The sequence below is a fragment of the Streptomyces virginiae genome, assembly GCF_000720455.1.
GTDB lineage: Bacteria > Actinomycetota > Actinomycetes > Streptomycetales > Streptomycetaceae > Streptomyces > Streptomyces virginiae.
Genome location: NZ_JOAK01000018.1, coordinates 1 through 56,915, shown reverse-complemented (window position 1 = coordinate 56,915; position 56,915 = coordinate 1). Strand labels below are relative to the sequence as shown.

At 71.8% G+C, this 56,915-nt stretch carries 53 protein-coding genes, 1 tRNA gene and 1 riboswitch (1 of these 55 running past the window's edge); of the genes, 43 read left to right on the top strand and 11 right to left on the bottom strand.

The annotated features are described in order from the left end of the window. Together IG86_RS0124980 and IG86_RS0124975 are read right to left on the bottom strand one after the other, a co-directional pair. A protein-coding gene (locus tag IG86_RS0124980; protein ID WP_030825737.1) for a maltokinase N-terminal cap-like domain-containing protein crosses the window boundary here: on the bottom strand, window positions 1-443 show its 5' portion. It extends 229 nt beyond the left edge of the window; 443 of the gene's 672 nt are visible here — the first part of the coding sequence; it begins with the start codon at window positions 441-443; its stop codon lies beyond the left edge, outside the window. Between the two features lie 29 nt (window positions 444-472). Next, window positions 473-1,201: a MerR family transcriptional regulator gene (locus IG86_RS0124975; protein ID WP_030825740.1), complete on the bottom strand. Its 729-nt coding sequence runs from the start codon at window positions 1,199-1,201 to the stop codon at window positions 473-475. Between the two features lie 85 nt (window positions 1,202-1,286). Between IG86_RS0124975 and IG86_RS0124970 the strand changes: the two genes are divergently transcribed. Further along, complete coding sequence (locus IG86_RS0124970; protein WP_030899806.1) at window positions 1,287-3,128, top strand: AMP-dependent synthetase/ligase; 1,842 nt, start codon at window positions 1,287-1,289, stop codon at window positions 3,126-3,128. Between the two features lie 57 nt (window positions 3,129-3,185). On the opposite strand, the gene sph is transcribed toward IG86_RS0124970, so the two are convergent. Beyond that, complete coding sequence (gene sph, locus IG86_RS0124965; RefSeq protein ID WP_030899804.1) at window positions 3,186-4,175, bottom strand: sphingomyelin phosphodiesterase; 990 nt, start codon at window positions 4,173-4,175, stop codon at window positions 3,186-3,188. Window positions 4,176-4,305: 130 nt separating this feature from the next. On the opposite strand from sph, the gene IG86_RS0124960 reads away from it, so the two are divergent. Then, window positions 4,306-5,202: an oxygenase MpaB family protein gene (locus tag IG86_RS0124960; RefSeq protein ID WP_030825749.1), complete on the top strand. Its 897-nt coding sequence runs from the start codon at window positions 4,306-4,308 to the stop codon at window positions 5,200-5,202. A gap of 67 nt (window positions 5,203-5,269) precedes the next feature. On the opposite strand, the gene IG86_RS0124955 is transcribed toward IG86_RS0124960, so the two are convergent. Further along, a complete protein-coding gene (locus IG86_RS0124955) occupies window positions 5,270-6,817 on the bottom strand; it encodes a M1 family metallopeptidase (RefSeq protein WP_030899801.1) in 1,548 nt (515 codons plus the stop codon). Window positions 6,818-7,164: 347 nt separating this feature from the next. Between IG86_RS0124955 and IG86_RS0124950 the strand changes: the two genes are divergently transcribed. The 5 genes from IG86_RS0124950 (at window position 7,165) to IG86_RS0124930 (ending at window position 13,312) form a co-directional block, all read left to right on the top strand. Next, window positions 7,165-8,028 (top strand): SCO6745 family protein, encoded by an 864-nt coding sequence (locus IG86_RS0124950; RefSeq protein WP_030899798.1) that lies wholly within the window; start codon window positions 7,165-7,167, stop codon window positions 8,026-8,028. An 84-nt stretch (window positions 8,029-8,112) separates the two neighbouring features. Beyond that, on the top strand, window positions 8,113-10,554 hold the full coding sequence (locus IG86_RS0124945; RefSeq protein WP_030899794.1) for a Tex family protein: 2,442 nt from the start codon (window positions 8,113-8,115) through the stop codon (window positions 10,552-10,554). A gap of 304 nt (window positions 10,555-10,858) precedes the next feature. Continuing rightward, entirely contained in the window at window positions 10,859-11,359 is a 501-nt protein-coding gene (locus tag IG86_RS0124940; protein WP_030825761.1) for an ImmA/IrrE family metallo-endopeptidase, read from the top strand. Continuing rightward, window positions 11,349-12,536, top strand: coding sequence for an MAB_1171c family putative transporter (locus IG86_RS0124935; RefSeq protein ID WP_030899791.1), 1,188 nt, complete (start codon window positions 11,349-11,351; stop codon window positions 12,534-12,536). Before IG86_RS0124940 ends, IG86_RS0124935 begins: the two co-directional genes overlap by 11 nt. Next, complete coding sequence (locus tag IG86_RS0124930; protein ID WP_030899788.1) at window positions 12,533-13,312, top strand: SDR family NAD(P)-dependent oxidoreductase; 780 nt, start codon at window positions 12,533-12,535, stop codon at window positions 13,310-13,312. Before IG86_RS0124935 ends, IG86_RS0124930 begins: the two co-directional genes overlap by 4 nt. A gap of 15 nt (window positions 13,313-13,327) precedes the next feature. On the opposite strand, the gene abc-f is transcribed toward IG86_RS0124930, so the two are convergent. After that, complete coding sequence (abc-f, locus tag IG86_RS0124925) at window positions 13,328-14,965, bottom strand: ribosomal protection-like ABC-F family protein (protein ID WP_030825770.1); 1,638 nt, start codon at window positions 14,963-14,965, stop codon at window positions 13,328-13,330. Between the two features lie 154 nt (window positions 14,966-15,119). Here abc-f and IG86_RS0124920 point away from each other — a divergent pair, with 154 nt between their 5' ends. Then, complete coding sequence (locus IG86_RS0124920; RefSeq protein WP_030899784.1) at window positions 15,120-15,746, top strand: DJ-1/PfpI family protein; 627 nt, start codon at window positions 15,120-15,122, stop codon at window positions 15,744-15,746. A 19-nt stretch (window positions 15,747-15,765) separates the two neighbouring features. Here IG86_RS0124920 and IG86_RS0124915 read toward each other — a convergent pair whose 3' ends face one another. Further along, the gene (locus IG86_RS0124915) at window positions 15,766-16,518 is read right to left on the bottom strand and encodes an enoyl-CoA hydratase/isomerase family protein (protein WP_030899781.1); all 753 of its coding nucleotides are present in this window, start codon (window positions 16,516-16,518) and stop codon (window positions 15,766-15,768) included. Between the two features lie 171 nt (window positions 16,519-16,689). Between IG86_RS0124915 and IG86_RS0124910 the strand changes: the two genes are divergently transcribed. Continuing rightward, window positions 16,690-17,301: an HdeD family acid-resistance protein gene (locus IG86_RS0124910; RefSeq protein WP_037848704.1), complete on the top strand. Its 612-nt coding sequence runs from the start codon at window positions 16,690-16,692 to the stop codon at window positions 17,299-17,301. 94 nt (window positions 17,302-17,395) lie between these two features. Then, window positions 17,396-17,926: an ATP-binding protein gene (locus IG86_RS0124905; protein WP_030825778.1), complete on the top strand. Its 531-nt coding sequence runs from the start codon at window positions 17,396-17,398 to the stop codon at window positions 17,924-17,926. 52 nt (window positions 17,927-17,978) lie between these two features. On the opposite strand, the gene idi is transcribed toward IG86_RS0124905, so the two are convergent. Then, the gene (gene idi, locus IG86_RS0124900; protein ID WP_030899773.1) at window positions 17,979-18,578 is read right to left on the bottom strand and encodes an isopentenyl-diphosphate Delta-isomerase; all 600 of its coding nucleotides are present in this window, start codon (window positions 18,576-18,578) and stop codon (window positions 17,979-17,981) included. 148 nt (window positions 18,579-18,726) lie between these two features. Then, window positions 18,727-20,037: a bifunctional class I SAM-dependent methyltransferase/N-acetyltransferase gene (locus tag IG86_RS0124895; RefSeq protein ID WP_030899770.1), complete on the bottom strand. Its 1,311-nt coding sequence runs from the start codon at window positions 20,035-20,037 to the stop codon at window positions 18,727-18,729. Between the two features lie 391 nt (window positions 20,038-20,428). On the opposite strand from IG86_RS0124895, the gene IG86_RS0124890 reads away from it, so the two are divergent. From IG86_RS0124890 to IG86_RS0124820, 15 genes are all read left to right on the top strand, one after another. Next, a complete protein-coding gene (locus IG86_RS0124890) occupies window positions 20,429-22,216 on the top strand; it encodes a DUF5941 domain-containing protein (protein ID WP_030899768.1) in 1,788 nt (595 codons plus the stop codon). Next, on the top strand, window positions 22,213-22,962 hold the full coding sequence (locus IG86_RS0124885) for a phosphocholine cytidylyltransferase family protein (RefSeq protein ID WP_030825784.1): 750 nt from the start codon (window positions 22,213-22,215) through the stop codon (window positions 22,960-22,962). The genes IG86_RS0124890 and IG86_RS0124885 overlap by 4 nt, the downstream gene beginning before the upstream one ends. Beyond that, the gene (locus IG86_RS0124880) at window positions 22,950-24,011 is read left to right on the top strand and encodes an iron-containing alcohol dehydrogenase family protein (RefSeq protein ID WP_030825786.1); all 1,062 of its coding nucleotides are present in this window, start codon (window positions 22,950-22,952) and stop codon (window positions 24,009-24,011) included. Before IG86_RS0124885 ends, IG86_RS0124880 begins: the two co-directional genes overlap by 13 nt. Beyond that, window positions 23,989-24,768: a CDP-alcohol phosphatidyltransferase family protein gene (locus IG86_RS0124875; RefSeq protein ID WP_078658597.1), complete on the top strand. Its 780-nt coding sequence runs from the start codon at window positions 23,989-23,991 to the stop codon at window positions 24,766-24,768. The genes IG86_RS0124880 and IG86_RS0124875 overlap by 23 nt, the downstream gene beginning before the upstream one ends. 8 nt (window positions 24,769-24,776) lie before the next feature. After that, window positions 24,777-25,658, top strand: a complete 882-nt coding sequence (locus tag IG86_RS0124870; RefSeq protein WP_385873384.1) for a glycosyltransferase family 2 protein — start codon at window positions 24,777-24,779, stop codon at window positions 25,656-25,658. Window positions 25,659-25,752: 94 nt separating this feature from the next. Beyond that, window positions 25,753-26,682: an ABC transporter permease gene (locus IG86_RS0124865; RefSeq protein ID WP_030825792.1), complete on the top strand. Its 930-nt coding sequence runs from the start codon at window positions 25,753-25,755 to the stop codon at window positions 26,680-26,682. Beyond that, window positions 26,675-27,457, top strand: a complete 783-nt coding sequence (locus tag IG86_RS0124860; protein WP_030649375.1) for an ABC transporter ATP-binding protein — start codon at window positions 26,675-26,677, stop codon at window positions 27,455-27,457. Before IG86_RS0124865 ends, IG86_RS0124860 begins: the two co-directional genes overlap by 8 nt. 548 nt (window positions 27,458-28,005) lie before the next feature. Further along, window positions 28,006-28,935, top strand: coding sequence for a squalene synthase HpnC (gene hpnC, locus IG86_RS0124855; protein ID WP_051785393.1), 930 nt, complete (start codon window positions 28,006-28,008; stop codon window positions 28,933-28,935). Further along, window positions 28,932-29,912: a presqualene diphosphate synthase HpnD gene (gene hpnD, locus IG86_RS0124850; RefSeq protein WP_030899759.1), complete on the top strand. Its 981-nt coding sequence runs from the start codon at window positions 28,932-28,934 to the stop codon at window positions 29,910-29,912. The genes hpnC and hpnD overlap by 4 nt, the downstream gene beginning before the upstream one ends. Window positions 29,913-30,087: 175 nt before the next feature. Further along, complete coding sequence (gene hpnE, locus IG86_RS0124845) at window positions 30,088-31,482, top strand: hydroxysqualene dehydroxylase HpnE (protein WP_030899756.1); 1,395 nt, start codon at window positions 30,088-30,090, stop codon at window positions 31,480-31,482. A gap of 65 nt (window positions 31,483-31,547) precedes the next feature. Then, on the top strand, window positions 31,548-32,648 hold the full coding sequence (locus IG86_RS0124840) for a polyprenyl synthetase family protein (RefSeq protein ID WP_385873373.1): 1,101 nt from the start codon (window positions 31,548-31,550) through the stop codon (window positions 32,646-32,648). Window positions 32,649-32,966: 318 nt separating this feature from the next. Further along, window positions 32,967-34,994, top strand: a complete 2,028-nt coding sequence (shc, locus tag IG86_RS0124835; RefSeq protein WP_030825808.1) for a squalene--hopene cyclase — start codon at window positions 32,967-32,969, stop codon at window positions 34,992-34,994. Next, window positions 34,994-35,671, top strand: coding sequence for a phosphorylase family protein (locus tag IG86_RS0124830; RefSeq protein ID WP_030825811.1), 678 nt, complete (start codon window positions 34,994-34,996; stop codon window positions 35,669-35,671). The genes shc and IG86_RS0124830 overlap by 1 nt, the downstream gene beginning before the upstream one ends. 5 nt (window positions 35,672-35,676) lie before the next feature. Continuing rightward, window positions 35,677-36,708: an adenosyl-hopene transferase HpnH gene (gene hpnH / locus IG86_RS0124825; protein ID WP_030899752.1), complete on the top strand. Its 1,032-nt coding sequence runs from the start codon at window positions 35,677-35,679 to the stop codon at window positions 36,706-36,708. Continuing rightward, on the top strand, window positions 36,705-38,111 hold the full coding sequence (locus IG86_RS0124820; protein ID WP_030899748.1) for an aspartate aminotransferase family protein: 1,407 nt from the start codon (window positions 36,705-36,707) through the stop codon (window positions 38,109-38,111). The genes hpnH and IG86_RS0124820 overlap by 4 nt, the downstream gene beginning before the upstream one ends. 74 nt (window positions 38,112-38,185) lie before the next feature. Here IG86_RS0124820 and IG86_RS0124815 read toward each other — a convergent pair whose 3' ends face one another. After that, complete coding sequence (locus tag IG86_RS0124815; RefSeq protein WP_030825820.1) at window positions 38,186-38,977, bottom strand: tyrosine-protein phosphatase; 792 nt, start codon at window positions 38,975-38,977, stop codon at window positions 38,186-38,188. Window positions 38,978-39,288: 311 nt separating this feature from the next. After that, a riboswitch (cyclic di-AMP (ydaO/yuaA leader) is annotated at window positions 39,289-39,466 on the top strand. A gap of 4 nt (window positions 39,467-39,470) precedes the next feature. On the opposite strand from IG86_RS0124815, the gene IG86_RS0124810 reads away from it, so the two are divergent. From IG86_RS0124810 to IG86_RS0124765, 10 genes are all read left to right on the top strand, one after another. Further along, complete coding sequence (locus tag IG86_RS0124810; protein WP_030899745.1) at window positions 39,471-40,442, top strand: LysM peptidoglycan-binding domain-containing M23 family metallopeptidase; 972 nt, start codon at window positions 39,471-39,473, stop codon at window positions 40,440-40,442. Window positions 40,443-40,605: 163 nt separating this feature from the next. Beyond that, complete coding sequence (locus IG86_RS0124805; RefSeq protein WP_030825826.1) at window positions 40,606-41,391, top strand: SGNH/GDSL hydrolase family protein; 786 nt, start codon at window positions 40,606-40,608, stop codon at window positions 41,389-41,391. Window positions 41,392-41,523: 132 nt separating this feature from the next. Then, the gene (locus tag IG86_RS0124800; protein WP_078906020.1) at window positions 41,524-42,765 is read left to right on the top strand and encodes an MBL fold metallo-hydrolase; all 1,242 of its coding nucleotides are present in this window, start codon (window positions 41,524-41,526) and stop codon (window positions 42,763-42,765) included. A 331-nt stretch (window positions 42,766-43,096) separates the two neighbouring features. After that, complete coding sequence (locus IG86_RS40130; protein WP_045936711.1) at window positions 43,097-45,235, top strand: sensor histidine kinase; 2,139 nt, start codon at window positions 43,097-43,099, stop codon at window positions 45,233-45,235. Continuing rightward, window positions 45,232-45,687: a roadblock/LC7 domain-containing protein gene (locus tag IG86_RS0124790; RefSeq protein WP_385873096.1), complete on the top strand. Its 456-nt coding sequence runs from the start codon at window positions 45,232-45,234 to the stop codon at window positions 45,685-45,687. Before IG86_RS40130 ends, IG86_RS0124790 begins: the two co-directional genes overlap by 4 nt. Before the next feature lie 107 nt (window positions 45,688-45,794). Then, entirely contained in the window at window positions 45,795-46,133 is a 339-nt protein-coding gene (locus IG86_RS0124785) for a DUF742 domain-containing protein (RefSeq protein WP_030825848.1), read from the top strand. Beyond that, window positions 46,111-46,713 carry a GTP-binding protein gene (locus tag IG86_RS0124780; protein ID WP_030899737.1) on the top strand — a complete coding sequence of 201 codons (603 nt, stop codon included), beginning with the start codon at window positions 46,111-46,113 and terminating at the stop codon, window positions 46,711-46,713. Before IG86_RS0124785 ends, IG86_RS0124780 begins: the two co-directional genes overlap by 23 nt. Beyond that, complete coding sequence (locus tag IG86_RS0124775) at window positions 46,713-47,258, top strand: GAF domain-containing protein (RefSeq protein WP_173429220.1); 546 nt, start codon at window positions 46,713-46,715, stop codon at window positions 47,256-47,258. Before IG86_RS0124780 ends, IG86_RS0124775 begins: the two co-directional genes overlap by 1 nt. Window positions 47,259-47,336: 78 nt before the next feature. After that, window positions 47,337-47,699, top strand: a complete 363-nt coding sequence (locus IG86_RS0124770) for an MmcQ/YjbR family DNA-binding protein (RefSeq protein WP_030825857.1) — start codon at window positions 47,337-47,339, stop codon at window positions 47,697-47,699. Window positions 47,700-47,804: 105 nt separating this feature from the next. Then, window positions 47,805-47,878 (top strand) — tRNA-Pro (locus IG86_RS0124765). 395 nt (window positions 47,879-48,273) lie between these two features. Here the strand turns inward: IG86_RS0124765 and IG86_RS44565 are convergent. After that, complete coding sequence (locus IG86_RS44565; RefSeq protein ID WP_078906029.1) at window positions 48,274-48,459, bottom strand: hypothetical protein; 186 nt, start codon at window positions 48,457-48,459, stop codon at window positions 48,274-48,276. Between the two features lie 194 nt (window positions 48,460-48,653). On the opposite strand from IG86_RS44565, the gene IG86_RS44560 reads away from it, so the two are divergent. From IG86_RS44560 to IG86_RS0124755, 4 genes are all read left to right on the top strand, one after another. Next, entirely contained in the window at window positions 48,654-49,103 is a 450-nt protein-coding gene (locus IG86_RS44560) for a hypothetical protein (protein ID WP_157854881.1), read from the top strand. After that, on the top strand, window positions 49,100-49,321 hold the full coding sequence (locus tag IG86_RS44555) for a glycine-rich domain-containing protein (RefSeq protein ID WP_107056276.1): 222 nt from the start codon (window positions 49,100-49,102) through the stop codon (window positions 49,319-49,321). Before IG86_RS44560 ends, IG86_RS44555 begins: the two co-directional genes overlap by 4 nt. Window positions 49,322-50,505: 1,184 nt before the next feature. After that, entirely contained in the window at window positions 50,506-50,838 is a 333-nt protein-coding gene (locus IG86_RS43095) for a hypothetical protein (protein WP_157854880.1), read from the top strand. A 1,444-nt stretch (window positions 50,839-52,282) separates the two neighbouring features. Next, window positions 52,283-53,062 (top strand): DUF5677 domain-containing protein, encoded by a 780-nt coding sequence (locus tag IG86_RS0124755; protein ID WP_030899734.1) that lies wholly within the window; start codon window positions 52,283-52,285, stop codon window positions 53,060-53,062. A 231-nt stretch (window positions 53,063-53,293) separates the two neighbouring features. Here the strand turns inward: IG86_RS0124755 and IG86_RS0124750 are convergent, their stop codons facing one another. Further along, window positions 53,294-54,244 (bottom strand): LuxR C-terminal-related transcriptional regulator, encoded by a 951-nt coding sequence (locus IG86_RS0124750; protein WP_338116757.1) that lies wholly within the window; start codon window positions 54,242-54,244, stop codon window positions 53,294-53,296. Window positions 54,245-54,586: 342 nt separating this feature from the next. On the opposite strand from IG86_RS0124750, the gene IG86_RS43090 reads away from it, so the two are divergent. From IG86_RS43090 to IG86_RS40120, 4 genes are all read left to right on the top strand, one after another. Next, entirely contained in the window at window positions 54,587-54,745 is a 159-nt protein-coding gene (locus tag IG86_RS43090; RefSeq protein WP_157854879.1) for a hypothetical protein, read from the top strand. Window positions 54,746-54,752: 7 nt separating this feature from the next. Further along, entirely contained in the window at window positions 54,753-55,088 is a 336-nt protein-coding gene (locus IG86_RS0124740; protein WP_030825862.1) for a hypothetical protein, read from the top strand. A gap of 146 nt (window positions 55,089-55,234) precedes the next feature. Then, window positions 55,235-56,161 carry a hypothetical protein gene (locus IG86_RS43085; protein ID WP_051785392.1) on the top strand — a complete coding sequence of 309 codons (927 nt, stop codon included), beginning with the start codon at window positions 55,235-55,237 and terminating at the stop codon, window positions 56,159-56,161. A gap of 33 nt (window positions 56,162-56,194) precedes the next feature. Next, window positions 56,195-56,915: NlpC/P60 family protein (locus IG86_RS40120; protein WP_478212448.1), on the top strand; the 721-nt coding region annotated here is incomplete at its 3' end.

The following is a 56,915-nucleotide window of genomic DNA, read 5'->3' as shown; positions in this document are numbered from 1 at the left end:
CCCTGCGGCACCCCGGGCCCCTCGGTACGGACCTCGACCGTCGGGTCGGGGACGTCGCTCGCGTTCTGGTCCTGGGCGGCCGTACGCCCCGCCAGCAGGGCGAGCAACTGCTCCACCAGGACCACGTCGTGAGCCCCGTCGTAGATCCAGCGCCGGCCCAGCACACCGTGCTCGGACGTGCCGATCAGGCCGTTCTCGGCGTGCTCCAGCGGCGTCCCGCGGTAGGTCAGCGGGACCTGATAGGTGACGGGGGAGTCCCCCGAGGTGTCGGTGACCACCATGAACTCGATGCCGACCTCGCCCTCGGGGTCGTCGAGCCGGAAACCGCCGGCCTTGGCGAGCAGCGGCGCGCCCCCGCCCCGGTACCAGGGCTTCGACGGCATCCAGGCGGCGAGGAGTTCGAGCTTGCCGGGTGACATGGTCGTACGGTGAATGACTGCCATGCGCCGTGAAGTTACCCGATCTCGCAGGGTCACTCGTCGCCGGACGTGAACGCCGCCCGCAGCTCCTCCCGCAGCGACCGCTGGAAGGCCGTCACCAGCGCCTGCACCACCATCGGCTGCATGTGCGCGGACAGCGCCTTCATCGACTCCACCCGCTCCGGATCGCTCTCGCCCTCCGTGAACGGCCCCCACACCTCGTCCCGGAACAGCGCCGTCAGCTCGTGCGCCGCCGACCGGGTGTGCTCCACCAGCACCTTGCGCGCCGCCAGGATCGTCTCGTGCGCGATCGGCACGTCGAGCAGCGCGACCCCGAGCCGCAGCAGCCCCACGTCCACCCGGAACCCGTCCCCCGAGGCGGCCAGTACGTTCATCGCCGTCAGCCGCCGCACGTCGGTGTCCGACAGGCTGCGCCCCGCCCGCTTCTCCAGCTCCTCCCGCGAGGCCTCCCGGGCCGCGTCCGGGGCCCAACTGGCCACCATCGCCCGGTGGATGGCGAGGTCGTGCGCGCTCAGGTCGTCGGGCAGCGCGTCCAGGTAGCGCTCGATGGCGGACAGGGTCATCCCCTGGTGCTGGAGCTCCTCGATCAGGGCCAGCCGGGACAGGTGTTCCGGCCCGTAGTGCCCCACCCGACGCGGACCGATCACGGGAGGGGGCAAAAGCCCGCGGGTGCTGTAGAACCGTACCGTGCGCACGGTGACGCCCGCCCTGGCCGCCAGCTCGTCGACGGTGAGCATCGGCTCGGGTGCCTGGTCGGCCATCGTCTGCGCCTCGCTCTCTGCTCCACAGCTTGGGTTCAACAGTATTGCTGTCGCACCAACGATGTGAAACGGCCAGGAGCTGCCCATGACCACGAACCTGCGACTGCCCGGACGACCCGAAGAGATCACCTTCTCCGCCCTGCTGGCCCGCAACGCCGCCGAGCACGGGGACCTCCCCGCCCTCTCCTGGCGGGCCGGCCCCGACGCGGCCGGGTGGACGACGCTCACCTGGAGCGAGGTCCGCCACAAGGTCGCCGTCCTCGCGGCCGGCTACGCCGCCCTCGGCGTCGGGCGAGGCGAGCACGTCCTGCTGATGATGGGCAACCGCCCCGAGCACTGGCTCAGCGACCTCGCCCTCTTCCACCTCGGCGCCGTGCCCGTCACCGTCTACGGGACCTCCGCGCCCGAGCAGATCGCGCACATCGCCCGCCACAGCCGGGCCCGGGTCGCCGTCGTCGAGGGGGCCCGCGAACTGGCCCGGTGGGAACCGCTGCTGGCCGCCGCCGACGTCCCCCTGGAGCGCCTCGTCGTCGCCGAGGCCGCCGAGGCCGGCCGGCACGGCACCTACGCCTCGCTGTACGCGAGCGGCGCCCGGATCCACCGCGCCGACGCCTTCGAGAAGGCCTGGCAGGAGACCCGCCCCGAGGATCCGCTCACGGTCGTCTACACCTCGGGCACCACCGGCGACCCCAAGGGCGTACGCCTGACCCACCGCAACCTGATCCTCCAGGGGGTCCGTCTCGACCGGCGCGTGGACCTGCCCGAGCACGCCGAGCACATCTGCTACCTGCCCTTCGCGCACATCGCCGAGCGGGTCCTCGGCATCTACCTGCCCCTGCTGAGGGCCTCGCACGTCATGCTGTGCGCCGATCCCACCGCCGTGTCGGCCGCCGTCCGCGAACTGCGCCCGGTGCAGTTCTTCGGGGTGCCCAGGGTGTGGGAGAAGCTCGCCGCCTCCGTCCGCGCGGTCCTCGCGCAGCTCCCCGAGGAACAGCGCAGCGCCATCGAGGCCGCCAACGACCTCGCCCGCGCCCGGGCCGGCCACCACGAGCGGGGGGAGGAGGTGCCCGCCGCGCTCGAAGCCTCGTACGCCTCGGCGAAGGAACGGACGCTGGACCCGCTGCTGCGGTTCGCGGGCATGGACCGGCTCGCCTGGACGGCCAGCGCCACCGCGCCGATGCCCATCGACGTGGTCCGCTTCTGGGCCGGCTGGGGCATCACGATCATGGACGCCTGGGGGCTCACCGAGACGGCCGGGGTGTGCACGCTCAACAGCGCCGCCGGCTTCCGGCTGGGCTCGGTGGGCCGGCCGATCGAGGGGGTGGAGCTGAGGATCGCCGAGGACGGGGAGGTCCTCACCCGCGGAGCGACCGTCTTCGGCGGCTACCTGCGGCCGGACGGCTCGGTGGAGAGCGCCTCCGACACCGAGGGATGGTTCCCCACGGGGGACGTCGGCCGGATCGACGAGGACGGCTTCCTCTGGATCACCGACCGCAAGAAGGAACTGATCATCACGTCCAACGGGAAGAACGTCTCGCCCGCGCTGGTGGAGAACACGGTCAAGGAGCACCCCCTGATCGGCCAGGCGCTGGTGCACGGCGACGGCCGCTCCTACCTGGTAGCCCTGCTGGTCCTGGACGCGGAGCTGGCCCCGGTCTGGGCGGCCGCCCGGGGCATCGAGGCCGCCTCCCCGAGCGCGCTCGCCGAGCACCCCGCCGTCCGGGAGGAGATCGCCCGCGCGGTCGAGGCGGCCAACGCGCGGCTCAACCGGACCGAGCAGATCAAGCGCTACCGGCTGCTGACCGAGGAGTGGGGCCCCGAGACCGGTGAACTGACGCCCTCCCTCAAGCTGCGCCGCCGGGTCGTCCGCGACAAGTACGGCGCGCTGATCGACGGCCTGTACGAGGAGCCGTACGAGGCGGTGTGAGTCCGGACGCCGCCGGCCCGCGGGCGCTTTCGCGCTCTCCGGCCGGCGGCGCGGGAGTCAGCGACCGATCAGCGGGTAGTGGTCGGAGAGGTTGGTGTAGGTGTAGGAGGTGCCCCAGCTGGAGACCGTCCAGGGCGCCGACTCCTCCTTGACCACGTTGTTCTCCCAGCCCGCCGGGCGGGCGTTGCCCTTGCGGTAGAGGACGTAGTCCAGGTCCTCGCGCGGGTCCGTCGGGTAGCGGTAGTTCGCTATGGAGTTCAGCGCGGTGTCGAAGGAGTACGGGTGGCCCGTGCGCGCGTCGGAGTCGGCCAGGTCGGCGTCGGCGAGCAGACTCGCGTACTCGGGGGTGCGCGAATCGACGTTGAGGTCGCCCGCCAGGATGACCTGCTCGTTCGCCGGGATGTCCTTGCCGTCCAGGAAGGCGTCGACGGACCGGAACTGACGGGCCCGCATCTGCGCGGCCTCACCCGCGCCGCAGCCCGGGTCGGTGGACTGCGCGTGCGTGCCGACCACGTGCACCTTCGTGCCGTTCACGTTCAGCACGACGTAGGCGAAGCCCTTGTTGGACCACCAGTCGGCGCCGCAGGCGTCCTTGTAGACGAACTGCTCCTTGCGGACGATCGGCCACTTGCTGAGGATCGTCACGCCGCCGTCCTCCGGGGTGGTGGAGGAGTAGGCGCCGCCCGTGGCGTCCCAGCCGCTCTTGCTGCGGCCGACGACCGGGGTCTGGTACGGGTACTGCGCGGCGGAGTTCGCCTTCAGCGCGTCCGAGGAGCTGTTGTCGAAGGCCTCCTGGAGAACGACCACGTCGTGGCCCTTGTAGAAGGACGTCTTGGGGATCTCCGCGGCCCGGTGGTCCTGGCCCCAGTTCGGGTAGAGGTTCTTGCTCATCAGGAACACGTTGTACGACAGGACGCTGAGCCGCGGGGCGGCGGCGTTCTCCGCGGCCGTGGCGGCGGGCGCGGTGCTGGCGGCCAGTGCGCCTGCGGCGACCGCGGCGACGGCCGTGGCGGCGGCGCGGCGCGAGCGGGTCGTGGAAAGCAGCATGAAGGTCTCCGTCATTCCTGCGGGGGAAGATCGACGCCGTCATACAAGCAGCAGCAGTTACCTCTGGGTAACACCCGTGCAGCGACTTTCTGTCCGTGAGACGGCCGTCCGGTGCTCGCATACTTGTCATATGACGAAGACGGACTCGGCACACCCCGCCGGACCTGCGGCCACGCCCCGCACCGACCCCGCGCCGCCCCCGCCGGGCGGTGTGCTGTGGACCATCGCCGGCGACGTCCGCGCGCTGCTGATGCTGCCCGCCGCCTTCACCATGCAGGTCGCGCACCCGGCCATCGCGGCCGGCGTCGACGAGTACTCCGTCTTCCGCACCGACCCCTGGGGCCGCGGCGAGCGCTCCCTGCGCTCGGTCCAGCTGTGGGTGTACGGCGGCGAGGAGGCCGCCGAGGAGGGCCGCCGGGTACGCCGCCTGCACAAGGACATCCAGGGCACCGACACCCGCGGCCGCCGCTACCACTCCCTCGACCCCGCCTGCTACGCGTGGGTGCACGCCACCGGCTTCCCGGTCTACCTCTACGCCGGGCGCTACCTGCTGCGCCGCTTCACCCCCGCCCAGGAGCAGCAGCTCTACCGGGAGTGGCTCCAGGTCGGCCGGATCCTCGGGCTGCGCGACCGGGACATGCCGCAGACCATCGAGGAGTACTGGACCTACTGGGGGCGGATGCTGGCCGAGGAGATCGAGCCGACCGCGGTCGCCCGCGAGCTGGTCGCCACCGACGTGCCGCTGCCCCGGCCCGAGGGCGGCCCGTTCCCGGTACGGCTGCTGCTCCGGCTGACCTGGCCCGCCGTGCGGGCGGCCTTCCTGCGCCTGCGGGCCTTCGTCACCGCGGGGTACATGCCGCCGGAGGCCCGCGCCGCGATCGGGCTGGAGTGGAGCCCGGCGCAGGAACGCCGGCTGCGGCGCTTCAGCACGGCCGTCCGCCTGATCGTCCCCCTGCTCCCGGAGCGGCTGCGCTACCTGCCGATCGCCTACCGGGCCCGCGCCGCATGGCACGCGGGACGCCGCTGACCGACGCCGGGACGCGCGGCCCCCGCCGGATGCGGGGGCCGCGCGCGGTGCGCGGGGCGGCGCGGGCTCAGTGCCGGTGGCCGGGCCCGGAGCCGTGCTCGGTGTCGTGGACGGTGTTGGTCTCCGCGATCTTCTTCCAGGACTTCGGCTCCGCGGCGGGCTTCGCCGGGGCGGACTGCTGCGCCGAGCGGGCCTTGGCCGTGGGCGCGGCCGGGTTCAGCGCCGACGCGTCGGGCTTGCCCGGGGTGTAGAGCCAGGTCTCGAACAGCTGGGCCAGCGGCTTGCGGGAGACCTTCTCCGCGTACCGGACGAAGTCCCCGACCTTGGCGTTGCCGTAGGCCCGCTCGGTCGGCCAGCCCTTGAGGATCTGGAAGAACGCCTCGTCGCCGATCTCGTTGCGCAGCGCCTGCAGTGCGATCGCGCCGCGGTCGTAGACGGCCCCGTGGAACTGGTTCTCCGGACCGGGGTCGCCCGGCTTGACCTGCCAGAAGGCGTCCTCCGCCGGGCGCAGGGAGTAAGCCCAGTCGGCGAGCTCCTGAGCGGTGCCCTCACCCTCCTTCTCCGACCACAGCCACTGGCTGTAGCGGGCGAAGCCCTCGTTGATCCAGATGTCCTTCCAGCCCTCCACGGACACGCTGTCGCCGTACCACTGGTGGGCCAGCTCGTGCACGACCACCGAGACGTTCGCGCCGTTCTGGAACTGCCGCGGACCGTAGAACGGCCGCGTCTGGGTCTCCAGGGCGTAGCCGGCGTTCACGTTCGGCACGTAGCCGCCCAGCGCGTTGAAGGGGTACGGCCCGAAGACCCCCTCCAGCCACTCGGTGACCTCGCCGGTCCGCTCCACGCTCGCGCGCGCGGCCCCCGCGTTGTCACCGAGGTCCTTGCTGTACGCGTTGACGATCGGGAGCCCGCTCGCCGTCCTGTCGGTGGTGATGTCGAACTTGCCGACGGCGAGCGTGGCCAGGTAGGTGGCCTGCGGCTTGTTGGAGCGCCAGTTGTACCGGGTCCAGCCCAGCCGCGAGGTCTGCGACTGGAGCACGCCGTTGCTGATGGCCTGGGTGCCGTCGGGCACGCTGACCGAGACGTCGAAGGTGGCCTTGTCCAGCGGGTGGTCGTTGCTCGGGAACCACCAGACCGCCGAGTCGGGCTCCTGCGCCGCGACACCGCCGTCGGGGGTGCGCTGCCAGGCCGTCCAGCCGTCGACCTTCAGCTCGGACGGCTTGCCGGCGTACGTGACGACCACGGTCAGCGGGGTGTTGCGGGCCAGCGGCTTCGCCGGCGTCACCTCCAGCTCGTGGTCGCCGGACGTGGCGAACTTCGCCTTGGCGCCGTTGACCCGGATCTCGCTGACCTTCAGGCCGAAGTCGAGGTTGAAGCGCGACAGGTCCTGCTTCGCCGTGGCGATCAGGGTCGCGGTGCCCTCCAGCAGGTCCGTCGTCGGCTGGTACTTCAGACGCAGGTCGTAGTGCGACACGTCGTATCCGCCGTTGCCGCTGGCCGGGTAGTAGGGATCGCCGATACCCGGGGCGCCCGGACCGGAACTCGCCGCCGACGCCGGGATCACCAGCAGCAGGGAAGCGGCGAGCACGCTCGGGACGATGACTTTGCGGTGCACGAATGACTCCAAGTGGTAGGGGAGACAGCTCGGTTCAAGGTCGTCGCTCGACCGTATTCACCCCTGGACCCTCAGGTCATGTCCATGGCCCCCGCTGTCACACGATCGCCATTCGGCCGTCACGCGTCCGCGGTTGCCGCCGCCGCGGCAGGCGCCCCACCCGGGGCTCCGCACCCCGGTCCGCCCGCCGTGACCTGCGGGGCCGCCCGCCCGTCCGGCCGCGGGCACACCCCCCGGCCGGTGCGGCCCCACCCCCACGGATCGTCCGGATCGAACCTGCCCCGCCCGCGGGCCGGGGCCGCGTCCCGGTCTACCTGGCGTACCGAGCAGTCGGTATCGTGCCGCGCATGACCCTTCACCCGCTCGCCGCGCGGCGCTGTTGGCATGCTGCCATCAACCCGCTGCACGCCACCGTCTACTTCTCCCCGGAGATAGCCGAGGAGTTCGCCGCCCTCGGGGTGACCGACCCCGTGGCGGTCAACCTGGCGCACCGCTCCGCCGCGCTGGGCGCCGTCGGGGCCGGCGCGGTCACCGCCACCTTCTACAACTACCGCCACGACCTCGTCGCCCGGCACCTGCCCGCCGTCTGGAACACCGTCACCCCGGGCCAGGCCCTCGCCGCCCGGCTGCGCGCCGCGGACGCAGCCCTCACCCGTCTCCTCGGCGCCGACACGGTCAAGTCCCCCGAGGTGGCCGAGGCCGCCGACCTGGCGATGCGCGCCACCGAGGGCTGCACCCGGCACGCCCGCACCCTGTACGCGGCCCACGCCGACCTCCCCGTACCCGAGGAACCGCACCTGCGGCTGTGGCACGCCACCACCCTGCTGCGCGAGCACCGCGGCGACGGCCACCTCGCCGCCCTCCTCCTCGCGGGCCTGGACCCGGTCGAGGCCCTGGTCAGCCACACCGCCACGGGCAAGGGCATGACCCCGAAGTGGCTCAAGGGCATGCGCGGCTGGACGCAGGACGACCTCGACGCCGCGGCCGGCCGCCTGCGCGAGCGCGGCGTGCTCGAAGCCGCAGGCGAGCTGACCGAGGACGGCGCGGCCCTGCGCGAGCGGCTGGAGAGCGACACCGACCGCCTCGACGCAGCCCCCTACGAGCACCTCGGCGCGGACGGACTGGCCCGCCTCACCGAGCTCGGCGGGGCCCTCGTCGTCAAGGCCGTGACCGCGGGAGCCTTCCCGAGGGACCTCATGGGCAGGGCCTGACGGGCAGGGCTCCCGCGGTCCGTCACGACCACCTGCCACAATTGGCAGCCTTCCAGTGCAAACGAAGGCAGGCGGGACCCGATCGTGACGATGTCCATCGAAGGCAGGATCGCCGAGGAGCTCGGCGTACGGGAGCGGCAGGTCAAGGCGGCCGTCGAGCTGCTCGACGGCGGCTCCACCGTGCCGTTCATCGCGCGCTACCGCAAGGAAGCGACCGAGATGCTCGACGACGCCCAGCTGCGCACCCTGGAGGAGCGGCTGAGGTATCTGCGCGAGCTGGAGGACCGGCGCGCGGCGATCCTGGACTCCGTGCGGGAGCAGGGCAAGCTCGACGCCGAGCTGGAGGCCCGGATCAACGCGGCCGACACCAAGGCGCGCCTGGAGGACATCTACCTCCCCTTCAAGCCCAAGCGCCGCACCAAGGCGCAGATCGCCCGCGAGGCCGGTCTGGAACCCCTCGCGGACGGCCTGCTCGCCGACCCGTCGGTGGAACCGGCCGCCGCGGCGGCCGCGTTCGTCGACGCCGCCAAGGGCGTCGCCGACCCGGCCGCCGCCCTGGAGGGCGCCCGCGCCATCCTCACCGAGCGGTTCGCCGAGGACGCCGACCTGATCGGCGAGCTCCGCGAGCGCATGTGGGGCCGCGGCCGGCTCGCCGCGAAGGTCCGCGAGGGCAAGGAGGAGGCCGGCGCCAAGTTCGCCGACTACTTCGACTTCGCCGAGCCGTTCACCGCGCTGCCCTCGCACCGCGTACTCGCCATGCTGCGCGGCGAGAAGGAGGACGTCCTCGACCTCAACCTGGAGCCCGAGGCCCCCGAGGACGCGGACACCCCCGGCCCCTCCGCGTACGAGGTCATGATCGCGCGCCGTTTCGGCATCGCCGCCCCCTCGCAACACAGCCGGCCCGGCGACAAGTGGCTCGCGGACACGGTCCGCTGGTGCTGGCGCACCAAGGTCCAGGTGCACCTCGGCATCGACCTGCGGATGCGGCTGCGCCAGGCCGCCGAGGACGAGGCCGTACGGGTCTTCGCGTCGAACCTGCGCGACCTGCTGCTCGCGGCGCCCGCCGGCACCCGGGCCACCCTCGGTCTCGACCCGGGCTTCCGCACCGGTGTGAAGGTCGCCGTCGTGGACGCCACCGGCAAGGTCGTGGCCACCGACGTGATCTACCCGCACGTGCCCGCCAACAAGTGGGACGAGTCCCTGGCGAAGCTGGCCCGCCTCGCGAAGGAGCACGCGGTCGAGCTGGTCGCCATCGGCAACGGCACCGCGTCCCGGGAGACCGACAAGCTGGCCGGGGACCTGATCTCCCGCCACCCCGACCTCGGGCTCACCAAGGTGATGGTCTCGGAGGCGGGCGCCTCCGTGTACTCGGCCTCCGCCTTCGCCTCGCAGGAACTGCCCGGCATGGACGTGTCGCTCCGCGGCGCCGTCTCCATCGCCCGCCGCCTCCAGGACCCGCTGGCCGAACTGGTCAAGATCGACCCGAAGTCCATCGGCGTCGGCCAGTACCAGCACGACCTGTCCGAGGTGAAGCTGTCCCGCTCCCTCGACGCCGTGGTCGAGGACTGTGTGAACGGCGTCGGCGTCGACGTCAACACCGCCTCCGCGCCCCTGCTCTCGCGGGTCTCCGGCATCAGCGGGACCCTCGCCGAGAACATCGTCGCCCACCGCGACGCCAACGGCCCCTTCCGCAACCGCAAGGGCCTCAAGGACGTGGCCCGCCTCGGCCCCAAGGCGTACGAGCAGTGCGCCGGCTTCCTGCGCATCCGCGGCGGGGACGACCCGCTGGACGCCTCCGCCGTGCACCCCGAGGCCTACCCGGTGGTCCGGGCGATGGGCAAGACGGCGGGCGGCGAGGTGGCGGCGCTCATCGGCAACACCGGCGTCCTGCGCTCCCTGCGGCCCGAGCAGTTCGTCACCGAGGCCTTCGGTCTGCCCACGGTGACCGACATCCTGCGTGAGCTGGAGAAGCCGGGCCGCGACCCGCGCCCCGCCTTCAAGACGGCGAGCTTCAAGGAGGGCGTCGAGAAGATCGGCGACCTGGCCCCCGGGATGATCCTGGAGGGCGTCGTCACCAACGTGGCCGCCTTCGGCGCCTTCATCGACATCGGCGTCCACCAGGACGGTCTGGCGCACGTCTCCGCGCTGTCGAAGACCTTCGTCAAGGACCCCCGGGACGTGGTCAAGCCGGGCGACATCGTCCGCGTCAAGGTCATGGACGTGGACATCCCGCGCAAGCGGATCTCGCTGACCCTGCGGCTGGAGGACGAGGCCGGGGCGGAACGCGGCGCCGGCGCGCCGCGGCAGCGCGACGAGCGGCGCGGCGGCGGCCGTCCCCCGCAGCAGCGCGGCGGTGCGGGCGGCCAGGGCGGCGGCGGCCGCAACCAGGGCGAACGCGGCCAGGGCCAGGGCGGCGGCCAGGGCCGGCGGCAGGGGGGCGGCGCACCCGCCCCCGCGAACAGCGCCATGGCCGACGCCCTGCGCCGGGCCGGTCTCACCGCCCCCGAGGAGCGCCGCAAGCGGTGACCGGGGCGTCGTGGGCGTGCGGGAGGGGTCCCGTACGCCCGGGGGCGGCCTCCGGCCACCCGGCGCGTGAGGATCTTCGTACGTGATGGCCGAATAGGTTCCCCACCTGGGGACTTTCCTTGCCAACTCGCGTACAAGATCTGTAGGCATGGTGGAACGCCCGTTCGTCACCCGGCGGACGGGCGTCCGTGTTTCCTCCCTCAGGACCGCATTCCCCGTGGCCGCCTTGAAGGCACAGGACGTCATGCCCATGCCCACACACGCCTACCGACGCTGCCCCGGAAAGGGTCCGAAGAGGGATCACATGCCCCACCGGCAACTCAGCATTCGCAAAAGGTGCGAGAACATTCTCGGCCATCTGGATCTGACCCACCCGTTCTCCCTCGACGTCCTGTGCGCACGGATGGCCGAGCAGCGCGGCCGCCCCATCCGGCTCCATCCGCTCCCCAAGGAGGCGGCGGAATCCGGGGTCTGCGGCCTGTGGGTGGGCACGGCCAGCGTCGACTACGTCTTCTACGAGGCCCAGACCACCCCGCTGCACCGCGAGCACATCGTCCTCCACGAGCTCGGCCACATCCTCTTCGGGCACAACTCGCTGGAGGGCGAGGACACCGACGGCAGCGCCCCCGTCGTGCTCGGACGCACCAACTACACCACCCGCCAGGAGCAGGAGGCGGAGATGCTCGCCAGCATGATCCGCATCCGCACCGCGAACGCCGGCCCGCGCACCCCCGCCCGGGACCGGGGCACCCTGGCCCGGCTGGAGTCCGCCATGGGCTACGAGCGGGGCACCGATGGCGGCTGACCTGACCGACTTCGGCAACTGGCTCGCCGTCCCGAGCGTGGTGTGCCTGTGGGCCGCCGTCCTGCTGCGCGCCCCGGGCGCCCTGCGCTCGCCCCAGCAGCGCGGGCTGTGGCTGGCCGTCGCGACCGCCGCCGCCGCGATGACCCTGAACCTGCCGGACGTCGTCGCCCGGGCGATGGACCGGGGCGCGGCCCACGCCCACACCATCGGCCTCGTCCGCAACCTCATCGGGGTGCTGTCGGCGGGCGCCGTGCTCTACTTCGTCGCCGCCGCCACCCGCGGCCGCCGCCTCCAAATCGCCTCCTGCGCCGCCACCGTGGCCTGGCTGACCGCCCTCGTGGCCCTGGACGCCGCCGCGCCCGGCCACGGCACGCACACCATGCCCCCGGTCGGCGACCCGGTGCCGTCCCTCGCGTACTGGCTCGTGCTGATCTCGGCCCACGTCATCGCCAACACCGTCTGCGTGGGCCTGTGCTGGCGCTACAGCCGGCGCACCGAGAGCCGTGGTCTGGCGGCCGGCCTGAGCCTCTTCGGCCTCGGCACCGCGCTCGCCGGACTGTTCTGGCTGGCCTACCTGGCCAAGGCACTGTTCGCCAGCACCTGGGCGATGCCCGCCCTCCCGCTGCTGATGAACCTGCACGGCCTGCTGCGCGCCGCCGCGATCCTCGTGCCCACCCTGTTCACGCTCCGCCGCACCTTCGCCGACATCGCCACCGCCTGGCGGCTGTGGCCGCTGTGGCGCGACCTGGTCGAGGCGGTCCCGCACGTCGCCCTCAACAAGCCGAGGAGCTCCCGGGTTGCGGAACTGCTGTGGCCGCCGGTCCAGCGCGACCTGCTGGTCTACCGCAAGGTCATCGAGACGCGCGACGCCATCCTGATCCTGGGGGAGTACGCCCGCCCCGGAGCCCTGGAGCAGGCCCGCGGCCACGTCGCCGGCCACGGGATCCCCGAGCAGCGGCGCACCGCGGCCGCGCTGGCCCGCGTACTGAAGGACGCCCGGCGGGCCAAGCTCGCCGGACTGCCCGGGCAGGCGGGCGAGGCGGCCGCGCTGGAACTGCCCGCGGCCATCCAGAGTTCGAACGAAGGCGGGGACCTGGCGGACGAGGCCCGGTTCCTCGTCGACGTCGCCGAGGCCTACACCTCGCCGGCCACCACCGAGGAAGTGAACGCGTCGTGACCACCGTACTGATCACCGGAGCAAGCGCCGGACTGGGCGCGGCCTTCGCCCGAGGATTCGCCGCCAAGGGCTGCGACCTGGTCCTCGTCGCCCGCGACAAGGACCGGCTCGACGCCGTCGCCGGCGCACTGGCCCGCGAGTACGGCACCGCCTCCGAGGTGCTGCCCGCCGACCTGCTGGACCCGGCGGACCTCGACGCGGTCGCCGAACGGCTCGCCGACCGCGCCCGGCCCGTGGACATCCTGGTCAACAACGCGGGCTTCGGGCTCCCGGCGCCCTTCCCCTACAGCCCGGTCGAGGACGAGGAGCGGATGCTCGACCTCCTCGTCAAGGTCCCGCTGCGGCTCACCCACGCCGCGCTGCCCGGCCTGCGCGCACGCCGCCACGGGGCCGTCGTCAACGTCTCCTCGGTGGCCGGACTGCTGCCCACGGGCACCTACGGGGCCGCCAAGGCCTGGATCACCGCCTTCAGCGAGTCCCTCCGGGTGGACATGGAGCCCCACAACGTCCGGGTCCTGGCCGTCGTCCCCGGCTTCACCCGCACCGAGTTCCAGGAACGCGCCGGGATGGACGTCAGCGCGCTGCGCGACGCGGTCTGGCTCGAGCCGGCGGCCGTGGTCGAGCAGGCGCTCAAGGACCTGGCCCTGCGCCGCCCGGTCAGCATCACCGGCCGGCGCTACCAGGCCTACGCCCTCGCCGTCCGCCACCTCCCGCGCACCTTCGTCGCCCGGAAACTGGCCCGCAGGCGCCGCCCCCCGGCCGACCTGGACGCATGACCGCCCAGGCCGCCGCTACAGCTCGGTGACCCTGCCCGCCGAGACCTGCAGGCGGCGGGTCACGTGGACCGCGTCGAGCATCCTGCGGTCGTGCGTGACCAGCAGGAGGGTGCCCTCGTAGGACTCCAGGGCGGACTCCAGCTGCTCGATCGCCGGCAGGTCGAGGTGGTTGGTCGGCTCGTCCAGGACCAGCAGGTTCACCCCGCGGCCCTGCAGCAGGGCGAGGGCGGCGCGGGTGCGCTCGCCGGGGGAGAGGGTCGCCGCCGGGCGCAGGACGTGGGCCGCCTTCAGGCCGAACTTGGCCAGCAGCGTGCGCACTTCGGCGGGCTCGGTGTCGGGCACCGCCGCGCAGAACGCCTCCAGCAGGGGCTCGTCGCCGAGGAACAGGCCGCGCGCCTGGTCGACCTCGCCGACCAGGACGCCGGAGCCGAGGGTGGCGGAGCCGGAGTCCGGGGCCAGCCGGCCCAGGAGCACGGCGAGGAGGGTGGACTTGCCGGCGCCGTTGGCACCGGTGATCGCCACCCGGTCCGCCCAGTCGATCTGCAGGCTGGCCGGACCGAAGGCGAAGTCCCCGCGCTTGACGACCGCCTCGCGCAGGGTGGCCACCACGGAGCCCGAGCGCGGGGCGGCCGCGATCTCCATGCGCAGTTCCCACTCCTTGCGGGGCTCCTCGACGACCTCCAGCCGCTCGATCGCACGCTGCGTCTGGCGGGCCTTGGCGGCCTGCTTCTCGCTGGACTCGCCGCGCAGCGCTTTGCCGATCTTGTCGTTGTCGGTGGTCTTGCGGCGGGCGTTGCGCACGCCCTTGTCCATCCAGTTGCGCTGCATCTGGGCCCGGCCCTCAAGGGCGGACTTCTTGTCCGCGTACTCCTCGTACTCCTCGCGGGCGTGGCCGCGGGCCCGCTCGCGCTCCTCCAGGTAGGAGTCGTAGCCGCCGCCGTAGAGGTTGATCTGCTGCTGCGCCAGGTCGAGTTCGAGCACCTTGGTGACGGTCCGCGTCAGGAACTCGCGGTCGTGGCTGATCACGACGGTGCCGGCGCGCAGCCCCTTGACGAACCGCTCCAGCCGTTCCAGACCGTCCAGGTCCAGGTCGTTGGTCGGCTCGTCGAGCAGGAAGACGTCGTAGCGCGAGAGCAGGAGCGAGGCCAGGCCCGCACGGGCCGCCTGGCCGCCGGAGAGCGCCGTCATCGGAAGGTCCAGGCCGACCGCGAGACCCAGCTCGTCGGCCACCTCCTGGGCGCGTTCGTCCAGATCGGCGCCGCCGAGGTCCAGCCACCGGTCGAGCGCCGTCGCGTACGCGTCGTCGGCGCCGGGCGTGCCGTCCACCAGGCCCTGCGTCGCCGCGTCGAGTTCCGCCTGGGCGGTGGCCACACCCGTACGCCGGGCCAGGAACTCCCGGACCGACTCCTCGGGCCGGCGCTCCGGCTCCTGCGGGAGGTGGCCGACCGCGGCGGTGGGCGGCGAGAGCCGCAGCTCCCCGGTCTCGGGGGTGTCCAGCCCGGCGAGCAGGCGCAGCAGGGTCGACTTCCCGGCGCCGTTCACGCCGACGAGACCGATGACGTCACCGGGCGCGACGACGAGGTCGAGATCGGCGAACAGGGTGCGCTCACCGTGCGCGGCGGTGAGCTTCTTGGCGACGAGGGTTGCAGTCATGATGAGGCCGATCCTATCGGCGCGCAGGACCGGCCCCGGCTGGCGGCGAGCCTGTGGTCACCCGGTGCGGTCGCGTGAACACGGTACGTTTTCACGGGCCGGTGCGGGGGGTGCAGGGACCGGGCCGCAGCCGTTCGACCGCTCCGGAGGAGCCATGCAGATCGCCGTACTGCTCTACGACCGCTTCACAGCCCTCGACGCCGTCGGCCCGTTCGACACCCTCGGCCGGCTGACCGACGCCGAGGTCGTCTTCGTCTCCGAGCGGCCCGGGCCCGTGCGCACCGACAACGGGGCGCTCGCACTCGTCGCGGACAAGGGGCTCGACGAGGTCACCCGCCCCGACATCGTCCTCGTGCCCGGCGGGCCGCACCCCGAAGTGGAGATGGCCAATCCGGTGGTCATGGACTGGCTGCGCACCGTCGACGCCACCACCACCTGGACCACCTCGGTGTGCACCGGATCCCTGCTGCTGGCCTCCGCCGGGCTCCTGGAGGGACGTCGGGCCACCAGCCACTGGCTGTACCTGGACCGGCTGCCGAAGCTCGGTGCCGAGCCCACCGGCGAGCGCGTGGTGTTCGACGGGAAGTACGTGACCGCCGCCGGGGTCTCCTCCGGGATCGACATGGGACTCACCCTGCTCGGCCGCATCGCGGGAGACGACTTCGCCCGGGCCGTGCAGCTGATGACCGAGTACGACCCCCAGCCGCCCTACGACGCAGGCTCGCCCGAGAAGGCCCCGGCCGCCCTCGTCGCGCGGCTGCGGGGGGACGACACCCCCTAGGCCGTGGCCCGCCCCGTCGTCACGGCGTCCACGTGAAGCGCGGAGCCCGGCGCTCCAGGAACGCGGCGACCCCCTCGGCGGTGTCGTCGCTCCCGGCGGCCTGCGACTCCCAGTGGCCGTCGCGGTCGGTGCGGCCGTCCGCGAACTCCTTGGCCGCCGCCTGCGTCAGCTGCGAGCGGACGGCCAGGACCCTCGTGAACTCGGCCACCCGCTTGTCCAGCTCACCGGCCGGCAGCAGCTCGTTCAGGAAGCCGGCGCGCAGCGCCTGCTCGGCCCCGATCAGCTCCGCGGAGAAGAGGAGGTACTTGGCCCAGGCCGGCCCCACCAGGGAGGTGAGCCGGCGCGTGGAGGACGCCGGGTAGACGATGCCCAGCTTCGCCGGGGTCACCCCGAAGGACGCCCCCTCCTCGGCGAAGCGCAGGTCGCAGGCGGCCGCCAGCTGGCTGCCGCCGCCCACGCAGAACCCGCGGATCGCCGCCAGCGTCGGCTTCGGGAAGGCGGCAAGGGCCTCCTCCGCCGCGACGGCCAGGGCCCGCGGGTCGTCGTCCCCGGTGAGGGAGGAGATGTCGGCGCCCGCGCAGAAGGTCGGCCCGGCCCCGGTCAGGACGAGCACCCGTACGGCCGGGTCGCCCGCCAGGCCGTCCAGCAGCCCGGGGAGCGCCCGCCACATCGCGGCGGTCATGGCGTTGCGCTTGGCGGGGTGCGAGACGACGACGGTGGCGACCCCGTCGGAGACCGTGTGCAGGAGGGTTGCGTCCTGGGCTGCGTCCATGCGCCGGATGCTATCCCGGGCGGTGAATCCTATGATCAAGGGAGTCCGCCGGGGGGCGTCGGGGGTGCGAGGAGGTGGCACGTCCATGGGCGCAGACCGTGCGCAGCGCACCGCGGCGCGAACCGGGAACCGCAGCGTGAGAAGACGAAGGTCAACCGCGGCTTCGGACTGATGGCCGTGCTCGGGGTCCTCCTCGTGCTGGCAGGCCTGGTCGGTCTCGTCTACACGGGCCTGGCCACGCTCACCTCGATGTTCCTCTTCGGCTGGCTGCTGCTCATCGGCGGCGTGGTCGGTCTGGTGCAGGCGGTGCAGTCGCGCGGGAGCAGTTACTTCTGGCTGGCCGTCATCGTCGCCGCGATCAACATCGCGGCGGGCTTCGTGATCCTGCGCCGCCCCGAGGCGAGCGCCGAGGCGCTGACCATGTTCGCGGCCCTGCTCTTCCTCACCGGGGGACTGTTCCGGCTGGTCGGCGCACTGGTGGTGCGCGGAGCCAACTTCGGTCTCGCGCTCGTCCAGGGCGCCTTCGGCGTGCTGCTGGGCTTCCTGATCCTCTCCAACTGGCCGGGCAACAGTCTGTACGTGATCGGAACCTTCTTCTCGCTCGCCCTGCTGTTCGACGGCCTGAGCCTCATCGCCATGGGCATGGGGGCGCGGCGCATCCTGGGCTTGGTCAGGGAAGACGAGGCGGGGACGGCGGCGGGGACGGAGACCGGCGTCGCGCGGGGGACGGGCGAGGCGGCCGAGAAGCGTCCGGAAGAAGATCAGGAACAGACCAACAACTGACGCTGTCATAAGCCAGCGGTCAGAAAGTGTCCGATTGGCGCTGACTTCTGGTCAGCAGTCCGGCCCGGACCCACCCCTTCCCCACTCTTGTCGCGTGGAGACGATCGAGCGTGAAGACGGGGGCCGGAAGATGGACGCCAGCGGGAGCGGCCCACAAGCCGAGGAGGGGGCGCCGGTGGCCCCGGCCGGCCCCCTCGCCTACGAGGGCGTGTGGAGGTTCACCGCTCCCGCAGTAGAAGAATCCGTTCCGCAGGCCCGCCGGGCCGTCCGGGACCTGCTCGGGCGCCAGGGGGTGCCGGCCCATCAGGACCTCGTGTACTCCCTGCTCCTGATCGTCTCCGAACTCGTGACGAACTCGGTCCGGCACGCCGCCCTGCTCTCGCCGGAGGTCGCGGTCGAAGTCGCGATCGGCCGCGAGTGGGTCCGCGTGGCCGTCGAGGACAACCACCCCTACCGCCCCAAGGCCCTGGAGGCCGACTTCGGCCAGACCGGCGGCCGCGGCCTGCTGCTCGTCCGGGAGATCACCCTGGAGTCCGGCGGGGTCTGCGACGTCGAGCACACCTCGACCGGCGGCAAGGTCATCTGGGCGGCCCTCCCGCTCGCCACCCCGCCGACCGTCCGCTGAGCGGCGGACGGCGGGGTGGCGAGCGGCGGGGGAGACGGGGACGGCCTACGGGCTACCAGCCCGCCGCGTCGCCGGTCAGCTCGCGGATCGCGGGCCGCGCCGCGTCGAGCACGGTCATGAACCAGGCCGAGAACGGCACTTCGGCATGCCGCTTCGCCAGCTCCTCGGCGGTGACGAAGGCGGTGTCCTCGACCTCTTCCGGATCGGGCCGCACGGCAGCCTGCGCAAGTCCCACGAACAGGTGATTGAACTCCTGCTCCACGAGCCCCGACGCGGGGTCCGGGTGGTTGTAGCGCACCGTTCCCGCCTGCGCGAGCAGCGACGGCGACAGCCCCAGCTCCTCGTGGGTCCGCCGGGCCGCCGCCGCGAACGGGGACTCCCCGGGGTACGGGTGGCCGCAACAGGTGTTCGACCAGACGCCCGGCGAGTGGTACTTCCCGAGGGCCCGCCGCTGGAGCAGCAGACGGCCCTGCTCGTCGAACAGGAACACGGAGAACGCCCGGTGCAGCTGCCCGGGCGCCTGATGGGCGGAGAGCTTCTCCGCCGTGCCGATGGTGTTCCCGGACTCGTCGACCAGTTCGAGCATGATCGGTTCTTGAGTACCGGTGCCGTTGGACGCGCTGTTCGCGGCGGTGGCTGGTGTGGTCGGCATACCCATCCTTCGCTTCGGACTTCGGCCTTCAGTCTGCCGTACAAAAGAGGCTTGTCCCCACTTCGGAGATCCGCGCATGTCCGCCCCCCGTCGCGTGCTAGGCCCTGGGCGACGGGGGGCGGATCACGTCACGTACCGCTCACGCGCGTCAGACTCCGAACGGGGCCGGATACGCGATCGTGCCCGCCGGGACCGGGACGGAACCGTCCAGCACCAGCGCCATCACGGCCTCGTCCGCAACCTCGAAGGGCGCCCGGATCCCGAACCGCGACGCCGCCGTGAAACCGAAGCGCGGGTAGTAGGACGGGTGCCCCAGGACCAGCACCAGCGATTCGCCCCGCTCCCGGGCCGCCGCCAGCAGGGCCCGTACGACCGCACTGCCCGCCCCCGAGCGCTGGTGCGCCGGATCGACGGCCACCGGGGCCAGCGCGAGCGCCGGGGCGCCGCCGACCTCGCACCGGGTGAGCAGGGCGTGCGCCGCGACCGACCCGTCGGGGGCCTCGGCCACGTACGACAGCCCCGGCAGCCAGGAGCCGTCCGTGCGCAGGGCGTCCACGAGATCCGCCTCCAGCGGGGTCTCGAAGGCCGCCAGGTTGACCGCCCGTACGGCGGCCGTGTCGGCGGCGGTCTCCGGCCGGGCCGGCCAGGCGCCGCCGTCACCGGCCTCCACCGGGCGCAGGACGTAGCCCGTGTACCCGTACTCGTGCCCGTGACGGGCCCGTACGTCGAGCTCCTCGCGGGTGGCGGCCAGGGCCCGCGCCATCGCGGGGGAGGCCCCGCCGGTACGGGCGCGGACCCGCTCGGCGAGCGGACCGTAGTACTCGTCCCAGTCGGAACCGGGCAGCGGGTGCACGCCGAGGACCCGGTAGCCGGCGGCCTGGGCGGCCGCGAGGTTGCCGGCGGTGGAGCGCAGCGGGTAGTGGGCGTCCCAGAAGGCGCGTGCGCCGGCGGACGGCTCCGCGGCCGTCCACTCGCACTCGGTCAGTACGAGCGTGCCGCCCGGGGCGAGCAGCCGCTTCCACCGCGCGAGCGCGGTGTCGAATCCCAGGATGTATGCGGAGCCCTCCGCCCAGACGAGGTCGAAGGAGCCGTCCCCGGCCTCCTCGGCGGGCAGCGCGGCCATGTCCGCCTCGACGGTGCGGATCCGGTCGGCGAGCCCGCGGGCCGTGGCGGCCGCGCGGAGCTCGTCGAGGAAGGGGGCGTGCAGGTCGACGGCGGTCACCTCGGCGCCGCCGTGGCCGGAGCCGCCCGCCTCGGCCGCGAGGAGCAGTGCGCTGCGGCCCGGACCGCAGCCCAGGTCGAGGACGCGGGGCCGCTCGGGCAGGGGTCCGCACAGGGACAGCAGACGGCGGGTGCTCGCGTCGGAGCCGGGAGCCTGCCGGGGCAGTCCGTGGTGAAGGGAGAAGAACGCCTCGGTGGCGTCGTCGATGGTGCCGGTGAAATCGGTGTCGTCGGTCAACGTGAACCCTTGGAAAAGGGGCTCCGGCCGATCTGGGGGTCCCCGCGGCGCACGCCGGGGGACGGTGGATCAGGCCCGGCCGGTCGCCCGGGGGGAAGTGGGGATGCACCGGAGTTCGCAGCGCTCGGCCGCGACCACTGCGACGGTCATCAACCCACCTCTTTCCACTCGACACCTTCAGGGGCGTGTCCACCGTAACATCCACGCCGTTTGTGGTACCGCGCCGTGATCACCGATGATGATCGCGACCCCGCCCGGAGCCCGGATATCCGGCTTGTCGGGGCGTGAACGGGTGATGAACCCCTGCTTCCATTCATCCGATAGCCTCAGCCGACGTGCCGCCGCCCCACGGGCGCGCCCGTTCGCAATCCGTTACAAGGAGTGAGTTCGTCTGCCGACCGTCATCCTCACCGGCCTGCCGGTCCCCGGATCGCCGCTCGCGGACGAGCTCCGCTCCCTCGGCTTCGAGGTCCGCCCGGCCGCCGGTCCCCAGGACGCCGCCGCCGCACTGGCGGGCGTACCCGCCGATCAGCGGGTGGCCGTCGTGGACACCGCCTTCGTCGGGCACGTCCACGCGCTGCGGCTCGCGCTGACCGACCCGCGCTTCGACGCCTGCGCCGTCACCGGCGCGCTTTCCGTGCAGGCGGGTGCCCGCGAGGCCCTCGACAAGGCCGTCGCCGCCGAGGGCGCCGCCGGATCCGGCCCCTACACCGACCGGCTCGCCGCCGCCGTCGAGGCCACCGGGACCGCCGTCCAGCGGCCCGAGCTCGGCAGTCTGGTCGCCGCCGTCCCCGCCGACGCGGACGAGCGCGCCGCGGCATCCGCCGCAGTCGCCGCCGTGGACGAGGAGGCCGTACGGCTGCGCTCCGCCGTGAAGTCCCGCGACGGCTTCTTCACCACCTTCTGCATCAGCCCGTACTCGCGCTACATCGCCCGCTGGTGCGCGCGCCGCGGCCTGACCCCGAACCAGGTCACCACCGCCTCGCTGATCACCGCCCTGATCGCGGCCGGCTGCGCCGCCACGGGCGAGCGCTGGGGCTACGTCGCGGCCGGTGTGCTGCTCATCGTCTCCTTCGTGCTGGACTGCACCGACGGGCAGCTCGCCCGTTATTCCCTGCAGTACTCGACCATGGGGGCCTGGCTCGACGCCACCTTCGACCGGGCGAAGGAGTACTCCTTCTACGCGGGCCTCGCGCTGGGCGCGGCCCGGGGCGGCGACGACGTCTGGGGCCTCGCACTCGGCGCGATGATCCTGATGACCTGCCGGCACGTCGTGGACTTCTCCTTCAACGAGGCCAACCACGACGCCACCGCCAACACCAGCCCGACGGCCGCCCTCTCGGACCGGCTCGACAGCGTCGGCTGGACGGTCTGGGTCCGGCGGATGATCATCCTGCCGATCGGCGAGCGCTGGGCGATGATCGCGGTCCTGACCGCCTTCACCACCCCCCGGATCGTCTTCTACGCCCTGATCGTCGGCTGCGCCTTCGGCGCGCTCTACACCACAGCCGGCAGGGTGCTGCGCTCGCTGACCCGCAAGGCGCGGCGCACCGACCGCGCCGCCCAGGCGCTCGCCGACCTCGCCGACTCGGGACCCCTGGCCGAACTGGAGGCCCGCATGCTGCGCGGCCGTGCCGGATCCTTCGGCTCCGTGTACGTCGCCGCCCTCGGCACCGTGCTGATGGCGGGCGCCGCCCTGTACCTCCCCTTCGGCGACCCGCGGCTGATCGCCGTCGCCGTGATCTACGTCATGACCGCCGGCCTCGCCGTCGCCGCCCCGCTGGGGGGCGCGCTCGACTGGCTGATCCCGCCGCTGTTCCGCGCGGCCGAATACGTGACGGTCCTCGCGCTCGCCGCCAAGGCGGACGTCCCCGGGGCCCTCCCGGCGGCATTCGGCCTGATCGCGGCGGTCGCCTACCATCACTACGACACGGTGTACCGCATTCGCGGCGGCACCGGCGCGCCCCCGCACTGGCTGGTGCGGACGATCGGCGGCCACGAGGGCCGGGTCCTGCTGACCACGGTCCTCGCCGCCGTCCTCGTGGACCGCGCATCGGACTTCCCCGTCGCGCTCACGGCCCTGGCCGTGTTCGTGGCACTCGTGGTGCTCGTGGAGAGCATCCGCTTCTGGGTCTCCTCCGGGGCACCCGCCGTACATGACGAAGGAGAACCAGCATGATCGGCCTTGTCCTCGCTGCCGGTGCGGGACGCCGCCTGCGTCCCTACACCGACACCCTGCCCAAGGCCCTCGTGCCCGTCGGCCCCGAAGGCGACGAGGAGAGCCTGACGGTCCTCGACCTGACCCTCGGCAACTTCGCCGCGGTCGGTCTCACCGAGGTCGCGATCGTCGTCGGCTACCGCAAGGAGGCCGTCTACGCGCGCCAGGCCGCGCTGGAGGCCAAGTACGGCCTGAAGATCACGCTGATCGACAACGACAAGGCCGAGGAGTGGAACAACGCCTACTCCCTGTGGTGCGCGCGTGAGGTGCTGGGGCGCGGTGTGATCCTCGCCAACGGCGACACCGTCCACCCGGTCTCCGTCGAGGAGACCCTCCTCGCCGCCCGCGGCAACGGCCAGAAGATCATCCTCGCCCTGGACACCGTCAAGGTCCTGGCCGACGAGGAGATGAAGGTCGTCGTCGGCGACACCGGCGTCCAGAAGATCACCAAGCTGATGGACCCGGCCGAGGCCACCGGCGAGTACATCGGTGTCACGCTGATCGAGGCCGAGGCCGCCGAGGCCCTCGCCGAGGCGCTGAAGACCACCTTCGAGCGCGACCCGGACCTGTACTACGAGGACGGCTACCAGCAGCTCGTCAACGACGGCTTCACCGTCGACGTGGCCCCCATCGGCGACGTCAAGTGGGTCGAGATCGACAACCACGACGACCTCGCCAAGGGCCGGACGATCGCATGCCAGTACTGACGAGGCTGATCCCCTCGCCCGTCGTCGTCGACATCAGTCGCGGGGCGATGGACGACCTGGCCGGCCTCCTGGCCGACCAGCGGATCTCCGCCTCCGGCAAGCTGGCCATCGCGATCAGCGGGGGCTCCGGCGTGGCGCTGCGCGCCAAGCTGGAGCCCGTGCTCCCGCACGCCGACTGGTACGCCGTCGTCGACGGCACCATCGACTCCGCGGTCAAGCTGGCCGACGACATAAAGGGCCGCCGCTACGACGCCGTCGTGGGCCTGGGCGGCGGCAAGATCATCGACGTGGCCAAGTACGCCGCGGCGCGGGTCGGGCTGCCCATGGTGGCCGTCGCCACCAACCTCTCGCACGACGGCATCTGCTCGCCGGTGTCCATCCTGGACAACGACAACGGCCGCGGCTCCTACGGCGTCCCCACCCCGATCGCCATGGTGATCGACCTCGACGTGATCAAGGAAGCCCCGGTGCGGTTCATCCGCGCCGGCATCGGTGACGCGATCTCCAACATCTCGGCCATCGCCGACTGGGAGCTCTCGCACAAGACCACCGGCGAGCCCGTGGACGGCCTGGCCGCCGCCATGGCCCGTACCGCGGGCGAGTCCGTGCTGCGCCACCCCGGCGGCTGCGGCGACGACGAGTTCCTCACCGTGCTCTCCGAGGCGCTCGTGCTCTCCGGCATCGCCATGTCGATCAGCGGGGACTCCCGCCCGTCGTCCGGCGCCTGCCACGAGATCAGCCACGCCTTCGATCTGCTCTACCCGGGCCGCTCCGCGCTCCACGGCGAGCAGGTCGGCATCGGGGCGGCCTTCGCGATGCACCTGCGCGGAGCCGCGGACACCGCCGGCCACTTCGTCGAGGTGCTGCGCAGGCACGGCCTGCCGGTGGCGCCCGAGGAGATCGGCTTCAGCATCGACGAGTTCGTCGCGGCCGTCGAGTACGCCCCCCAGACCCGCCCGGGACGCTTCACCATCCTGGAGCACCTCAACCTGTCCGCCGCCGAGATCAGGGACGCTTACGCCGACTATGCCAAGACCATCCGTAGCTGAACTGAGGCCCGTCGTTCACCCCGCGGGCGTGAAGGACCGGGTCAGCGGCGAGCACTGGGGCGGGCGCCTCTACATGCGCGAGATCTCCCTGCGCATCACCCGCTTCCTGGTCACCACCAAGGTCACGCCCAACCAGCTGACCTACCTGATGACCCTCGCGGGCGTCCTCGCCCTCCCGGCCCTGCTGGTGCCGGGCATCTGGGGCGCCGTCCTCGGCGTGATCGCGGTCCAGATGTACCTGCTGCTCGACTGCGTCGACGGCGAGGTCGCCCGCTGGAAGAAGCAGTACTCGCTCTCCGGGGTCTACCTGGACCGGGTCGGCGCCTACCTGTGCGACGCGGCGGTCCTGGTCGGCTTCGGCCTGCGCGCCGCCGACCTGTGGGGCACCGGCGGTGCCGACTGGCTGTGGGCCTTCCTGGGCACCCTCGCGGGGCTCGGCGCCATCCTGATCAAGGCGGAGACCGACCTGGTCGGCGTCGCCCGTCACCAGGCCGGCAAGCCCGTGGTCAAGGACGCCGCGGCCGAGCCGCGAGCCAAGGGCATGGCCCTCGCGCGCCGCGCCGCCGCCGCGCTCAAGTTCCACCGCCTGATCCTCGGCATCGAGGCCTCGCTCCTCATCCTGGTGCTGGCCGTCCTCGACCAGATGCGCGGCGACCTGTACTGGTCCCGGGTCGGCGTCGCGGTCCTCGCGGGCATCGCGATGCTGCAGACCGTGCTGCACCTGGTGTCGATCCTCGCGTCCAGCAGGCTCAAGTGACCGCGCCGATGCGGCTGGGCGCCGTGATCATCACCATGGGCAACCGGCCCGAGGAGCTCAAGGCGCTCCTCGACTCGGTGGCCCGCCAGGACGGCGACCCGATCGAGGTCGTCGTCGTGGGCCAGGGCGTGAAGGTCGCCGAGGTGGCGGACCTGCCGGCGGGCGTCCGCTCCGTCGACCTGCCCGAGAACCTCGGCATCCCGGGCGGCCGCAACGTCGGCATCGAGGCCTTCGGCCCCGGCGGCCGCGACGTGGACGTGCTGCTCTTCCTCGACGACGACGGTCTGCTGGAGCGCACCGACACCGCCGAGCTGTGCCGCCAGGCCTTCGCCGAGGACCCCGCGCTCGGGATCATCAGCTTCCGGATCGCCGATCCGGACACCGGGCAGACGCAGCGCCGTCACGTGCCGCGGCTGCGGGCCTCGGACCCGATGCGGTCCTCGCGCGTGACCACCTTCCTGGGCGGCGCCAACGCCGTCCGCACGACGGTGTTCGAGCAGGTCGGAGCCCTGCCGGGAGAGTTCTTCTACGCTCACGAGGAGACCGATCTGGCCTGGCGCGCGCTCGACGCGGGGTGGCTGATCGACTACCGGGCGGACATGGTGCTGCTCCACCCGACGACTGCCCCCTCCCGGCACGCGGTCTACCACCGTATGGTTGCCCGTAACCGGGTGTGGCTCGCCCGCCGCAACCTGCCCGCCCCGCTGGTCCCGGTCTACCTGGGCGTCTGGCTCCTGCTGACGCTCGTACGCAAGCCCTCGGGACCCGCGCTCAAGGCGTGGTTCGGCGGATTCCGTGAGGGATGGACCACTGCCTGCGGACCCCGCCGCCCGATGAGATGGCGTACGGTCTGGCGGTTGACCCGCCTGGGCCGACCTCCTGTCATCTGACCGGCCCGCGTCTGGGAACATGGCGCGATCACGGGTCTCGAGCCACCAGCCTGATGCCCACCTGGCCGCATCTTGAAGACGAAAGTTTCAACTTGTGAGTGACACAACCCACGACGGCGCCCTCGCCACGAGCAGGCCGCCGTCCGCAGACGCGGGCCTCAGCGCCGCGGAGCTCGCCAGGAAGTACGGCCTCTCGGTCAGCGGCGCCCGGCCCGGCCTGGGCGAGTACGTGCGGCAGCTCTGGGGCAGGCGCCACTTCATCATGGCCTTCTCCCGGGCCAAGCTGGTCGCGCAGTACAGCCAGGCGAAGCTCGGCCAGGTCTGGCAGGTGGCGACCCCGCTGCTGAACGCGCTCGTCTACTGGCTGATCTTCGGCCTGATCCTCGGCGCGGGCCGGGAGATGCCGAAGGACGTCTACGTCCCGTTCCTCGTGATGGGCATCTTCGTCTTCACCTTCACGCAGAGCTCGGTGATGGCGGGCGTCCGGGCGATCTCGGGCAACCTCGGGCTGGTGCGGGCGCTGCACTTCCCCCGCGCCTCCCTGCCGGTGTCCTTCTCGCTGCAGCAGCTCCAGCAGCTGTTGTACTCGATGATCGTCGTCTTCGTGATCGCCGTCTCCTTCGGGAACTACCCGCAGCTCTCCTGGCTGCTGGTCATCCCGACGCTGGCGCTGCAGTTCGTCTTCAACACCGGCCTCGCCATGATCTTCGCGCGGATGGGATCGAAGACCCCCGACCTGGCGCAGCTGATGCCGTTCGTGATGCGTACGTGGATGTACGCCTCCGGCGTCATGTTCCCGATCGGGATCTACCTCAAGGACCACCCGCAGTGGATCAGCGACGTGCTGCTGTGGAACCCGGTCGCGATCTACATGGACCTCATCCGGTTCGCGCTGATCGACGACTACGGTTCGAGCAACCTGCCCCCGCACGTGTGGCTCTTCGCCGTGGGCTGGGCCGTGGTGATCGGTCTCGGCGGCTTCGTGTACTTCTGGAAGTCTGAGGAGCGTTACGGCCGTGGCTGACAACACCCAGGGGCGCGTCCCCACCGTGATCGCGGACGGCGTCCACATCGTCTACCGCGTCAACACCGGCAGCAGCGGCAGGGGCGCGGCCACCGCCGCGCTCAGCAAGATAGTGCGCCGGAAGAAGGGCGACGCGCCGGGCGTCCGCCGGGTCCACGCCGTGCGCGGCGTCTCCTTCACCGCCTACCGCGGCGAGGCCATCGGCCTCATCGGCTCCAACGGCTCCGGCAAGTCCACCCTGCTGCGCGCCATCGCCGGCCTGCTGCCCTGCGAGGAGGGCAGGGTCTACACCGACGGCCAGCCCTCCCTGCTGGGCGTGAACGCCGCGCTGATGAACGACCTCACCGGTGAGCGCAACATCGTCCTCGGCGGTCTCGCCATGGGCATGAGCCGCGAGCAGATCAAGCAGCGGTACCAGAGCATCGTCGACTTCTCGGGCATCAACGAGAAGGGCGATTTCGTCTCCCTGCCGATGCGCACCTACTCCTCCGGCATGGCGGCGCGACTGCGCTTCTCCATCGCGGCGGCCAAGGACCACGACGTCCTGATGATCGACGAGGCGCTGGCCACCGGTGACCGCTCCTTCCAGGTGCGTTCGGAGAACCGCATCAAGGAACTCCGGGAGAAGGCCGGCACGGTCTTCCTGGTCAGCCACAACAACAAGTCGATCAGGGACACCTGCGACCGGGTGCTGTGGTTGGAGAAGGGCGAGCTCCTGATGGACGGGCCCACGGAGGAAGTCGTCTCGGCCTACGAGAAGGCCACCAACGGCTGACCTCCGGGTCGCGCGGCGCCCTGCGGGGCGCCTCTCCGCTTCACCGAAGGCCCCCGCCGCGCAGCGCGGCGGGGGCCTTCGGGCCGTGTCTTTCGGATCACGCCGGGGCCGGGGCGTCCGGCACCGCCTCGCGACGTTCTCGTCGGTCGCCGACACACCACGTCGGCTCCCTCCTCGGCCTCGCGGTGCACGGCACCGGACGCCCCGGCCCGATCCGCCCTGAGCCAAAAGACACGGCCTTAAGCGTGCTCTCGCATTACGTCGCATGCGCGTTCTCGTATTGCGCGACGACATTCGGTGGCGCAGCGAATACCCGAGCGGCCTCCGCGACGTTCTACAGCGTAAGCTGATGCGGTCCTGAATCGCGGCAAGAGGGGACGATTCCCCGCAGGTGAACGGCCCTGGGGCGGCCCCGGTAAAACCCCGGCGGCGTGTCCGAAATAGGATGTAATGGGTCGGCAGTGTAGAACGGGAGATGTGACGGCAATGGCTACGGGAATTCTCCGGCCCCCAGGGACGGCGGCCGTCCCCGCCCCGGGCGGCGGGCGGTGAACCCGGGGCACGGCACCCGACCCCTGTCCGACACGGCCCACGTCAGCGCCACCCTCGACAAGGCGGCGGCGGAGAACTTCCCCGTCGCCCCCGCCTTCCTGCCCCGCGCCTGGCGCGACGGACTGACGGCCGTCTACGGCTACGCCCGCCTCGTCGACGACATCGGCGACGGCGACCTCACCCCCGGCGGACGCGACGCCGTGCTCCTCGGCCTCGACCCGGCCGCGGTGGACGACCCGCTCACCATGCTCGACGCCTTCGAGGCCGACCTGCTGCGCGTGTTCGGCTCCGCGGACGGCCCCCCGCGCCACCCCCTGCTGCTCGCCCTGCAGCCCGTGGTGCGCGCCCACGGCCTGACCCCCGAACCCTTCCTCGGGCTGATCGAGGCCAACCGCCAGGACCAGCGGGTCACGCGCTACGAGACCTACGGGGACCTCGTCGCGTACTGCGAGCTGTCCGCCAACCCGGTCGGCCGCCTCGTGCTGTCCCTCACCGGCACCGGCACACCCGAACGCATCCGGCTCTCCGACGCCGTCTGCACCGCTCTCCAGATCGTCGAGCACGTCCAGGACGTGGCCGAGGACCTGGGCCGCGACCGCATCTACCTGCCCGCCGAGGACATGCGGCGCTTCCACGTGTCCGAGGCCGACCTCGCGGCCCCGTCCGCCGGCGCCTCCGTACGCGCCCTGGTCGCGTTCGAAGCCGAGCGCGCCGCCGCACTGCTGGACGAAGGCGTCCCGCTCGTGGGCAGCGTGCACGGCAGGCTCCGGCTGCTCCTCGCGGGCTTCGTGGGAGGGGGGCGCGCAGCCCTGCGGGCCGTCACCGCCGCCGGCTTCGACGTACTGCCCGGCCCGCCCAAACCGACCAAGAGCGGCCTGCTCCGCGAGGTTGCCGCCGTCCTGCGCACAGCGCCGAGAAAGAGGTGAGCCCGACCGTGGAGGGCCCCACACACGCGTCCGCACAGACTGCGATGTCCGCACCGGTCTCGGCGGCCTACAGCTACTGCGAGGCCGTCACCGGTTCACAGGCGCGCAATTTCGCGTACGGAATCCGGCTGCTGCCCACCGACAAGCGCCACGCGATGTCCGCGCTCTACGCCTTCTCCCGGCGGGTCGACGACATCGGCGACGGCACGCTGCCCACCGAGGCGAAGTTCGCCCGCCTGGAGGAGACCCGCGCCGTCCTCGGACGGATCCGGGCAGGAGAGGTCGACGAGGACGACACCGACCCGGTCGCCGTCGCGCTGGCTCACGCCGCCCGCCGCTTCCCCATCCCGCTCGGCGGCCTCGACGAGCTCATCGACGGCGTGCTGATGGACGTCCGCGGCGAGACCTACGAGACCTGGGACGACCTCAAGACCTACTGCCGCTGCGTGGCAGGAGCGATCGGACGTCTCTCCCTCGGCGTCTTCGGCACGGTGAACGCACCGGGCCCGGGTGCGCCCGACGCCGCGCGCGCCTCCGAGTACGCCGACACCCTCGGCCTCGCCCTGCAGCTCACCAACATCCTCCGCGACGTCCGCGAGGACGCCGCCAACGGACGCACCTACCTGCCCGCCGAGGACCTCGCCAAGTTCGGCTGCTCGGAAGGCTTCCGGGCCGGCCGGCTCTCCGCCGGAGCCGACTTCGCCGGACTGGTCCACCACGAGGTGCGGCGCGCCCGCTCCCTGTTCGCCGAGGGCTACCGGCTGCTGCCGATGCTCGACCGGCGCAGCGGGGCCTGCGTGGCCGCCATGGCCGGGATCTACCGGCGCCTCCTCGACCGCATCGAGCGGGAGCCTGAGGCGGTCCTGCGCGGCCGCGTCTCGCTGCCGCCGCACGAGAAGGCGTACGTCGCCGTGCGCGGCCTGTCCGGCCTCGACGCCCGCACCGTCTCCCGCCAGGCCGTCCGGAGGCGGATGTGACGATCCGTACGAAGGCGGTCCCGCCGCGCGCCGGCGGCGCCCGGCGTACGGGCACGGCGTGCCGTTCCGGCCGCGCGCCGGCCGGGGCAACCACGCCGACGGCGGGCGCGTCCCTTCCTGCGGACCGGGGCCTGCCGGCCGGCCCGGAGGGCGAACGCACCACGGGGGAGGGCGCATGACGGGCACCGACCAGCACGCCGTCGACCAGCACGCCGTCGTCGTGGGCGGCGGCCTCGCCGGGGTCACGACCGCCCTCGAACTCGCCGACGCCGGACTGCGCGTCACCCTGCTCGAAGGCCGCCCCCGGCTCGGCGGGCTCGCCTTCTCCTTCAAGCGCGGCGACCTCAACGTCGACAACGGCCAGCACGTCTACCTGAGGTGCTGCACGGCCTACCGGTGGTTCCTCGACCGGGTCGACGGCGCCGCCCTCGCCCCGCTCCAGGACCGGCTCGACGTACCCGTCCTCGACGTCGCCCACCCCGGCGGGCCGCGCCTGGGACGGCTGCGCCGCGGCGGCCTGCCCGTGCCCCTGCACCTCGCCGGAGCACTGACCCGCTACCCGCACATGTCCCTCGCCGAGCGCGCGGGCGTGGGCCGCGCCGCCCTGGCGCTGCGCCGCCTCGACCCGGCGGACCCGGCGCTGGACGGACTGGACTTCGCCACCTGGCTCGGCCGCTACGGCCAGTCGCCGCGCACCATCGAGGCCCTGTGGGACCTCGTCGGCATCGCCACCCTCAACGCCACCGCCGCGCACTCCTCGCTGGGCCTGGCCGCCATGGTCTTCAAGACCGGCCTGCTCTCCGAGAAGGGCGCCGCCGACATCGGCTGGGCCCGCGTCCCGCTCGGCGACCTGCACGACACCCTCGCCCGCAAACAGCTCGACGCGGCCGGGGTACGGACCGAGCTGCGCACCCGGGTCACCGCCGTGACCCGCACCCCCGAGGGGGCCTGGCGCGTCGACACCGAGGAGGAGTCCCTCGAAGCGGGCACCGTCGTGCTCGCCGTACCGCAGCGCGAGGCGCACGGGCTGCTGCCCGCCGGCGCCCTCACCGACCCCGACAAGCTCCTCGACATCGGCACCGCACCGATCCTGAACGTCCACGTCGTCTACGACCGCAAGGTGCTCAAGCAGCCCTTCTTCGCCGCACTCGGCTCCCCGGTGCAGTGGGTCTTCGACCGCACCGACTCCTCCGGACTCCCCGACGGCGGCCAGTACCTGGCGCTGTCCCAGTCCGCCGCCCAGGACGACATCGACGAGCCCGTCTCGGTGCTGCGCGCCAAGTACCTGCCCGAGCTGGAACGGCTGTTGCCCGCCGCGCGCGGGGCCAAGGTGCGGGACTTCTTCGTCACCCGGGAGCGGACGGCGACCTTCGCGCCCACGCCCGGCGTCGGCCGGCTGCGCCCCGGGGCGCGGACCGACACGCCGGGGCTCTACCTGGCCGGTGCGTGGACTGCCACCGGTTGGCCCGCGACCATGGAGGGCGCCGTCCGGAGCGGACTGAGCGCGGCACAGGCCGCACTCGCCGCGCTCGGCCGCCACCGCGAACACCCTCTGCAGGAGGCGGCATGACGACCACCACCACCGGCTCGACCGGCACCACCAGCACAGCACGTACAGGAACAAGAGGAGAGCCAGTGAACCCGGGGAATCCGGCTGTCGAGAACACGGATGCCAGTGTGGGCGCAGCCGGAAGGGGCGTGGAGAAGGCGGACACCGTCGCCCTCCTGGAACGCGGCCGTACGCTGTCGACCCCCGCGCTCCGCGACGCCGTTGACCGGCTCGCCGCGCCGATGGACACCGTCGCCGCCTACCACTTCGGCTGGATCGACGCCCACGGCCTTCCGGCGGACGGCGACGGCGGCAAGGCCGTGCGCCCCGCCCTCGCCCTGCTCTCCGCCGAGGCCGCGGGCGCCGCACCGGAGGTCGGCATCCCCGGCGCCGTCGCCGTCGAGCTCGTGCACAACTTCTCGCTGCTCCACGACGACCTGATGGACGGCGACGAGCAGCGCCGCCACCGCGACACCGTCTGGAAGGTGCACGGTCCGGCCCTCGCGATCCTCGTCGGCGACGCCCTCTTCGCCCTGGCCAACGAGATCCTGCTGGAACTGGGCACCGTCGAGGCGGGCCGCGCGACCCGCCGGCTGACCACCGCCAGCCGCAAGCTCATCGACGGCCAGGCACAGGACATCTCCTACGAGCACCGCGAGCGCGTCAGCGTCGAGGAGTGCCTGGAGATGGAGGGCAACAAGACCGGCGCCCTCCTCGCCTGCGCGGTCTCCATCGGCGCGGTGCTCGGCGGCGCGGACGACCGTACGGCCGACAAGCTGGAGGAGTACGGCTACCACCTCGGCCTCGCCTTCCAGGCCGTCGACGACCTCCTCGGCATCTGGGGCGACCCGGAGTCCACCGGCAAGCAGACCTGGAGCGACCTGCGCCAGCGCAAGAAGTCCCTGCCGGTCGTCGCCGCCCTCGCCGCGGGCGGCCCGGCCTCCGAGCGGCTCGCCGAGCTGCTCGCCGCCGACGCCAAGAGCAGCGACTTCGAGAACTTCTCGGAGGAGGAGTTCGCGGCCCGCGCCGCGCTCATCGAGGAGGCGGGCGGCCGTCAGTGGACCGCGGACGAGGCGCGCCGCCAGCACGCCGTCGCCATCCGAGCCCTGGACGACGTCGACATGCCGCAGCGGGTCCGCGAACAGCTCGTGGACCTCGCCGACTTCGTCGTCGTACGCAAGAGGTGACCGCCACCCGACAGCGGATATGAATCGCGAGTCGCCGGCCGGAGCCCCCACCTGAGCGTGGCGGGCTCCGGCCGACGGCAGACCCCAGCACAGCACAGGACACTGTTCTAAGGGGAAGCCATGACAGCGACGACCGACGGCAGCGCGGAGAGCGCCGGCGCCGGCAGCGAATCCACGCCGGGCGGTCCGCCGCCCGGCCCCGCCGGGGCGGCCGCCCCGCGGACCGAGTACGGGCTCCAGGGCCCGCCCAACCCGGCCGCCCAGGCCGGCCCCCCGTCCGGCGCCGCGCCCTGCGTGCCGGTCGCGCTCACCGAGCGGATCACCGCCCCGCCCGACCCGGGCCGCCGAACCGGCCCGCCGGCCGCCTACCGGCCACCGGGCAAGCCCGCCGCGGGCCGGACGGCGACCGCGGCGGACCTGCCCCGGCCGCCCGCCGGCGGTCCGCGCGAGGTGTACGAGGCCACCGCGCGCGCCACCCTGCACCTCCTGGACCGCCAGGACCCGGCGGGCTGGTGGAAGGGCGACCTGGAAACCAACGTCACCATGGACGCCGAGGACCTCCTGCTGCGGCAGTTCCTGGGCATCCGGGACGAGGCCACCACCTACGCCGCCGCCCTGTTCATCCGCGGCGAGCAGCGCGAGGACGGCACCTGGGCCACCTTCCACGGTGGACCGCCCGAACTCTCCGCCACCATCGAGGCCTACGTCGCGCTGCGCCTCGCCGGGGACCCGCCCGACGCCCCGCACATGAGCCGCGCCTCGGCCTGGATCCGGGCCAACGGCGGGATCGCCGCCGCCCGCGTCTTCACCCGGATCTGGCTCGCCCTCTTCGGCTGGTGGAGCTGGGACCACCTGCCCGAACTCCCGCCCGAGCTGGTGTTCCTGCCGCCCTGGGTCCCCCTGAACATCTACGACTTCGGCTGCTGGGCCCGCCAGACGATCGTCCCGCTCACCGTCGTCTCCGCGCTGCGCCCGGTCCGCCCGGCCCCCTTCGCCCTCGACGAGCTCCACACCGACGCGAGGAACCCGTACCCCGCCACCCGCATGGCACCGCTGACCACGTGGGACGGCGCCTTCCAGCGCATGGACCGGGCCCTGCACGTCTACCGGCGGTTCGCGCCGCGCCGCCTGCGCAAGGCGGCCATGGACACCGCCGCCCGCTGGATCGTCGAACGCCAGGAGAACGACGGCTGCTGGGGCGGGATCCAGCCGCCCGCCGTGTACTCGGTGATCGCGCTGCACCTGCTCGGCTACGACCTCGGACACCCGGTGATGCGCGCCGGACTGGAATCCCTGGACCGCTTCGCGGTGCGGCGCGAGGACGGCGCCCGGATGATCGAGGCCTGCCAGTCCCCGGTGTGGGACACCTGCCTCGCCGCGATCGCACTGGCCGACGCCGGCGTGCGCCCCGACCATCCGGCACTGGTCAAGGCCGCCGACTGGATGCTCGGCGAGGAGATCACCCGCACCGGCGACTGGGCCGTGCGCCGGCCGGGCCTCGCCCCCGGCGGCTGGGCGTTCGAGTTCCACAACGACACCTACCCCGACATCGACGACACCGCCGAGGTCGTTCTCGCCCTGCGCCGGATCAGACACCCGGACCCGGTCCGGCTCGACGCCGCCATCGCCCGCGGCGTGTCCTGGAACCTCGGCATGCAGTCGAAGGACGGCGCGTGGGGCGCCTTCGACGCCGACAACACCAGCCCCTTCCCGAACCGGCTGCCCTTCTGCGACTTCGGCGAGGTCATCGACCCGCCGTCGGCCGACGTCACCGCCCACGTGGTGGAGATGCTCGCCTTCGAGGGCCGGGCGGGCGACGCCCGGACCCGGCGCGGCATCACCTGGCTGCTCGACGCACAGGAGCCGGACGGCAGCTGGTTCGGCCGCTGGGGCACCAACTACGTCTACGGCACCGGGTCGGTGGTGCCCGCCCTCACCGCGGCCGGCATCGCCCCCGGGCACCCCGCCGTCCGGCGCGCCGTGCGCTGGCTGGAATCCGTACAGAACGAGGACGGCGGCTGGGGGGAGGACCAGCGCTCCTACAAGGACCGGTCGTGGGCCGGCAAGGGCGCCTCCACCGCCTCACAGACCGCCTGGGCGCTCATGGCCCTGCTGGCGGCCGGCGAGCGGGACGGCAAGGCCGTCGAACGGGGCATCGCCCACCTGGTCGCCACCCAGCGGGAGGACGGCTCCTGGGACGAGCCGTACTTCACCGGCACCGGCTTCCCCTGGGACTTCTCCATCAACTACCACCTGTACCGGCAGGTGTTCCCGCTGACGGCACTCGGCCGCTACCTGTACGGGGAACCGTCCGCCCCGGCCGGCTCGGCCCCCGGGGGCCCCTGATGCCCGCCGCCGGAGGGGACCGGCCCGCCCGGTCCGGGCCGCTGCTGGTCGCGTGCGCGCTGCGCATCGAGCAGGTGGCGCTGCGCAGCGCGAGCCGAGGCCCCTTACGTGCGACCGGCGAGGCTCCGGCCGGGGCGTACACCCTGCTGCGCACCGGGATGGGCCCGCGCGCGGCCGAACGCGCCGTCCGCCGGGCCCTGGACCGGCCGGGGACGGACGGGGCCGCCGTCCTCGCCACCGGGTTCTGCGCCGGGCTCGTCCCCGGCATGAGCCCCGGCGACCTCGTCGTCGCGGAGGAGACCCGCGACCCGCGGGGGACCGTCCCCTGCACCGGGACCGCGCTGCTCGCCGAGGCGCTGGCCCGGGCCGCCCCCGGCCGGACCGTGCACACCGGCCCGCTGACCGGCTCCGACCACGTCGTCCGCGGCCAGGAGCGCGCGCAGCTGCGCGCCACGGGCGCCGTCGCGGTCGACATGGAGTCCGCGGCGACCCTCTGGGCCGCAGTCCGGGGCACGGGCCGCCCTGTTGCGGCCGTCCGGGTGATCGTGGACGCTCCGGAGCATGAGCTCGTCCGAATCGGCACGGTGCGCGGGGGAATATCGGCCTTCCGTGTCCTGCGTGCCGTACTGCCCGCGTTTTACGAATGGCACCGTTCTTCGCTGCTCCCCAGGAGGTGAGCCAGATGGCCATGCCGCTGCGCCAGACCGTCAGGGTCGGGACCTATCTGCTCGAACAGAAGCTCCGCAAGCGTGAGAAGTTCCCGCTGATCGTCGAGCTGGAGCCGCTCTACGCGTGCAACCTGGCCTGTGAGGGGTGCGGGAAGATCCAGCACCCGGCCGGGGTGCTCAAGCAGCGCATGCCGGTGGCCCAGGCGGTCGGCGCCGTGCTGGAATCCGGTGCGCCCATGGTGTCCATCGCGGGCGGAGAGCCCTTGATGCACCCGCAGATCCACGAGATCGTGCGGCAATTGGTGGCGCGGCGGAAGTACGTGTTCCTCTGCACCAACGCGATGCTGCTGCGCAAGAAGATCGAGAAGTTCACCCCCTCCCCGTACTTCGCGTTCGCGGTCCACATCGACGGCCTGCGCGAGCGCCACGACGAGTCGGTGGCGAAGGAGGGCGTCTTCGACGAGGCGGTCGAGGCCATCAAGGAGGCGAAGAGGCGCGGATTCCGGGTGACCACGAACTCCACCTTCTTCAACACCGACACCCCGCAGACGATCATCGAGGTGCTCAACTTCCTCAATGACGACCTCCAGGTCGACGAAATGATGATCTCGCCCGCCTACGCCTACGAAAAGGCACCGGACCAGGAGCACTTCCTGGGCGTCGACCAGACCCGCGAACTCTTCAGGAAAGCCTTCGCGGGCGGCAACCGGCGGCGCTGGCGGCTCAACCACTCCCCGCTCTTCCTGGACTTCCTGGAAGGAAAGGCCGACTTCCCCTGCACGGCCTGGGCCATTCCGAATTACTCCCTCTTCGGCTGGCAGCGCCCCTGCTACCTGATGAGCGACGGCTACGTACCCACGTACCGGGAACTCGTCGAGGAGACCGACTGGAACAAGTACGGCCGCGGAAAGGACCCGCGCTGCGCGAACTGCATGGCGCACTGCGGCTACGAGCCCACCGCGGTCCTCGCCACCATGGGATCCCTCAAGGAGTCCCTGCGGGCCGCCCGGGAGACGGTCGGAGGCAACCGGGACAGGTCGGCATGAGCCCGGCGGAAGAGGGGCGGGGCGCCGGTTTCGACCTCGGCGCCCTGCTGGCAGCGCGCGGGGCGGAGCGCTACGAGCTGCACGCCCGCCACCTCAACCACCAACTGCCCCGGATGCTGCACACCATCGGCTTCGACAAGGTCTACGAGCGGGCCGAGGGCGCCCACTTCTGGGACGCGGACGGCAACGACTACCTCGACATGCTGGCCGGCTTCGGGGTGATGGGCCTGGGCCGCCACCACCCCGTCGTCAGGCGGGCCCTGCACGACGTCCTGGACGCCCAGCTCGCCGACCTCACCCGCTTCGACTGCCAGCCGCTGCCCGGGCTGCTGGCCGAGAAGCTGCTCTCGTACAGCCCGCACCTGGACCGCGTCTTCTTCGGCAACAGCGGTACCGAGGCGGTCGAGACGGCCCTGAAGTTCGCCCGGTACGCCACCGGGCGGCCCAGGATCCTCTACTGCGACCACGCCTTCCACGGGCTGACGACCGGTTCGCTGTCGGTCAACGGGGAGGGCGGGTTCCGGGACGGCTTCGCACCGCTGCTGCCCGACACCAAGGTCGCGCTGGGGGACCTGGCCGCTCTGGAGCGGGAGCTGAAGCGCGGCGACGTGGCCGCCTTCGTCGTCGAGCCGATCCAGGGCAAGGGCGTCCTCGCCGCCCCGCCCGGCTTCCTGCTCGCCGCGCAGGAGCTGCTGCACCGGCGGGGGGCGCTGCTGATCGCGGACGAGGTGCAGACCGGACTGGGACGCACCGGGGACTTCTACGCGTACCAGCACGAGCCGGGTGTCGAGCCCGACCTGGTGTGCGTGGCCAAGGCCCTGTCGGGCGGCTACGTGCCGGTCGGCGCGACCCTGGGCAAGGACTGGATCTTCAAGAAGGTGTACTCCTCCATGGACCGGGTGCTCGTGCACTCCGCGAGCTTCGGATCCAACGCGCAGGCGATGGCGGCCGGGCTGGCGGTGCTGTCCGTCATGGAGGACGAGCAGCTCGTGGAGCGCGCCCGGACGACGGGTGACCTGCTGCGCGGACGGCTCGCCGCCCTGGTGGACGAGTACGAGCTGCTGCACGAGGTGCGCGGGCGCGGGCTGATGATCGGCATCGAGTTCGGCCGGCCGTCCTCGCTGGGGCTGCGCAGCCGCTGGACGATGCTCCAGGCGGCCCGCAAGGGCCTCTTCGCGCAGATGGTCGTGGTGCCGCTGCTCCAGAAGCACCGGATCCTCACGCAGGTCTCCGGGGACCACCTGGAGGTGATCAAACTGATTCCGCCGCTGGTCCTGGACGAGCGGGACGTCGACCGGTTCGTCGGCGCCTTCCGCGAGGTCATGGACGAGGCGCACGGCGGGTCCGGTCTGATGTGGGACTTCGGCCGGACCCTGGTGAAGCAGGCCGTCGCGGCGCGCTGACGGCCTGCCTCCCCGGTCTCCGTCGCGGTGTCCGTCGCGGTGTCCGTCCCGGTCCCCGTCTCCTGACCGTCGGATCAGACCAGCAGGCGGTCCCGGAGCCGGTCGAGGGTCTCGGGCGTCAGCCCGAGGCCCTCCGCCAGGTAGCGGTCCACCCCGCCCCAGACCTCGTCGATGGTGTCGAAGGCGGCGACCAGGTATTCGGCGCGGGCGTCGAAGAGCGGCGCGAGCAGCTCCATCACCTCCGGCGAGCGGGCCTCGGCCGACGCGGAGCTGCGGCGCACCCGGTAACGGCGGTGCGGGGCGTTGGACTCCAGGTAGTCCGCCACGATCGCCTCGCGCTCGACGCCGACCGCGAGCAGGGTGACGGCGACGGAGAGGCCCGCCCGGTCCTTGCCGGCCGCGCAGTGCAGGAGGGCGGGCACGCTGTCCTCGGCGATGGCGCGGACGACGCGGCCGTGCTCGGCCGTGCGGTCGCGGATGATCCGGCGGTAGGAGTTCGACATCCGGGCGGCCGCCTTGCCGTCGCCCAGGATCGAGCGGAGCTGGTCGAGGTCGCCGTCGCGGACCAGTCGCCAGAACTCCCGGCCGTCCGCCGGGTCCGAGAGCGGGATGTTGACGTTGCGTACGCCGGGCAGTTCGACGTCCGGGCCCTCCAGGGCGTGGTCGGCGCCGTTGCGGAAGTCGAAGACGGTGTGGAGACCGAGCGAGGTGAGGAATTCTGCATCGGTTTCGGTGGCATGTGCGAGATGTCCGCTTCGGAAGAGTCGTCCCGTACCAACCGTTCGGCCATCAGAAGTCGGCAATCCGCCCACATCGCGGAAATTGCGCACCCCGGTCAGCTCCGGCTCCTGTATCTGCTGGGTCAAGGGAACTCCTCCGCCTCTCGTATGGCCTCTGTCCGAATTGAGCTACTTGGCGCCAACTTGCCATAACCGGAGGCGAGATCGGGCACGTCCCCGTGAGCCAGATCATACGGTGACCGTGAGTGCCTGATCGCCGAAGCCGAATGGCCCGGTGGGGGCGGCTGTTGGCGGAGCGGAATGGACGGAGGGTGACCGGAATTCCGGCGGTCCCTCATTCCTGTGAATCCGTCAGGGAATTCACGGCTTGTTCGGCGTGCCCGCAAGGGATTACCTTCGCGATCGATCCGGGTGGATCGCCGAATCCTGCCGCCGCCCGGAAACCGCAACCGAACCATTTCGCGCGGCAGGAGCGGGGGAACCAGGTAAGCCGCTGTTCCGGAGATCTTTTCTCCGGTACGGCTCGGGGTGAAGCCGTTCATGTCCCGTACATGTACGGCCGGACATCTCCAGTCCGAACCCGACAGCTCACCTCGCAGGCGCCGGAGAGGAACCCGCCATGCCTGCAAAGGGTAAGCACCGCCGTCCCAAGTCCCTTTCCATTTCCCGCGGATTCGCGGTCGCAGGCACCGGCGGCGCGGCCCTCGCCCTGCCGCTGATGGGCGCCGCCGGCGCCAACGCGGCCGGTGCCCCGGCGGCGGCCCCCGCCGTCGCACCCGCGGTGGCCCCCCAGGCCCCCGCCACCCTCCAGGCCGCGCCCGCCGCTCCCGCGGCGGCCGTGCAGGCCGCGCCGACCGTCTACACGGTCGTCCCGGGCGACTGCCTCTCCGAGATCGCCGCGGAGCGCGGCCTCTCCGGCGGCTGGCAGCGGCTGTACGCCGAGAACCGTGAAGCGGTCGGCAGCAACCCGTCGCTGATCCACCCCGGCCTGAAGCTGACCCTCGGCGGCCGCGGCGAGGCCGCCGCCCGCGTCGACGCCGTCCCCGCCCCGCGCACCGCCCCCGAGGCCGCGCCGAAGGCGGCCCTCAAGGCGCCGAAGCCGGCCGGGCGGGCCGCCGCCCCGCAGGCGCAGCCGGAATCCGCCCCCGAGGCCCCGGCCCAGGCTCCCGCCGCGCAGCCCGCCGCCGCCGGCTTCGTGGCCCCGGTCAGCGGTGGCATCTCCACCCAGTACAAGGTCGCGGGCGCCATGTGGTCCTCCGGCTACCACACCGGTGTCGACTTCATCGCCGCCATGGGCACCAGCGTCAAGGCCGTGGGCGCGGGCACCGTCGTCTCCGCCGGCTGGAGCGGCGCGTACGGCAACGAGGTCGTCATCCGCCACGCGGACGGCAAGTACTCCCAGTACGCCCACCTCTCCCAGCTCTCGGTCTCCTCCGGCCAGAGCGTCACCGCCGGCCAGAGCATCGGTCTCTCCGGCTCCACGGGCAATTCGACCGGCCCGCACCTGCACTTCGAGATCCGTACGAGCCCGTCCTACGGCTCGGACATGGACCCGATCGCCTACCTCCGCTCGAAGGGCGCCAGCCTCTGACGGCACCGGCCGACGGAGCACCGACACGCGTGAGGCCGGGACCCGAGGGGGGTCCCGGCCTCACGTGTACTTATTCCTTATGCCCGGCGTGGTAGAGATCACGGCCCGTCAACCCCTCATTACGTTGGCGTAGGTTGCTTGCGGGAGTGAAGGATGGGTTCTCGTGGCAGCGACGACGACGAAACTCAAGACCATCGGCTCGTACGCGGCGATCGGGGACAGCTTCACAGAGGGCGTGGGGGACCCGGGGCCTGGGGATTCTTTTCTCGGCTGGGCGGACCGGCTCGCCGTGCTCCTGGCCGATCAGCGCGACGAGCACGACTTCCGGTACGCGAATCTCGCGGTGCGCGGGAAGCTCCTCGACCAGATCGTGGCGGACCAGGTGCCCAGGGCCAAGGCCCTCGCCCCGGACCTGGTCACCTTCTGCGCGGGCGGCAACGACATCATCCGGCCCGGCAGTGACCCGGACGACGTGGCGGAACGGTTCGAGGCGGCCGTGGCCGACCTCACCGGAGCCGTCGGCCACGTCATGATCACCACCGGCTTCGACACCCGGGGGGTGCCCGTCCTCAAGCACCTGCGCGGCAAGGTCGCGACGTACAGCGCGCACGTGCGCGCCATCGCCGACCGCTACGACTGCCCGGTCCTCGACCTCTGGTCGCTGAAGTCCGTACAGGACCGGCGCGCCTGGGACGCGGACCGGCTGCACCTCTCGCCCGAGGGGCACACCCGTGTCGCACTGCGCGCCGCGCAGGTGCTCGGCCTGCAGGTGCCCGCCGACCCCGACCAGCCGTGGCCGCAGCTGCGCCCGCGCGGCTCGGTGGACGTGACCCGCGACAACATCCAGTGGGCCCGCGAGTACCTGGTGCCGTGGATCGGCCGCCGGCTGCGCGGCGAGTCCTCCGGCGATCACGTCGAGGCGAAGCGGCCGGACCTGCTGCCGCTGTAGCAAGAGGACCTGCGGCACGAGGACGCGGACACGAGGGGGCGGGAGCGGCAGGCGGAATCCTTCGGGGCCGGTGTGCGTTGGGATGGTCGTAGCGATACGACCGCACCGACCCCACCCCTCCCTGGAGGCGCTTTGACCGGCTCCCGTCCCCTCCGTCCTCGGCTGCGCGCCCTGCGGCCCGAAGCCTTCGGCGCGGACCCGTCCGGCGCCCGGCTGGAGCGGATCCGCCGCTCGCCGAACTTCGCCGACGGCGTCTTCCAGAACCCGGTCGGGGCCCGGAACAGGCCGTCGGGGTCGATGGCCGAGTTCGCGAAGATCTACTTCCACCGCGAGCAGCGGATCCGGCGCAGCCCCGGTGCCGCGATCCCGGTGCACCCGACGACCCTCGCGGACCTGGCGAAGCCGCCGGTCAGCGGACTGCGCCTGACCTGGATGGGGCACTCCAGCGTGCTCGCGGAGATCGACGGGCACCGGGTGCTGTTCGACCCGGTGTGGGGCGAGCGCTGCTCCCCCTTCCCCTTCGCCGGCCCCAAGCGGCTGCACCCGGTGCCGGTCCCGCTGGCCGCGCTGGGCGAGGTCGACGTCGTGGTCATCTCGCACGACCACTACGACCACCTCGACCTGCCGACGATCAAGGCGCTGGCCGGTACGGACACGGTCTTCGCCGTCCCGCTCGGCGTCGGTGCGCACCTGGAGCACTGGGGCGTGCCGGCCGACCGGCTGCGCGAGCTCGACTGGAACGAGACCACCAAGATCGCCGGACTGTCCCTCACGGCGACCCCCGCCCGGCACTTCTGCGGCCGCGGCCTGCGCAACCAGCAGCACACCCTGTGGGCCTCCTGGGTGGTCGCCGGCGACGAGCACCGGATCTACCACAGCGGGGACACCGGCTACTTCCCCGGCTTCGCGGAGATCGGCGCCGCCCACGGCCCCTTCGACGCGACGATGATCCAGATCGGGGCGTATTCGGAGTACTGGCCCGACATCCACATGACTCCCGAGGAAGGCATGCGCGCCCACCTCGACCTCCAGGGCGGCGCCGCGCACGGCACGATGCTCCCGATCCACTGGGGCACCTTCAACCTGGCCCTGCACCCGTGGGACGAGCCCGGCGAGGGCACCCTGGCCGCCGCCGAGGGGGCCGGAGCGGCCGTGGCGCTCCCGATCCCCGGCCAGCCGTTCGAACCGGGAGCGGAGGGTGCGCCCGCCCAGCCGTGGTGGCGCCCGTTCGTGGCCGGGGCGACGGCGGCCGGACCCGTCGACGGGCCGGCGGCCGTGCCCGCGCACGAGGCCGGCGGGACGGCGGCGACAGCGGCCCGCGTGGCGTCGGCGGCGGCCGGCGGGCAGGAGAAGCCGGAGTCCGTCGGGTCGTAGCCCCCGGCACCGGAGACCGGCCGCCCCACGGCAGTGCTGTCGTGGGGCGGCCGACGCCGTTCGGGTGTCGTTCGGGTGTCGTTCGGGCGCCGCTCCGGCGGCGGTCCGGCGGCGGTCCGGCGGCGGGAGGGGGCGGCGCCGGGCGGCCGTAGCAGGCTGACCGGCGCATTCGGGCTGCTGTGCGAGCGCTCCATCGGGAGCGGGAAGCACCCCCGCGAAGTTCGCCAACTGACGGTCCGGGGCGGGACGGTGGGGTCTAGCGTGGGTATTCGGTGATCAACACCGGGCCCCGGGAACGCTGGGGGCCGGGCCCCACGTACCGAGGACGCCGATGTCCGGACTCCGCGCCGCCCGCCACGCCCCGTCGAGACACGCCGTCACCGGTCCCGCCCGGCAGATACGCCCCCAGCTGGTACGCGCCGCCCTCCTGCCCACGCTCGCCGCCGCACTCAGCGGCGCCGCCGCGGTGATCTTCACCCTCCAGCTCGGCGGCGGGGCCGGCGACCGCGACGCCCGGCTCTGGCCCGTGCTCACCGGCTGCGCCCTGCTCGTGGTCGGAGCCCTGGCCGCCGCCCTGCTCGGCGCGCAGCGCGCGGCCAAGGCCGTACGCGACCGGTGCGAAGCGCTGCGCCGCTCCAGCGTGCGCGGCCGCCAGGAGCTGCGGACGGCCGCCGAACGGCTGGAGCGGGGCGAGGCCCCGCCGCGGCCGGTCCGGGGCGGGCCGAACGCGCCGCTCACCGGCGGTGACCCGGCCGGCGTGGACGAGTTCTGGCTGCTCTCCCAGGAGCTGCGCGGCGCCCGAGAACAGGCCCACACGGCCCTCGTACGGCTCGCCGGGCCGGTCACGCCGTCCGACAGCGAGCGCAAGGTCGAGGTCTTCGTCAACCTCGCGCGCCGTCTCCAGTCCCTCGTCCACCGCGAGATCTCGCTGCTGGACGACCTGGAGGACACGGTCGAGGACCCGGACCTGCTCAAGGAGCTCTTCCACGTCGACCACCTCGCCACCCGGATCCGCCGCCACGCCGAGAACCTCGCGGTGCTGGGCGGTGCGGCGTCCCGCCGCCAGTGGACCCGGCCGATCGACCTGAGCGAGGTCCTCCGCTCCTCGGTCGCGGAGGTCGAGCAGTACACCCGGGTCAAGGTCGTGCCGCCGGCGGGCGGCAGCGTACGCGGACACGCCGTCGCGGACGTCGTGCACCTGCTGGCCGAACTCGTCGAGAACGCCACGGTGTTCTCCCCTCCCGACACCGACGTGGTGCTGCGCGCCGAGCGGGTCACCGCCGGGATCGCGGTGGAGGTGGAGGACCGGGGACTGGGCATGCCGGCCGAGGAACAGCACCGGATGAACGCCCTGCTCGGGGACCCCGACCAGATCAGCGTCCGGAGCCTGCTCGCGGACGGGCGGATCGGCCTGTACGTCGTCTCGGCGCTGGCGCGCCGGCACGGGATCGCCGTCGAGCTCAAGTCGAACATCTACGGCGGCGTCCTCGCGGTGCTGGTGCTGCCGCAGGAGCTGCTGGGCGCGGAGGCTGCCGAGGGCTCGCGGGTGACGCCGCCGCTGGAGCCGGCCCGGATCCCGATGCCGTTGCCGCGCCGGGCGGATGCCTCGCCCACGATCCCGGCGCCCCGCCCCGAGCCCCACGCGGGACCGGCCGCGCCGACGGCAGACCCCTGGCCGGCCCGCCCCACCGAGCCGCAGCCGGCGCCGGCCCTCGGCCCCGACCCGGCGCCGGGGCCCCACTCCGGGCGCTCACCGGCCGGACCCGGCACCGGGCAGGATGCCCGGCCAGGAGCCCCGGCCGAGCCCGGGAGCTGGGCGCAGCCCGAGACCCACCGGCCGGCCGGGCACGGGCCTGCTGCCGAGGCAGTGCCGTGGGCCGCAGCCGGGGCGGTGCCCCCGACGGCGGCTGCCGCCGATCCGTCGGCCGCCCCGGCGACCGGACGGCCGGTCGAGTGGGAGCCCGATCCTGCGGCCCGGTTCGAGGCCGTGCCGCAGGCCGTGCCTGCGCCTGGACAGCCGGCCGGTCAGGGGCCCGCCGCCGAGGCGGCGCCGTGGGCCGCAGCAGGTGCGGGACAGTCCGGGCCCTTGCCCCTGCGGGGGGCCGCGGCCGAACCGTCGGCCCCGCCGGTGCCCGCTCGACCGGGCGAGCCCGAGGGCGCACCTTCGGCTGGACGGTCGGCCGAGCGGGAGCCCGATCCTGCCCCGGCGCCGTGGGCCGCAGGGCAGTCCGGGCCGGAGGCTGCGCGAGGGCTCGATCCCGCAGCGGATGCCCGGGGCGGGGACGGGTGCGCCGCGGGCGAGCGGCCGGTGCTGCCGCGGCGTCGGGCCCAGCAGCACCTCGCACCCCAGCTGCGCGACGCGCCCGCACCGCGGCCCCCCGCCGACACCGAGCAACCCGTACACGACCCCGGCCTCATGGCCGCCTTCCAGCGGGGCTTCGGCCTCGCGCAGTCGGAGAACCAGGTATGACGAAGGAGCGCATCACCATGGGCGGCGAAGTGGCGACGAAGACCGGCGGCCGGCTCTCGGATCTCGACTGGCTGCTCAGCGGCCTGGTCCAACGCGTGCCGTACACGCGCAGCGCCGTACTGCTCACCGCCGACGGGCTCGTGAGCTGCGTACACGGCCTGGACCCCGACAGTGCCGACCACCTGGCGGCCCTCGCCTCCGGCCTCTACTCCCTCGGCCGCAGCGCCGGAGCCCGCTTCGGCGACGGCGCCGAGGTGCGGCAGGTCGTCGTCGAGCTCGACACCGCTCTCGTCTTCGTGTCCGCCGCCGGATCCGGCACCTGCCTGGCCGTCCTCGCCGACCGGGAGGCCGACGCCGGCGTGCTCGGCTACGAGATGGCGATGCTGGTCAAGAGCGTCCGGCCGTACCTCGCGGCCGCACCCCGGCGGCCCGCCGCGAACGTGGAGCGATGAGGGCCCAAGACAGGGGGGCACACGGGGCACACGGGGCGCCCGGCACGCACGGGGCTTGCGGAAAGGGGCGGGACACACCATGGCTCGACGGCTCGGCGGGGCGGGTGATGCGCCCGTACACCGCCAGCGGCGGCCGGACCAGACCGGGGGTCGCGCTCGACCTGCTGTCCCGGATGACCGCGACGGGGGTGCGCCCGCGCGTCCCGCTCGGCGCCGAGCACACCCTCGCGCTGCGGTTGTGCGCCGGCGCCGCCGCGCTCACCGTCGCCGAGCTGGCGGGGCAGCTGCGGCTCCCCGCCACGGTGGTGAAGGTGCTGCTGTCCGATCTCATGGAGTACGGAGCCGTCATGGCACAGGCGCCGCGGTTCCCGGGCGGAGGGTCGTTCGCCGCCGATGACCAGTCCCTCCTCCTGGCGGTGCTCGATGGCCTACGCAGACGACTGTGACGCCCCTGTCACCCTGAAGGTCCTGGTCGCGGGGGGCTTCGGGGCGGGCAAGACCACCTTCGTCGGCGCGGTGAGCGAGATCGAGCCGCTGAGCACGGAAGAGCTGCTCAGCGACCTCGGCTCGGGCGCCGACCCACTGCACGGAGTCGAAGCCAAGACCACCACGACGGTCGCGCTCGACTTCGGGCGGATCACCCTGGACGACCGCCACGTCCTCTACCTCTTCGGCACGCCCGGCCAGCACCGCTTCTGGTTCCTGTGGGAGGAGCTGTGCGCGGGCGCGCTCGGGGCCGTGGTGATCGCCGACACCCGCCGGCTCGCGGACTGCTTCCCGGCCGTGGACTTCTTCGAGCGGCGCGGGATCGGCTTCATCGTCGCCGTCAACGAGTTCGACGGCTGCCACCGCTACACGCCGGACGAGGTCCGGGACGCGGTGGGGCTCGGGCCGCAGGTGCCCGTCGTACGGTGCGACGCGCGCCTGACCAGTTCCGGGACGGTGACGCTGGCCGCCCTGGTCCGTCACCTGCTGTGCCTGTCGTCAACGTCAACGTCATCGTCAATGGAGTCGGGGGAAGCGTGATGCTGTACTACGAATCGACCGGACACCTGTTGCTCACGCCCGTGGACCGGGAGGCGCCCGCACGGGCGGTCCGGCTGCGCGAAATGGGACTGGGGGAGCGGGCGGACACCGAACTCGACGCCTTCGCGCGACGCGTGTCGGACGTCCTCGACGCGCCCCACGCGGGGGTGAACTTCGTCGGCGAGGAACGCCAGTTCTTCGCCGGCCTGCACCACGCGCCCGACGCCCCGGAGAGCGGCTACCCGGCCCGGGTCCTGGCCCGCGACCACGGATACTGCCCGCACGTGGTGGTGCGAAGGCGCGCGCTGGTGCTGGAGGACGTCCGGGACTTCGCCCGGTTCGCCGGGAACGCGGTGGTGGACGAGAGCGGGGTCCGGTCCTACCTGGGGGCGCCGCTGACCGACCGGCGCGGGGTCGTACTGGGCACGGTGTGCGCGGTGGACGTGGTGCCGCGGCGGTGGGGGACGGAGGGACTCGCCACCGCGAAGGGGCTGGCGGCGGAGCTGGTGGCCCTGCTGCACGAGCGGGAGGACCGGCGCGCATGAGCACGCCTGTCGGTGGTGGGGGCTACGGTCGTCGGACGAGGATCCACCGGAACCGGAGGCTGGAGAGGAGTCCCGGGGATGACCACCACGGTGCAGGACGTCCGCCTGATCGCACTGTCCCTCCCGGACAGCAGCGAAAAGCCGGCGTGGGGCATGCCGACCTTCCGGGTGGGCGGGAAGATCTTCGCCGCGCTCGCCGACGACGACACCTCGATCGGGGTGAAGTGTCCCAAGGAGGACCGGGCCGAGCTGATCGCGGCGGAACCGGAGAAGTTCTTCATGCGGGACGGCCACGACGACAACTACGCGTGGATCCGGGTCCGCCTGGCGGCGGTGCGGGACGAGGCCGAACTGCGCTCCATCCTGATCGACTCCTGGCTCCAGGCGGCCCCGAAACGCCTGGCCGCGGCCCATCCGGAGCTGACCGGCGGCACCGGCTGACCTGACCGCGACCCGACGGCGGAAAGGCGCGCGCGACCACCCACGGAAATGCGGTATCGTTCTCATGCGCGTTCGGCCAGGGGAAACCCCCAGGTCAGCGGGCATCGGGACGTGGCGCAGCTTGGTAGCGCACTTGACTGGGGGTCAAGGGGTCGCAGGTTCAAATCCTGTCGTCCCGACTAGGGGATGTTCCCGTAGTCGCAGATGAGGGCCTTGTTTCACTTCGGTGAGGCAAGGCCCTTGATCGTTTCCAAGACCGTGCGTGTCGCAAATCGTCACAGACGCTGTCGATCACGCCGCTCCGGACGGCAGCTCGCCGAGCTTTTCCGAGCCCGCCTTGAGGCTACTCTGTCGGGGGGACGTAGGCCCGCTTCGTGAAGGACAGGTCGCTGTGACCGGCCCAGGCTGAGACGACGGTGTCGTGCGCCGTTGTTCGCCATCCAGGACAGGCACGCATGGCGAGCGTCGTAGAGACGAACCCTGCGCACGCGGGCCTGGGCCATCCGCCGGTGCGCCTCGCGGCGAAGCTTGACCGACTTGAAGGGGCGCCCCCACTGTCGATCAAGCGGGAGACTCACTCCTTGGGCGCAAAGCGGGTAAGTAACTCCCGCGGTACCACGACGAACGTTTCACCGGGCAGTCCATCCCGCAGCTGCTCCAGAGCCTCTTCGCCAGTCAGCCTGTACTCCTGGACGACGATCTGACCGTCGTTGGTCTCGTAGAGGGTCGGGCACTTGCCGTCGTAGGACGTCGTACCGATGAAGGAGTTGCATCACACGCCTCCTGTTGATCGTTGTAACCGGACCGCTTCGAACCGTAGATGCACGATCAGGGGAAACAGAAGGGTGTAGCGGGATCCCGCAGCAGAAGCGGCTGCAAGCAGCCGGAACCGATCAGGAAGCAACAAGAAGCACGGATCCTCACAGGGCTGGGCCGCTCCTATCGTCCCGGGACATGGTGATCAAGCAGGCCAACATGAAGCCCACCGCTGCCGACACTGCATTCCAGCAGGCGTCCGGTGCCCATGACGCTGCGGGTCTCCCACGACAGTGGCCGAACCCTCGGCAGTCAGCTCGTCTACCCGGCCGAGCGAGCCAGCAAGCCGCTCACGCCCATGACATCCGCCCCATGGCCGCCCTGCAAGTGCCCTCGATGCTCCGCAACGACAAGGAAGGCACGCCAGTGACGGCCACCCAGCACGACACCACCAACGCTCTGTGCCTGATCAGTCCCAGCCTCCGGACCGACCTCATCACCGTTGTCCGCGAGGACTACTGGCCGGAGATCACCGACGACCAGGGCAACCGGGGTGTGGAACAGCTCGTTGCGTCCTTTGCCGTGGCCGGCACCACCACCGAGAAGGCGATCCCCATCCTCCGGGTGGACCTGTTCTCGCAGCCTTGATTCTGCACACGAAGCCGTACGCCGAGTTCTGCAACACGCTCGCCAGCGGCTTCATCCACCACGTCCCTGACCGCGACGGCGGCCACAACTCCGAGGAGGGCCGAGCCGCGATGCTGCGAACGGCGGAGATGATCCGCAAGGCCGGGTACGAAACGGACCCGGACTTCTGGCCCATCGGCAGCGCGTCCACCGATGCCGCCGACTGCACGCAGTCGTAGGCCGGATGCTCCGACAGCCCCGTCAAGTAGCCAACCCAGCCCAGCGCTTCAGCCGCCCGGTACTTTTCCGGGCGGCTGTCGCCATGAACCAGAACGGATGCCGATGACCGACGATCGCCGCACCGCATGGGACTTCTACTCGCAGAGCAAGCCGCAGCGCAGACTGAGCAATGCCAAAGGCGAAGCAACGTGGTTCAACTGGACGCAGTACGCCGATCACGGACCTGGTACCGAAGTGCTGGCCCTCAACCCGAGCCACACGGTGCTCGACCTCGGCTGCAGATCCGGCGGAAACCTCGCCCACCTCACCACCCTCGGTATTAGTGCCATCGGCGTGGACGTCTCCGGGAAGCAGCTCGACGAGGCCCACGAGCGGTGGCCCAGCATCCGGGGCATGGAACTGCACCAGGGCGACGCTGCCGCCTACCTCGCTTTACGATCTTCGACGCGGTGTTCAGCGTCTTGGGTACGGCGTGGTTCACCGACCCCGGCCTACTGCTGCCCACCGTTCACGCCAACCTCAAACCGGGAGGAGTGTTCGCCTTCTGCCAACGATCACCCGTTCAATGCCGCTATGCGTGCCAAGCGTCATACATCCCGCGGGGGTCCAGAAGACGACCCCGCCATCGTGAAGCGATGGGACTACCAGTCTGACATCTGGTGCGTGCTCCTCAGAGAGTGCGGATTCCCAGAGGTAACTGCGACAGTGCTCCCAGCTCCGAAACACGAAAAGCGCACCGCAGACACGCTCCTGGTTCGCCGTACGGGGGGACTAGCCCGAATTCTTGTAGGGCAACTGGACACGCCAAGCGACGTAACCGCGGACCCACTTCCGCGCAGCCGACTCTCGTCCTGAGGGTTTGGCCGGCCGTCTGGATCGTGGCGGGAGTGGGAAGGCCTTACGCTTGCCGGCGGATCGGGCAGCGTTGCAGCTGCTCCCTAATGTCCGATGAGGCCTTCCCGCGTTGGGCCCCCACCATGAGGCAGGTGGGTAAATTCTCAGGACCACCAGAGCAGTAACTCCGCCAGTGCAGGCACTACTTGGCAAACAGTTGTTAATTAAATCAACAGATGCCGGCGGCCAGTGTCTCACGAAGTGTCTACAAAAGATAGTCCTAGACGTACCGGCTGCCCGCTTGTTGTCCTGGATGTACCGAAAGGGCGATAGGGCGACCGGAGGGCTAATGACTGAAATCGACATGGCTTCGGGCTGGGCAAACCATGCAACCGCAGCTTTGATTCCAGGTGGAGTAGGTGGCACTGTATTTGGCCTGCTGGGAAGTTTCGCAGGGCCAGATCTGCTGGCTCAGAGCGGCAAGGTTTGGTGTGCTAGTGATGACACCATTTACCCGGCAGCGCCTGGGCTTGACCTAACAGCTGGTTGCCACCCAGCACTTGAGGTCCCCATCGTCGGGATGCCAATCATTGGTGCAGAAGCAGCGGGCCTTGCGGTGGGCGTTGGTGTTGCAATTGTGGTTTGGATCATCGTAACGGGATACAAAGTCTTCAACGGTTAAAGGCTTGTCTCGTAGACCTCAAAGTCTCGGTCACCCTTCAACCCCAGGCCTATTGGCCTATCTAGTGAGGGTGGACTTAGTCTACGGCTGATTTCTCATCACCACATAATGCCAGATGACTCTCTTCGCGAAAAGGGTACCTAGTGGTATGTGTGAGGCGCAGGCCTCGTTCAAGTGAAGTGCTAGAGCGCATACATAGGTGCCCTTGAAACCCCAGCAGGTCTGTTGGTAGCTGCGCGTGCGCAGCAGCGCGTGCGCCCATCAGACTTGCCTGGCAGACCCTTCAAACACTCAGAGTGGCGGATCCATCCACTCATCTGCTGCCTTACGAAGCAATAGGGAAACCGTCTCGGCTGTGGTATCTGGATTATCGTTGGAGGTGCTCACGCTCATAATTCCGCGGGTTCAGCTGAGCCAGTCACAGAAGTAGTTCCTCGTCTCAATGAGTCCCACTAGCTTTTCGGTGTCAAGGCGGACCGAATCAAAGCGTTGCACCTTGTCCCAGATGGCGCGTTGCACAGCGCCCTCGATTGAGACAGGCGCTAGGGTGACTGCCTCGATGAGTTGCTTCCCATGTCGCACCACCGTACGACGTATGCGAGGGTACGTGTACGCGGATCATTTGTTATCGCCGTGGGATTCGATGATGCCCGCTGCTGCCCCGCAAGGTTCACCATGGCTCTCACCCTGGACGGGCCGTGTTGTCAGTGGCTCGGGATACGGTGCGGTGTGATGGGTCGGACGGAGATCGTAGGAGACTCGCGACCGTGGGGGGTGGGTGGAAAGGTCCCCGGCATCCACCCCGGGACTGGATTTAGTATCCGTGGCCCCACCCCCCAACTCCGCCCACCAGTGGGGCCGTACGGTGAGGGCTCGGACGCCGTGATCACACCAGTCACGGCGAGATCATGCCAGGTAACCCCTACGGATTGAGCTCGACCAGGAATCCACGCTTTCCGGGGAAAGCGCCGGCTCTGCCCACGCCGCGAACCCAAGGACCGGGCGCTGAGCAGGTCTCCCGCTGGCGTCGTCGACAAAGCGTGCGCCGAACTCGCCGGCTCTGGCGCACCAGGTAGCGCAGACCCTCAATGTCCACGACCCCGCACTCCCCAGCACCGAGATCCACAGATACGCCTTCGACTGGGCTGACCTGCCACCCAGCCTGGCTGGCGAGATACACCCAGACCTCGAATGCCCGCTCCAGATCCGCGGCCATGAAGCTTGACCCTACCTTGGCAACGATCTGCACCGATCCGGCCGCACATCCACCGTCACGACATCCCTCTCTCTGCGACAGGATCATCGCAGCTCACGCCAGCGACTCCCGGAGCGACCACCACGTGTTTCCTACTGCGCTTTGCGGGACAGCCTTTAGCCTTCCCAGAGCCATCGCCTGAACGAAATCTCGTAGCGGCGGCCGTGGGGTGTTCGCCAGGATAGTGCGATGGCTGATGCAGACCCGAGCGACGGCTTGCTCCGTCTCGAAAACTTGATCACGAACGACCTGCACACCCGCATCGACCCGACGAACCGGGCCAGCATGATCGGCTGGGGCCTCTTCTTCACCGTGGCCCACCAGGTCAGAGCGGTCCTCGGCTTGCATACGGCCGGCGCGTGCAGGGCTGCCGCGCCCAACCGTCGAAGCGCCCTTGAGCACGCCATCACGCTGCGGTGGTGTGTCGACCAAGGCGACCGGATGGGCGACATCTACAACCGCAAGTTGCATAACGATCAGATCCAGCTGGCCAAGGCCCTTCGGGCAGACGGCACTGCCGACCGATACAAAGACGCGTATCAGGTCATGGCCGACACCGTGAAGACGGTGAAGGAGAGCATCGCACCGGACCCCAACGAGCGCCTCGCCAAGATCGAGCACTTGATGCAGGGGTACGGCCTCGACAGGGAGCGAACCTTCTACCAGGTCGACTCGCGCTTCGTGCACCCCACCCTCACTGGTGCCCAAATGTTCTTCAAAGACGACGGCGAAGCCTTCCACGTCAGCCAGATGCCGATCCATGAAGAGATCGTGGCCTGCCACCTGTACTCCTTGTGGATCCTCCACGCAGCGATGCTCGCCTTCAACGAGGTGCTCATCGGCAAGCCGTGGACAGCCGAGTTGGAGAAGATCGCCAAGGACTTCGGGTTCATGACCATGCTGCCGCAATGGCAGGAGCCTGAAGACCTACGCACAGTAAGTAAGGATGGCCCTCGTGGCACCGTGTAGATCCACTAGGCAGGCGTTCGTCTCCCGGTGATCAACGAGCCGACTGCGGCAACACTACGCGCAACCCGCTGACCTGGACGTTTGCTGGGTTTCATGGACTGGATGGACGACGAAGGTCAGAGGCCGTTTCCACCGGATGGTGGGAGCGGCCTCTTTCTGTTGATGATCGTCGGGTGGCCTCTGCCGGGGCACGGCACTGTTCCGCTCCCCGGCGAGCCGGTGGCCGGTGCGCTACAGCCAGCCCCGTTGGGCGGCCTTGAGGCCCGCTTCGAAGCGGCTGGTGGCGCCGAGGCGTTCCATGATCGAGGCCATGTGGCGGCTGACGGTACGTGACGAGATGCCGAGGCGCTGGCCGGCCGCGTCGTCGGTGAGGCCGCCGGCCAGCAGGCGCAGGAGTTGGCGTTCGGTGTCGGTCAGGCCGGTCGCGGGGTCGTCGGACCTCAGCGCGCCGAGCGGGACGGCGGTGGCCCAGGCCTGGTCGAAGAGGTCGAGGAGAGCGGTGACGAGGCCGGGTTCGGTGACGTGCAGGGCGCCCTTGCGGGTGTCGGCGGGGTCGATGGGGACCAGTGCGTGGGCCCGGTCGAAGATGACGAGGCGCTGGGGGAGGACGGGGGCGGTGCGTACCTCGCTGCCGCGGCTGAGGAGCCAGTGGGCGTGGGCCGTGGTGTGCGGGTCGTTGCGTGTGGTGTCCTGGTAGAGGGTCTTCATGACGACCCCGCGCGCCAGCGGTTCCTCGTCGGCGGCCCGTGCGGCCGCGAGGTCCTCAGGACGGTGGCTGGCGCCGGGGTGGACGCCCAGGCACTCGTGCGACATGCCGTGGGCCAGTTGCTCGATGCGGCGCTGGATGGCGTCCATCCCCAGGAGTCGTTCACCGTGGGTGGCGTGGGCGCCGGCGCGTTCGGCGACCAGACGTGTGACGGCCGCCCGGGAGGCGGCGAGCTGGGCCTGACGGGCGGCCAGGTCCGCCTCCTGGCGGGCGAGCATGTCCGCCAGGCCGACGTCGGGGGAAACGACACGCATTTCGCCGGGGTGGTCGGCGGAGGCCCGCACCAGCATCAGGCGGGCGAGTTCGTCCAGGCAGTCGTGCACCTGGGCGGGGGAGGCCCCGCACAGCTCGGCCAGCCGAGCGACTCCGTGATCGGTGTGGTCGAGCATGGCCCGGTAGACCCTGCTTCCGAGCACACTCAAGCCCAGCGCTTCCAGCATTGCGTCCCCCCCCCCGGGTTCCGCGTCCGAACCGTCCGCGGTCCGCACGCGCACCGCATCGTCGCACTTCGGGAACCAGCGCTTCAAGATCCTTTAAGATCTCATGACTTGACGCGTCCATGACAGGCTGTCGAGATGGCGCCAGGCGAGTTGACGACAGCCGCAGGTCCTTCCGGGGGCGTCGACCAACCGGCGAAGCTGTTCATCGCCGGCAGGGAACACCCCGCCGACCACGAGAAGGCACCGGAACGAGCGTCAACCGCGGGACGCGAAACGGGAACCGACTCACCGTCATCTCTCCAGCGAAGGACCAACGCCATGATCCGCACCCGTCTCCGTCTGGCCACCGCGGTCGCCGCCCTCGCCGCCGGCGTCGTCGCCCTGCTGCCCGTCGCGGCCGGCGCCGCCCACGCCGCCACCACCACGACGGCGACCGGTGTCACCACCTTCCCCGCCGGCAACGCCCAATGGGGCTAGACACGAGATGGACTGTGTCTACACGAGCCTGCGCCGCCGCCCCGAGGTGTCGCCCGCAACGGCCGGCGAAGTAGCCGAGGTCGTCGGCATCCTGTGGGCGCACACCACCCCGAAGGACGGCCTGGAACACATCTCCGGCTCCCTCGACAGCGACCGGGTCGATCTCCTCCTGTACTTCCTTTCGCCCGAGCCCACCTCGCCCGCGGCCCACGGCCCGCTGCACCGGGCTGCCGCGCTGCTCACCCGTGGCCACCAGGCATCACCCGCGCTGAAGCGGCGCTACCTGCCGCCCGCCGGGGCGCCGTGCCCGCAGGCCGACGACCCGCGGCGCGCGAAGGCCTGACCGCCCGCCGCACCCGCCTCGCCGAACGCGACAGCCGGCCGATCCGGCGGCCGAGGCTCCCGTGCGCCGTTCGCCACTCGGACGCCGCGCGCGCACAGGGCGGCAAAGACCCTCACCCACGCTTCGTTCCTAGGAGTCAGTTCGCAATGCCAGCAATCAAGTTCTCCATACGAGGATCCCGCCGGGCGGCAGCGCTGACGGCCGGCGCCGTCCTCGGCGCCGGTGCGCTGGGTCTGGTGGTGCTCGGCGGTGGCACACACGCGCTGGCCACGGACCAGGTCAAGGCGGCCACCACGGCGACGGCGCCCGCCGCCGGCACGTCGCCGACGCCCTCGACGCCGCCGACGCCCACGGCGAGCGCGTCGCCGGCGACGCCGAGCGCCGGCGGGGCGCCGGGCGCTGCCGCGACCCCCAGCGCTCCCGGGGCGCCGGCGAAGCGCGCCGGGGGGAACCCAGCTGCCGCACCGGGCAACCCCGCGACGGCACCCGCACTCGACGCCGCGACCAGCGCCAAGGTCCCCTCCGACCTCGCCGCCGTCACCGCCCAGTCGTGGACCGCGCAAGCCGCGGGGCCGGTGCGCCAGATCACCGGCCATGACATCGCGCTGAACGAGTGCGCGAGCGTGCACGGCGCCGCGACCTGGCAGCAGCAGCCGTACCTGAGCAGCGGCGGCAACTCCGCAGTGCTGGAGATCTACACCTTCGGCACCGAGGCCGCGGCCGGCGCCGCGTACGAGGGCGTCCGCTCCGGCATGAGCTCCTGCCAGTCCACGTCCAGGGCCTTGCAGAGCGCGAACCACCTCACGGCCGACGCTGTCTCACGGCAGACCGTCACCGCCACGGACGCGGCGGCGTTCGAACGTACCTGGACCGGGGTCGAGGGCCTCTCGGCCCACGGCGCGCAGACCAACCACCTCTACCTCGCGGCGCACGGCACACGGGTACTCGTCCTGCACTTCGACGAACTGGCCGAGGGATCTCCCGCCGCCGCTCCGTACGACACGAAGCAGGACCCGAACGTGCTGTCGCTGCTCACGAACTTGCTGGCCCGCCCGGCCGGCAGCACCCGCTGATCCGCTGAACACGCCGACCACCTAAGGAAAGCAATGTCTTCAACACCCAAGAAGCGTGGCGTCGCCGCGTTCGCGGCCGCATCGCTGCTCGGCGCGATGGCCGCGCTGATACCGGCCGGGGACGCGTTCGCCGGAACCGTACCCGTGGGCCCCGCCACCTCGATCGGGAGCCTCGGCCCGGCCGCGCTCGGCGGCCCGATCACCCAGGAGCAGATCATCGCCCGGGCCCACGACTGGATCAACAACGCCGTCCCGTACAGCCAGTCGCTCGCCTGGAAGGACGCCGCGGTCGGCGGCCCGTACCGCGCGGACTGCTCCGGCTTCATCTCCATGGCGTGGGGCCTGAAGGACAGCCTGGTCACCTGGACCCTCCCGGACGTCTCGACCGTCACCGCCACCAACGTCATCGGCTTTACCGGCCTGCAGCCGGGCGACGCACTGGACTACACCGCCGACCACGTCGTGCTGTTCGACTCCTGGATCGACAAGTCCGCAGGGACGTTCCACTACGACGCCGAGCACCGCCCGGGCACGGTGGCCGACCAGCGGCAGGGCAGCGTCTACGCGAGCACGCTCGACGGCCACGCCATCACCAACTACGAGGCCCTGCGCTACAAGAACGTCGTCGCCACCTCGGCCGCCGCCGCGACGTCGCCGGTGTCGATGGATGCCGGTGCGACGCACGTGGCGTTCGTGGACGGCGGCGGGAGTGTGGCGAACGACTGGGTGAGCAATGGTGCCTGGCAGGGTCCGG

Excerpts from the sequence above, each read along its gene's own strand:
- IG86_RS0124975 (WP_030825740.1), bottom strand. The coding sequence starts at position 1,201 with ATGGCCGACCAGGCACCCGAGCCGATGCTCACCGTCGACGAGCTGGCG.
- IG86_RS0124970 (WP_030899806.1), top strand. The coding sequence starts at position 1,287 with ATGACCACGAACCTGCGACTGCCCGGACGACCCGAAGAGATCACCTTC.
- sph (WP_030899804.1), bottom strand. The coding sequence starts at position 4,175 with ATGCTGCTTTCCACGACCCGCTCGCGCCGCGCCGCCGCCACGGCCGTC.
- IG86_RS0124960 (WP_030825749.1), top strand. The coding sequence starts at position 4,306 with ATGACGAAGACGGACTCGGCACACCCCGCCGGACCTGCGGCCACGCCC.
- IG86_RS0124950 (WP_030899798.1), top strand. The coding sequence starts at position 7,165 with ATGACCCTTCACCCGCTCGCCGCGCGGCGCTGTTGGCATGCTGCCATC.
- IG86_RS0124940 (WP_030825761.1), top strand. The coding sequence starts at position 10,859 with ATGCCCCACCGGCAACTCAGCATTCGCAAAAGGTGCGAGAACATTCTC.
- IG86_RS0124935 (WP_030899791.1), top strand. The coding sequence starts at position 11,349 with ATGGCGGCTGACCTGACCGACTTCGGCAACTGGCTCGCCGTCCCGAGC.
- abc-f (WP_030825770.1), bottom strand. The coding sequence starts at position 14,965 with ATGACTGCAACCCTCGTCGCCAAGAAGCTCACCGCCGCGCACGGTGAG.
- IG86_RS0124920 (WP_030899784.1), top strand. The coding sequence starts at position 15,120 with ATGCAGATCGCCGTACTGCTCTACGACCGCTTCACAGCCCTCGACGCC.
- IG86_RS0124915 (WP_030899781.1), bottom strand. The coding sequence starts at position 16,518 with ATGGACGCAGCCCAGGACGCAACCCTCCTGCACACGGTCTCCGACGGG.
- IG86_RS0124910 (WP_037848704.1), top strand. The coding sequence starts at position 16,690 with ATGGCCGTGCTCGGGGTCCTCCTCGTGCTGGCAGGCCTGGTCGGTCTC.
- idi (WP_030899773.1), bottom strand. The coding sequence starts at position 18,578 with ATGCCGACCACACCAGCCACCGCCGCGAACAGCGCGTCCAACGGCACC.
- IG86_RS0124885 (WP_030825784.1), top strand. The coding sequence starts at position 22,213 with ATGATCGGCCTTGTCCTCGCTGCCGGTGCGGGACGCCGCCTGCGTCCC.
- IG86_RS0124880 (WP_030825786.1), top strand. The coding sequence starts at position 22,950 with ATGCCAGTACTGACGAGGCTGATCCCCTCGCCCGTCGTCGTCGACATC.
- IG86_RS0124875 (WP_078658597.1), top strand. The coding sequence starts at position 23,989 with ATGCCAAGACCATCCGTAGCTGAACTGAGGCCCGTCGTTCACCCCGCG.
- IG86_RS0124870 (WP_385873384.1), top strand. The coding sequence starts at position 24,777 with ATGCGGCTGGGCGCCGTGATCATCACCATGGGCAACCGGCCCGAGGAG.
- hpnE (WP_030899756.1), top strand. The coding sequence starts at position 30,088 with ATGACGGGCACCGACCAGCACGCCGTCGACCAGCACGCCGTCGTCGTG.
- IG86_RS0124830 (WP_030825811.1), top strand. The coding sequence starts at position 34,994 with ATGCCCGCCGCCGGAGGGGACCGGCCCGCCCGGTCCGGGCCGCTGCTG.
- hpnH (WP_030899752.1), top strand. The coding sequence starts at position 35,677 with ATGGCCATGCCGCTGCGCCAGACCGTCAGGGTCGGGACCTATCTGCTC.
- IG86_RS0124820 (WP_030899748.1), top strand. The coding sequence starts at position 36,705 with ATGAGCCCGGCGGAAGAGGGGCGGGGCGCCGGTTTCGACCTCGGCGCC.
- IG86_RS0124810 (WP_030899745.1), top strand. The coding sequence starts at position 39,471 with ATGCCTGCAAAGGGTAAGCACCGCCGTCCCAAGTCCCTTTCCATTTCC.
- IG86_RS40130 (WP_045936711.1), top strand. The coding sequence starts at position 43,097 with ATGTCCGGACTCCGCGCCGCCCGCCACGCCCCGTCGAGACACGCCGTC.
- IG86_RS0124790 (WP_385873096.1), top strand. The coding sequence starts at position 45,232 with ATGACGAAGGAGCGCATCACCATGGGCGGCGAAGTGGCGACGAAGACC.
- IG86_RS0124785 (WP_030825848.1), top strand. The coding sequence starts at position 45,795 with ATGCGCCCGTACACCGCCAGCGGCGGCCGGACCAGACCGGGGGTCGCG.
- IG86_RS0124780 (WP_030899737.1), top strand. The coding sequence starts at position 46,111 with ATGGCCTACGCAGACGACTGTGACGCCCCTGTCACCCTGAAGGTCCTG.
- IG86_RS0124775 (WP_173429220.1), top strand. The coding sequence starts at position 46,713 with ATGCTGTACTACGAATCGACCGGACACCTGTTGCTCACGCCCGTGGAC.
- IG86_RS0124770 (WP_030825857.1), top strand. The coding sequence starts at position 47,337 with ATGACCACCACGGTGCAGGACGTCCGCCTGATCGCACTGTCCCTCCCG.
- IG86_RS44560 (WP_157854881.1), top strand. The coding sequence starts at position 48,654 with ATGGTGATCAAGCAGGCCAACATGAAGCCCACCGCTGCCGACACTGCA.
- IG86_RS43095 (WP_157854880.1), top strand. The coding sequence starts at position 50,506 with ATGACTGAAATCGACATGGCTTCGGGCTGGGCAAACCATGCAACCGCA.
- IG86_RS0124755 (WP_030899734.1), top strand. The coding sequence starts at position 52,283 with ATGGCTGATGCAGACCCGAGCGACGGCTTGCTCCGTCTCGAAAACTTG.
- IG86_RS43090 (WP_157854879.1), top strand. The coding sequence starts at position 54,587 with ATGATCCGCACCCGTCTCCGTCTGGCCACCGCGGTCGCCGCCCTCGCC.
- IG86_RS0124740 (WP_030825862.1), top strand. The coding sequence starts at position 54,753 with ATGGACTGTGTCTACACGAGCCTGCGCCGCCGCCCCGAGGTGTCGCCC.
- IG86_RS43085 (WP_051785392.1), top strand. The coding sequence starts at position 55,235 with ATGCCAGCAATCAAGTTCTCCATACGAGGATCCCGCCGGGCGGCAGCG.